Genomic DNA, 55,777 nt, shown 5'->3' with positions numbered 1-55,777 from the left:
GAGGGCCGCCTTTCTGTCGAAGCACTTTCGTGTGTACCGCCCGGCTTCTCGAAGCCGATTCTGCGGAACGTCTCGTTTCAGATCGAGCCAGGCGAGGTGCTGGGAATCATCGGGCCGTCCGGTGCTGGCAAATCAACACTAGCGCGCCACATCGTGGGCGTGCAGGTGCCATCGGCAGGCGCCGTTCGCATTGACGGAGCGGATGTATCCAGCTGGATCAGAACCTCGCTCGGCCAGCATCTCGGCTATTTACCCCAGGACGTCGAATTGTTTGCCGATCGCGTCGCGGCCAATATCGGCAGGTTCAGCGACGGAGAGGACAGCGAGATTATCCTGGCAGCGCGGATGGCCGGGGTACATGAAATGATCCTTCGGCTTCCCGATGGCTATGACACGCAGATCGGGGAGGGGGGCGCGATCCTCTCAGGCGGGTACCGCCAGCGCATTGGGCTGGCGCGGGCGGTCTTTGGCAATCCCAGCCTGGTTGTGTTGGACGAGCCCAGTTCGAACCTCGATTCCGAGGGCGATGCAGCGCTCGCCGACTGCATCACGCAACTCAAGAAGCGCGGAACGACGGTCGTGATCATTTCCCATCGGCCGACCACCATCGGTGTTGTCGACAAGATATTGGTACTCCGCGAAGGCGTCGTCGAAATGTTCGGATCACGTGCAGAAGTTCTGTCGCGCCTGACGCGCCCCGTGCCGATTCACGCGGTCCGGGAAGTAACCACTTAGGAGACCACAGATGGCGCTGTCGGATTTCGCGCTTGGAACGCAACGACCCGCTCTGGTTCCGAGTTGGATGAGGCGTGAGAATGACAATGCGCCGCCCGATTCCATCCGCTATGTGGCGTTCGCCGGATGGCTGATCATCGCGACCTTTTTCGGCGGCATCGGCACCTGGGCGCTAACCGCGCCGCTGAACGGCGCTGTGGTCGCCAACGCAGTCGTCAAGGTCGATGGCAACCGCAAGAGCGTCCAGCACCTTGATGGCGGCATCGTCAAGGAACTGCATGTCAGGGAAGGCGAGCGTGTACTTGCGGGCGATCTCCTGATCGTTCTCGACGAAACTCAGGCGCATGCCGAATATGAGGTGCTCAACCAGCAGTACGCCGTGCTTCGTGCGACGGAAGTCCGACTCCTGACGGAGCTCGAGCATGGGTCCGATCTCGGCATGCCGTCGGACCTCAATGCACGATCCAACGATCCCTATTTCAGGAGTGTCTGGAACGGTCAGCTCAGCCAGTTCGAAAGCCGACGGGCGTCCCTGGAAGGGCAAAGAAGCGTCATTCGCGAGAAGATCAACCAGCTTCGGTCGCAGATCGTTGGTGCGGAGGCGCAGGTCAGGGCCTTTACCGATCAAATCAACTCCGTTCGCCACGAGGCGAAGGATATTGCGCCCCTGGTCGAGCGTGGCCTGATCGCGCGCCCGCGCATCCTGCAATTGGAGCGGACTACGTACGGCCTGGAAGGCCAGATTGCCGATACAAATGCCAATATCGCAAAAGCGCGGCAGGCGATCGCCGAGCAGGAGCAGCAGATCTCCCAATTGGACAATGATCGGATGACTGAGGTCACCAAGGATCTACGCGATACGCAAGCTAAACTTCTCGAAGTGATTCCAAAAGCGCTGAGTGCCAAGGCCATATTGGGCCGAATGGAAATTCGCGCTCCCTATACCGGGCGGGTGGTGGGTCTCAACGTGTTTTCGGTCGGAGGCGTCATCCAGCGCGGCGAGAAGATCCTAGACATCGTTCCGGACGAGGACTCGCTGACTATCGAGGCGCAGATCGCTGTCGAGGACATCAGCGACGTGCATCCGGACATGCGCGCCGAAGTCCATCTAACGGCCTACAAGCAACGCATCGTGCCCATCATTCATGGCGACGTCATCCAGGTCTCGGCCGACCGCCTCACGGATCCGAAAACGAATGCGCCGTACTATACGGCCTTCGTCCGGATTGATCAGGGCGAATTGGCGGGCATGCCAAATATCCGCCTCTACCCTGGCATGCCGGCGACCGTCATGATTCCGACCGTTCAACGGACCGCGTTTGAATACATCGTTGGGCCGCTCGCGATGTCTTTCAACCAGTCGTTTCGGCAGAAGTAGCCCATCAAGCAACCGATGGAACAGGCAATCCAGTAGCGACGCCGAGTTAAGCGACGAAAGATCAAATGTCTCATCGTAGAGGCCAACATCGCTTGACGACCCAAATGGCTTGAAAAGCTAGAGCCCAGGAGTGCGGTTTGAGAGATACGAGCCTTCAAGGCCATCCATAGCGCGTACCGCACGGGCCCCCGATTTTCCGAATAGCTTGCATCCTGACGTTGCCTCGACGCTTTCCTAACTGCGCTTAATGCATCTGGCCGCTTCTAAATAGCTGGTATCTCGCTGGGCTTGACTGAATCCCGCTCGAGTTGAGATCAGTGAGATTGGAATCTTAAGGCATCACCTCACCGGTGGGCAGATGTCTTGCGTCGCGCCGTTGCACGTGGCGAAATTTGCTCCCTGCGGTCGCAGCATCCGCTCGACCATCGTGTGAGTGAATTGACAGGTTGATGCACCACGATGGTTCAAAATTGCCGAATTTAATAACAGATCTATAACCGCTGCCTCCCCGTAGTAATCCGGAGATTCTTTGCCGATTTTAATCGGGTGCTCTGCCAAATTTTGATTGTCTGACCAGCTATCATATTGCATTACTTAGGTTTTAGCATCTGGAACTTGCGTCGCCTTTATCTTGCGAATTAACTACCGCCGCAGTTGTTAATACATTAAATGTTGACGATAATAAATATTTAATAGATGGTTTGGCGCTGGCGGGGCCGGACACAAATCCGCAGCCGCTGGAAATTGCCGAGTGTCTGCAAAATCATCTCACAAGAAGGGATTCCTCCTATGTTGAAGTGTTATATTCGGGCCACGGAAGCCTTGAAGCGTCTGCGCACGGACCAGGACGGCGTGGTGTCGTTCGAGTACATCATCGTCGCTGCTTGCATCATCGGCGCAGTGTCTGCCGCGTTCGGTACCGGAGCTACCGGTGCTATCGGGACGGCGCTGTCCGGCGGGATCACCGCTATCACCACCAAGTTCACCGCGGCCGTGTAATACGACCACCTGACTTGGCGGGAGGCATCGGAACGTGCCTCCCAGCAATGGTGGGTCATCCTGCAAGAAGGAGTGCTCCGCATGTTGAACTATTATGTCAAGGCCACGGAGGCCTTGAAGAGCCTTCGCACGGATCAGGACGGCGTGGTGTCGTTCGAGTACATCATCGTTGCGGCTTGTATCATCGGCGCAGTGTCTGCGGCGTTCGGTACGGGAGCGACGGGCGCCATCGGGACGGCGCTCACGAGTGGGATCACCACAATCACCACCGCCTTCACTGCAGCCGTGTGATGCAGCCATCTGACGCCCGGAAGGGGCATCGAAATATGCCCCTCCGCTTCTTCTCACGTGACCCAGTTTTTCTCACGTGACCCAGTTTTAGTTTTTTGTTGCGCTCGCGTTTCTTGAGGCTGCATTCCGTGAGTTGGATCGTTCCTATAATCTCGTCGCTCGAAATCGTGTTGTTGCTGTATGTCGCAACGATTGATGTGGCGACGCGCTTGATCCGAAATGACGTCTGTCTGGTGCTGGCGCTTCTCGGGATCGCCGGTCAGTTGGACAGCCCGCTGCAACTCGCCGAATCCCTGATCGCAGGGGCGATCCTGTTCTTGCTGCTGTTCATGATTTATCAGCGGGGATGGATTGGCGGCGGCGACGTCAAGTTGCTGGTCGCCTTGGCGATTGGCCTCCCGTTGACAGGCATCGTACAGTTGTTGACCGTAACCGCGCTGGCCGGCGGCGTTCTTGCCCTGGTGCATCTGATGATGCGCCTCCTGCCATATCCCAGACTAGCACCCGCCGGATCGTCGTTCGCACGCCGCGTCTACGCGGTCGAGCGGTGGCGTCACCTGCGACATGCGCCGCTTCCTTACGGGGTTGCTATCGCGTGCGGTGGTATCTGGACCATTTTCAGCAGAGGACTTTGACATGTCATCCGCTTTGCGTCTTTCGATCATCATGGTGTTCGTGTTCGCGACCGTTGCGCTCGGGCTCGTCGGCTACAACATGAACCTGCCGAAAGAACAGGCCCCGGTCGCCAAGATCACGGAAAGCGTTCCGGCGCCTCCCCCTGTCGGGTATTTTGTCGCGGTTCACCCGCTCCCAAGAGGGACACTGGTCCGCGATGAGGATTTCGCAGTGCGCTCGGTGCCGACGTCGGATGGCGTTCCTGCCGGCGCAATTATGGACACCCCCGACGCCAGGATCGGACTTCGCGGATCTCTGGTTCGCAACTTCCTCGACACCGGCAATCCCGTCACGTCCAAGGACATCTTGCGTCCGCGCGAACGGGGCTTTCTCGCTAGCGTCCTGGCTCCGGATAGCCGCGCCGTCAGCATCAACGTTGATGCCGCCTCTGGTGTCTCGGGCCTGATCTGGCCGGGCGACTATGTGGATGTCGTATTGACCCAGCAGCCATCGACGACAAATGGCGAGAAGCAGGATCCGGATCACCAGCATGGCGCGCTGAGCGAAACCGTCGCTCACAATGTTCGAATTGTCGCGATCGATCAGGAGATCGTGCAGGGCGGCTCCGCCAGCAACGCCACGGCCGGCAAGGTCGCGCGCACCGTATCGCTGCAGCTTGCGCCCGAGCAGGTCAAGAAAGTCGTCATCGCAGGGCAGCTCGGAAAGCTCTCCCTCGCCGTGCGGTCCGCGGTCGATCGGCAGGATATGGGGGAGACGGACGCGACGGTCGTGATTTATGCACGCAACAACAGCACGAAATACTCAGTCAGGAAGGACGATGCGGGGAACACGCGCACGGCGTCGATTGGCGGCGCGTCGCCGGCAAGCGCTCCGTCAACGTCGATCGTTTCGGCCGAATCGTCGCGTCGGTAGGGGAGGCAGTGGTGATCGCTAACATCGCAGTAGTCAGTTCGCCTGAAGAAGCGGCGTCCGTTGTAACGCGCAACCGGATCGTCTGTTTCGTCAATGACGAGCTCAGCGCAGCGGCTCTGCGCAAAGGGCTCGAGGGCAGCAATCTGTCGATCCGGCGCGGCACGATCCGCAACGCGATAAAGATGCTCGAGACCGACACCGAACTATTCGCGTTGGTGACCGACATCAGCGGGATCGATGATCCATTTACCGAACTGGAGAGGCTGGCCGGCGTCTGCCCGCCCGACGTCCGGGTGGCTCTGATCGGCGAGAGCAGGGAGATCACCTTCTACCGCGAGCTCATGGAAATCGGGTTGACGGAGTATCTGCCGAGACCGCTGACGCGTGATATGGTCTTGGACCAGCTCCGCCCGAAGCTGCTTGGCGATGTGGCGCCCGGTCCGACCGATCGTGGCGGGCATGTGGTCTCGATCTGCGGTGCGCAGGGGGGCGCCGGCGCAACGAGCATCGCCATCAATCTCGCGCTGCAACTGGCCGACACCACCAAGGCCAAGGTCGCGCTGCTCGACCTTCATCTCCAAGGTGGCGAAACGGCAGTGATGCTCGGGGTCCAGCCCGGGCCAGGACTGCGCATTGCCCTGGAAAACCCGATGCGGGCGGATACCTTGTTCCTCGAACGCGCGGCAATTGACGTCAACGAGCGGGTTTGCCTGATCTCCGCCGATGAGGACCTAGATGCGCAGTTGAACATCACCGAAGCGGGCGTGCGGCACGTGCTGGGTCTGCTCCGCCAGCGGTTCAATTACATCGTTGTCGATGTGCCGGTCCCGTTCCCGCCATCGATCCATTCGGTGATCACTCTCTCCCGTCACGTGCTGGTGTTGCTCGAAGCCGAAGTCACCGGACTTCGCAACGCCCATGCACTGCGCAACGCCGTCACCAACATCGCCGGCAAGGATCGGGTCTTTACCTTGCTCAACCGCGCCGGTCGTCCCGGTGGCCTTCCCAGGGCCACGATCGTCAAAGCTTTGGGCGCAGAGCCGGACATGGTGATTCCAGATCTCGGCAAGGGCATGACCCAGGCGGTCAATCTCGGAATTCCAGCTCTCAAGCACGTATCAGGATTGCGACGTCACCTCGCTCCAATTGTCCGGGAGATCTCCGGGGTGGGTGCCGAGCGGAAGGGACGGTTGAGGAGGCTGCTCGGGCTATGAAGAAGTTTGGTCGACGCGAAGACGACACGCCAGGTCGTTTGCCCGCATTGACGCCAAGCTTGCCTGCGTCGACGTCGAGCTTGCAGGCATCTGCGCCAAGCCCGCCTGCATCTGCAAGGCACGACGAGCCCGCGATCGCGCGGCCGGTGATGCCGGCCTCGCTGCGCGAACGCGTCATCGAGCAGATCGAGCCGTCGGTGGCCGCGACTGTTTCGCGCGATGTCCTTCGGCGGCAGATCGAGGAAATCATCCACGGAATCGCCAACGAGGAGCGGCTCGAACTGTCGGGCCGCGAGCAGTTTCAGCTCGCGGACGAGATTGCGGACGACATGACCGGCTACGGGCCGCTTCGTCCGCTTCTGCTGGATCAATCGATCAACGACATCATGGTCAACGGACCGAACAATATCTATGTCGAGCGAAGCGGCAAGCTGGAACGGATCGCGGTCCGATTTCGCGACAATGATCACATCGCATCCGTCGCGCAGAAGATTGCCGCGCAAGTCGGCCGGCGCATCGACGAATCCAGCCCGATGGTGGATTGCCGCCTGCCGGACGGCAGCCGGGTCAACATCATCTTCCCGCCGCTGGCGATCCATAGCCCCTGCATATCCATCCGGAAATTTCCAAGCCGCCGTTTGGACATGGCCGGGATGGTCAAGAACGGCTCGGTGACGGCGGCGATCGGAGAACTGCTGGAGATCGCCGCGCGGGCGCGGCTCAATATCCTGGTCTCCGGCGGCACCGGTTCCGGCAAGACGACGCTGCTCAACGCCCTCAGCCAATTCATCGATCACAGCGAACGCATTGTCACCGTCGAAGATGCAGCAGAGCTGCAGCTTCAACAGCCCCACGTGATCAGCCTCGAGACGCGGCCTCCGAGCCTGGAAGGCACCGGGCAGGTGACGCAACGCGACCTGGTGTGGAACGCACTGCGGATGCGTCCTGACCGGATCGTCGTAGGCGAGGTGCGCGGCGCCGAAGCGTTCGACATGCTCCAAGCGATGAACACCGGTCATGACGGCTCGATCTCTACGGTGCATGCCAATAGCGCCCGCGACGCAATGACCCGTATCGAGAACATGGTGCAGATGGGACAGCCAAATCTGCCGCTGCGGGCGATCAGGTCTCAGATCGTTGCGGCGCTGGATATCATCGTGCAGGTCGAACGCATGCGCGATGGTCAGCGTCGCGTGATCCAGATCGCCGAGGTGATCGGGCTGGAAGGCGAGGTGATCACCACCAATGACATCGCGGCGTTCGAATACGAACACGAGGATGTTCACGGGCGGATATCGGGCACCTACAGGTCCACCCCGGCTGTCCCGAAATTCAAGAGTCGTCTTACCTATTACGGGCTCGATCGGGCCTGGGCTGAGGCTATAAGGCAGCTATAATGCTGGAATTTTTGACCACCAGTGACCTTGTGCTCCTGGTACTCGCAGCGGTCTTGACGCTGTGGCTCGACGCACGACAGCGACGCATCGATCGTCAGGTCGAGAAAGCCCTGCCTGTTTCAGATCCGGCATACCTGCCCTCAATTCGTCGGTTGGATAACGCGTCCCGCTGGCAGCTTCTCTTCCGTGTGGTCAATTACAAGGATGGGATAGCTTACGCCTGGAATCCCGCTTATGTGCTCTTTGCCGGCGTGACCGGGGCAGTTGCAATCCTTTATGCCAATAGCGTGCTGAAGTTCTCCAACTTCTACGCGTATCCAGTGGCTGCGATCGTAGCGACCATGGTGGCGCGCGGCCTGTTCGGATGGCAGCGGCATCGTCTCGCCAGTCAACTGTTCCGACAGCTCCCCGACACGATCCAGCTGGTCACAAGCACCGTTCGATCGGGGCTGCCCGTAACCGAAGCCTTTCGCACCATTGCTCGCGAGATGCCGCAACCGACGGCTGGACAGTTTGCCATCGTGTGCACCGAGGTGAGCCTGGGGCGACCTCCGGAGGAGGCGGTGGAAGCCATCTATCGGCGAACCCAGGTGACGGAATACGGGATCTTTGCGGTGACGCTTGCAGTCCAATTGAAGTCGGGTGGTAGCTTGACCGAGACCCTGCAAACACTGGGAGATACCGTGAGGCAACGTGTTGCGCTCGCTGCTCGTGCGAAGGCTCTAGCTGGCGAGGTGATCTTTTCCTCACGCGCGCTGTCAGTGTCGCCCGTCATCGTCGGTGGGCTGCTCTACGCGATTAATCCGGAAACGGTCGATCTGCTGCTCTACGATCCGACCGGAAACAGGCTCCTGGCTTACGCCGCAGCCTCGGTGATCATCGGGTCCCTCGTGATACGTTGGATGGTCAGAAGGGAAACAGCGCTATGAGTGTTGGTCTCGGTTTGGTGGCCCTCGCCATTGCACTTGCGACCGCGACCTTCGTGTTGGTCATCCACGAGATCCACATTCGCGCGTTGAACACACGGGTATCCAACGCTGTGCTGGGCCTTCCCGCCCGGCCAGCGCCTCTCCAGGACATGATCGGTTGGCTTTCGTCGCTCGGCACGCGTTATCGGCGCTTCTACTCCGCGGAAAATCTGGACCAACTCCGAACCGTCGTCCAAGCGTCGGGCTTGAATCCTCATCGAACCTTGTCGATCTGGATTGGCGTCAAGACTGTCAGCATGTTCCTGTTTCCGATCATTGCCTTGTTTGTTGCCCAGCTTCTTGGGAAGCCACTGACCGATGTGCTGATCTTCAGTCTCATCGGCGTGGTGCTCGGCATCATGGGGCCGCGGTTGATCCTGTTGGTGCTGACCCGGCGTTTCAATGCCGGCATTCGGCGAGGCACGCCGGACATGATCGACTTGCTGGTCGTCTGTAGCGAGGCGGGAATGGGGCTGGAAAGCGCGCTGGAACGCGTCGCGGAAGAAATGAAGCAGACTGAGCCTGCCATGGCCCGGGTGTTGTACGGCCTTCTCGATGATCTCCGGATATTGCCAAATCGTAGCGAGGCGTTCGAGAAACTGGCATCCACGTCGGAAGGACTTCGCCGGTTCGGCACCATGGTGAGCCAAAGCCTGCAATTCGGAACGCCACTGGGCCAGGCTCTGCGCACCATCGCGGCCGACCTCCGGCGAGAGCGTATCACCAAGCTCGAAGAACGCGCGCACAAGCTGGGCGCGAAGCTGACCATTCCGATGGTGTTGTTCATGCTTCCAGCCATGTTCATCATTTTGGGTGGAAGTCCGTTTCTGCACCTCGTGCGCACATTCTCCAACTTAGGCATGAAGTAGATCATGAGCACGGCAGTCCTGTCGAAAAACCGGTCTTACGAGTGGGTGATGCAGGTGCTCGGAAGCCTATGGTTCATGTTGCTGGCATTTTGCGTCGCCATCAGGATCGGGTCATTCGCCGAGCCCTGGCCATCGCTCCTGTCGAGCGTTTGCCTCGCGGTTTTTTATATCCTACTGGCCGCGTTGATCATGACGAGGTCGCCGGCAAAGGCGCATGCGGACGGGGCGCTGCCCAGGATCGCTGCGTTCGTCGGCTCCTACTTGCCGTGGACGATCACTTTCTTCGGCAAAACGGAGCAAGCGTTGCCGAACTTGGCGTCCACCACCTGCGTGTTGATCGGTATGATCATGATGCTCGTCACCATCCGCCACCTGGGGCGGTCGTTCAGCCTGGTGCCGCAGGCGCGTTCAGTCGTGCAAACCGGTCCCTATCGCTGGATCAAGCATCCGCTCTATTTCGCGGAAGAGATCGTGATCGTGGGCGTGGTGCTGCAATATCTGACACCGCTCACAGTGATCGTGCTGGTCCTGCATATCGGCGTCCAGGTCTGCCGAATTCTATACGAGGAAGATCTGCTTCGGCGCATGTGCCCGGAATATTCCAGTTACGAAGCGTCGCGTTGGAGATTGGTCCCTTACGTCTGGTGAGCGGCTATGCGTGGTCGAGTTGTCATTGACATCGTTCGAATGGCTCATGCCCGGAGCCGGCGTGCCAAAGCGGTAAGTGCCCGTCGTGGCGGACGCATCAGCCATCAAAGGTCGTTCGTTGCGGATCGGCGCGGCGCCGCGGCGTTCGAGATGCTGATGGTTTTCTCTTTTCTTGGCGTGAGCCTGCTTCTGCCGCTCGCCGACGTTGCGGCCGCCGGCTTTCAGTTCGTATCGGCGTGGGAAGCCGTGCGCGCCTTCGGGCAAAGGATTCAGTACGCCCCACCACAGGACGTTACCGACTGGGCGGCCTGGAAGTCTGCACTGCCGACTTCGGTTGCCGGTTATCCCATCAACAATCTTCAGGTCCTTTGCGGCGACACCATGGCTGCCTGCTCCGCAGCCAATTCTGGTTCGCCAAAGTACTATTCATACACGACGACTGTCATCTTGTCGCCCATCATCCTGACGACAGTGTTGTGTGCGAGTTCCTGTTCGTACACGCTGTCTTACGCGCAACGATTTCAATAGGAGTGGTCGATGCGTAGCTTGCTTCACTCTCGTCGTGGCTCCGCCGCCTTCGCAACCGTTCTTGCCCTGCTGCCGCTGATCGGGGTGGTCGCACTCGGGGGCGAGGCGGGGTCATGGTACGTGACCAAGCAACACGCACAGAATGCCGCCGATGCGGCTGCCGTTTCGGGGGCCATGCAGCAACTATGCTTGTCGAACGCACCCTGTGCGGTTACGCAGACTGTGGACTATCGCGCCAAGCAGGCGGCGGCAGCGAATACGTTCTGCAACGCGGGTTCGACGTCCTATCCCGGGTCCCTGTGTAGCACCAGCCTTCCGGCGGGAGTCTCTCAGACGGTCCAGATCGCTTCGCTCACGTCGTGGAACGGGACGGCCGGAACTTACGTTCAAGCCACTGTCACCCAGCAGCAGCCGGCTTACCTGGCACAAGTGCTTGGTTTAACCACCGTCACCATACCCGCGACAGCCGTGGCCTCAGTCAAGAGCGTGCTGTTTCCACCCTGCGTTCTGTCATTGACCGGCTCTATCAGTTTCCAGGGCAGTCCGAACATCGATGCGCCGAATTGCGGCATGGCCTCGAACGATCCCGCCAAGGACGCCATCAACTTCACCGGCGGCGGGATGAGCATGAACCTCGGCTCGTTGTCTTCTGTCGGCGGCTGCACGGGTACCGTATCGTTCTGTAACACGGCGTTGACGTATATGCCGGCCCCGACCAAGAATCCCTTCTCCGATCTTGATAGCGCAATCACCACGTTGTGCGGAGCGAGCCCCACGCTCCCTGCCAAATGCGGTCTAGCAAAATGCACCCCCGCAACCGTGCTCACCCCCTACACGGCTGCCAAACCATGCACGAATGATAATTTCAAGACGAAGGGGACTGACGCCTTCACGTTGGCTGCAGGCGGGGTGTACTTCATATCAGGCACTCTGACCCTCACCGGCGGCTCCTCGATCAATGGTACGGCGGGCGTGACCTTCATCCTGCTACCAGGGGCGACCATCGACACGAAGGGCGGCGGCACGCTCACCCTCGCGGGACCGTCTACGGCCCCGAGTGCGTCGTCTCTTCCATCGGCTCTCCAGTCCAGCGCGTCGTTACTGCAGTACATGGCGATGTACGATGCTTCAGCGGAGCCGGTGCAATTCGGTGGAACCAGCAACATCAACCTCACAGGAAACATCTATGCGCCGAACGCAGCGGTGACGTTTCAGGGTGATCCGAGGATCGCCGTGGGTGGCACAGGCAGTTGTGGCCAGTTGATCGCCGCGTCGGTCTCGTTCAACGGCAATGCCACCTTTGACACTACTGGGTGCCCATCGCAAACGAGGCTGCCGAAAGCCCAGTATGTTCAGTTGGTGCAGTGATGAGAAAGCTCGATCAGCGCGGCATTGGGGCGATGGAATTCTGCCTCGTCGCCCTGCCGCTTTTCCTCTTGATGTTCACCATCTTCGATCTGGGGCGTTACGCAATCACCATGCAGTCCTTGCGGGCGCTCGCGAATGCCGGTGCCCGGACCTGGATGATCAACGACTGCTACGTCAATAGCGCGCTCAGCAGAACCACACCGACCTGTACCGGTGATCCCTTACCATCCGCTGCGGCCAAACAGGCCGTCGCCCCAATGCTGTTCGCCGGCGGGCTCACGCCGACGCTGAGCACGACTTCGGGAGCCTCCGCACTTACCGTAACGGCATCGGATCCGGGCTTCAGCATGATCATGCCGATCTGGGGCACAGCGTTGAACGCGCCGAGCGCCTCCACGACCCTTCCCTTCTAGGTCCCGGGCGCGATTCGGGAATGCATCAAGCGGGTGGAGAGTGGGGCCTGCCTTTCGGACGGATTTGCCGAAAATCGACAGCAACGCGTCATGGGCAGGCGGTGGAACCCGCCCCGAAACGCTGTCGCAGGTTGGTTCCAGGCGGACCGGAAAAGTGGTGCACGCTGGCAACATCGACTCGTTTTCTATGCTGTTGCGGCACTGCGGTAAGGCTCTCTCCTTGCAACTAGACCGCATGAGGGAAATGATCTTGGTCCGCACCTTGCGGCCGGCTGAAAACGAGACGTGGCCTGGGCGGCGCGGACTGTAACGGATTTGTAGTGTGACATTTGTAAGCTCTACGACGTGGCGCGATGGAGAGCTGTTAGGGCGCCTGGGAGGTAGATTCCTGGGACGTAGATTTACGGGGATAGTCGCGGGTCGCGGCGAGGGGGAATCGAAATGGGAAGCGGTCGCATTTCGGACGGGGCAGGGCCCAGGCTTGTCGCCTCGAGCGTGATCGCACTTGGTGCAGCGCTTGCCCTTCTCAATTCCGTTGAGTGCGCAGCGGCAGCGGATCGGAAGGGCTCTACCGGCGGCGTCTTCGTCAGCGAGATGAACGACGTCCAGCGGGTCAAGGTGGTCGTCAACAAGTCCCGGACCTTCAAGGTCGATACGCCTTTTGCGACCATCGTCGCAGGCTCGCCCGACATCGTCGATGTGAAGTCGCTGAGCGACCACATGATCTATGTCCAGGGCAAGCAGACCGGCACCACCAACGTCATTCTGTTCGACAGTTCGATGAAGCAGATCGGGATCCTCGACGTCGAGGTCGTGATCGATACCGGCAATCTGCAGCAGAACATCCGGTCCAGCACGGGCATGCAGGGCGTGCGCGTCTCGGCCTCCGAGGGGCAGGTGGTGCTCAGCGGAACCGCAACCGACGCCGTTGCGGCCGAGCGGGCCATGGCGATCGCCACCAGCACGGTTGCTAAAGGAGGCGTCGTCGTCAACGCGATGAGCGTCGCGGCGCCGCAACAGGTGATGCTCGAGGTGCGCTTTCTCGAGGTCAATCGGGATGCCGGTCGCAATCTGGGCGTCAATCTTTATGCCGCGAATGCCAATGGTACAAACGTAGGGAATACAGGCCTGGGCGCGGCGACGGCAAGTCGACAGCCAATCGGTGGCATCAATGGCGCGGTCGGCTCTCCTCCGACCGGCAGCCTTCCGGTCCTCGGAACGATCGGGACGCTCGTCGGCACCGCAGGTGGTGTATCGCCTACGCCGTTCGGAAGCTTGTTGACCAGCATCATTCGGACATCCAACGGAGGCTCGGTCGACCTGCTGATCTCTGCGTTGGAAACCAAAGGATTGGCTCGCCGGCTCGCGGAGCCAAACTTGACCACGCTGTCGGGCGATGCGGCGCGTTTCCTGGCTGGCGGTGAATTCCCGGTGCCGGTGGCGTCTACGGCGGGGACCGCAGGATTGGTCCCGACGGTGACCATCGAATTCAAGAAATTCGGCGTCGAGCTGGCGTTCGTTCCTACCGTGTTGTCGCGCGGCGTGATCAACCTTCGGGTCGAGCCGTCGGTCAGCGAGCTTGATTTCTCCAATGCTGTGCAGATTGCGGGGACGGTCATTCCGGCGTTGAGCCGCCGCGACGCGCGCACCACGGTCGAGCTGCGCGACGGCCAGAGCTTTGCCATCGCCGGCTTGCTCCAGACTCGCAACCGGCAGGACGTTTCGCAGTTGCCCTGGATCGGCTCGGTGCCCGTGATCGGAAGCTTGTTCAGCAGCAAGTCGTACCAGCAGCAGGAAACGGACCTCGTCATCATCGTGACGCCGCGCCTGGTTGCGCCGGCGGCGCCCGGTCAGCAATTGGCGTCGCCGCTCGACTCGCGCCTTCCAGCCAATGATGTCGACTTCTTTCTCAATGGCCAGATGGAAGTCCGCAAGCGTTACAATGATTACGTCAATTCCGGCGGAGACGTGAAGGGCCCGTACGGCCATATCATCGCTCCCGAGCTCAGGGCGCCCGTTCCCGCGCCAGCCGCTGTCGTTACCGATCAGCCGGTCGTGAAGACCCTCAACTAGCGGAGCGAGAGATGGCCATAAGGTATCTGGTTTTATTCGCGCCCTTGCTGCTCGGGGGATGTTACGGCCTCGCCGGTCACGACGAGGTGGATCGCTACTTCCAGCGTTCTGATACCATCACGATGACCGCCGGCGATGCCAAACAGGTCAACGCCGTCACCCACACCGTCAATCCTTGGCCGCGATACGTGGGTGATCGCAGGATTGCATCCGACGCCCGTCGCGTGGGTGCCGCCGTCACGCGCTACGGCAAGACGCAACAGCCGGTGGATCAGCTTCCGGATATCTCTCCTGCGACGAAGCTGCTGGGCCAGCAGCCTCCGATCACCCAGAATGTCAACATCGACGGATTGCCGCCCGGATCGAACGCTGGCGTATCGGTGCCGGTCGGCGGCGGGCTAGGAACCAGGTGAAGAGCCGAAGGGCTTAGCGTTGGACAATTTGACCAGGATAATTCAACGAGTGCGCCGGGCCAGGCGGGGACAGGGGTTATGCGGCGCATCATCTTAATGCTGATCTATTGCTGCCTGGGGACAGCCCTTGCTGGCTGCGAGCAGACATTGCGGGAGGCTGCAATCGTGGCTCCCGTCGACCCGCCCGGCGGGGACCCCGTGCAGGAGCCGACCGACGTCAAGTACTACCCGTCGGACGAGCCTGTGCGGCTGGGCCTGGAGCATTACAATCGCGGCAGTTACGGACTCTCACAGCGCTATTTCAAGGATGCCGTCGAGAAATCACCCAAGGACGTCACTGCCTGGATTGGGCTCGCGGCGAGCTACGACAAGCTGCGTCGTTTCGACCTTGCCGACCAGGCCTATGCCCAGGCGATCCGGCTGGGAGGCGAGACGGTTCAGATCCTGAATGACCAGGGATATTCGTACATGCTGCGCGGCAATCTGAGTGCAGCCCGTCGAAAGTTTGAGAAGGCTTATTCGCTCGATCCAGGCAACCCGGTCATCGCCAATAACCTCGAGCTTCTCAACGGCAGCCGGCGCTTCATCGAAAGACCGCCAAACAATCAGCCTTAAGGGGGCGATCGGCTCCTGCGATCGCGGCCAGTTCTCGTCAATTTGGCCCAATCACAGCGTCAGCTTGACGGCTGCCGCTGCGGACGATGACAACAACGCCATCGCGAACGGTAAATCGCGCGCCGAGCAGTTTCCGCACCTTGTCCGTGATCGCAGAGGCAAAGGGAACGGTTTCTCCCACGACGGGATCGCCGACCTTTATCGTCTCAGTCGCGGGGCCGGCAGCAGGTGCAGGCTTGATATAGTCCCGGACAAACTGAATCTCTTCACGTGACAGGATGAGCGGCGCCTGGCCAGGTTGGGTCTCCAACGGCGGCTTGGGTGTTCCACTGCTTGCCTTTTCGCGTATCTCAATGGCGCTTGCGATCTGATCGAGCCTGGCTACGCGTAGCTTGAGCGCGATGATATCACGTTGCAGTGTTGCGATCTCCAATTTGCGCGCGTTGACCTGCATGAAGACAATGATTACGCAGACGCCACTCACGACCAAGCCGACGCTCAGCAGTGCGATCAACCACCGCTCCAAGTTTCCCATCGACCCTCCGGTCGTCCGGGGGAGTTGATCGCGCTGGAGATGGCGTCGCCAGATGCGACCTGCTCGGTCGATCCAATTGGTAGAGCCCGTTACGCCGGTCGCCGCCTGGCCCGACCCAAAATGCGCGGGCGACGAGGCGGCTTCCTCTCGGGCCGCGTCAACCAACGACGCCGCGTCGACTTGCTCAAGCCCTAGGTTCTCAGGGACGCGATCCGCCGTCGTCAGACGATCGGCAGGGTGGAAGGGATCCATCTGCTCATCGAGCCTGCCCATCTCCGCTCTCATGCAGCCATCCATCAACTTCAGCAGTTCCGCCGACGCGGCTAGAATAGGGTATCCGAGGATCCGATCAATCGGAACGGAAAAGGCTCCAAGCCGCCGCGTGAACTGCTCTAAGGGCAGCTTCAAGAGATAGGGCACCAACTAGAAGCCGGGTCGGTTAGTCACGGCTTTCGGTCTTGCCGCCGAACACCGCGCCCCACTCCCGCTCGATCAGATGTGCCGCGCTCGTCGTCAGGCCCGCCAGCGGCGCGATCTTCCCTTCGAGGCCATCGCCTGCTGGCTCCCCTGCGTAACGCGGGAGTCCGAAAGGCAATTTCGACCGACCGAATGCCTCGGCGCGGCTTCTTCTCCAGATTTGCTTCCTTCGACCCGTTCAGGGAATCGAGATTGACACAAATGAAGACGGGAAGCATGATACAACAATAAGGTATATATTCAACAATATTGAATTCATGGAGAGGGAGGAAAAAAGAGATGCCCCTTGGTGCCATCAGCAGCGTCTACACGGTCGTCAATGACATGGATCGCATGCAGGCCTTCTACGCCGAGGCGCTGGAGCTGCCGCTGTCGTTTCGCGATCACGACAGATGGTGCCAGTTCAAGGCCGGGCCGCTTGCGTTTGCACTGAGTTCAGCAGCTGAGGCGGCGAAGGACGCGTGCGGCAGCGTGATCGTGTTCGACGCGGCCGACCTTGCGTCCGTTGCAGCAAGGATCGAGCGGCTCGGTGGCCGGCATCTGGCAAGCCGCGACATGGGCGCGCACGGCAGCGTCGCAACCTTCGCCGACCCCGAAGGCAATCTGTTTCAGCTTCACGTTCGGCCCGGCCCCTCGGCCTGACTCGGCCTGCGCACATCAATCCAACGAGGAGATCAATCATGAAATTCGGCGTCTTCGACCAGAATGACCGTTCCGGCCTTCCGCTGGCGGAGCAGTACGAGAACCGGCTTCAGCTCGCCGAGCTCTACGATCGTCTCGGCTTCCATTGCTTCCACATGAGCGAGCATCACGGCACGCCCCTGAGCACGACGCCGTCGCCCAGCGTGTGGATGGCCGCGCTGTCGCAGCGCACCGAGAGGCTGAGGCTATGTCCGCTCGTCTATCTGCTGCCGACCTACAACCCGGCGCGCCTCTACGAAGAGATCTGCATGCTCGATCATCTGAGCTGTGGCCGGTTCGAGTTCGGAATCGGGCGCGGCGCCTCACCGCACGAGCTCGACGCAATCGGGATCGACTCCGCGAAGGCGGCGAAGATGTATGCGGAGGCCTTTGAGACGATCCAGCGCTGCTTTACGCAGGATTCCGTCACGACGACGGGCGAGTTCTGGAGCCTGAATGATTATACGGTGGAAATGAAGCCGCTGCAGCGGCCGCGTCCGCCGATGTGGTACGCGGTTGGCTCGCCCGATTCCGTGGTTTGGCCGGCGCGCAACGGCGTGAACGTGGTCTGCGGCGGGCAGGTCTCGCGCGTGCGTGCGATTTCGGACCGCTATCGCGAGGAAATGGCCACGGCTGGCTTGCAAGACAGCTCGCCGCTCATCGGCGTCAATCGCTACATCATCGTCGGCGAGACCGACCGCGAGGCCCATGAGCTCGGTCGGAAGGCCTGGCCGACATTCTACGAGAATTTCATCAAGCTCTGGCGCAAGCACGGCACGCAGCCCGTGAATGCGAAGCTGCCGCCCGCGTTCGACCAACTCGTCGAATCCGGCCATGCGATTGCCGGCTCGGCCCGGACGGTGACGCAAATTCTGTCCGACCAGGTCGCGTCGGGTGGACTGAACTATGTGATCGGAAGCTTCATGTTCGGGACCATGCCGCACGCGGAGGCCGCGGCCTCGATCCGCCGCTTCGCCGAGCATGTCATGCCGGCGGTGGAAGCGGCCGAAGCAGTTGCCGCGTAAACGCAAAGAACGGATGAACGCTGAGGAGGTGGAAATGCCCGATGCTCCCTCGTTCGACAGCCGCGACCTCAGGCGCGTGCTCGGAAGCTTCGTCACGGGCGTGACCGTGGTCACGACGGTCGATGACGCCGGCCAATTCCATGGCGTGACGGCCAATTCGTTCAGCTCGGTGTCGCTCGATCCGCCGCTGGTGCTCTGGAGCCAGGCAGTGAAGAGCGGCAGTCATCCGGCCTTCTTTGAGGCCGAGCGCTTTGCCGTGAATATCCTGGCCGAGGACCAGATCGAGCTGTCGAAGCGGTTTGCGAAATCCTCGCATGCCAAGTTCGCCGGCATCGAGGTCGATCTCGGCGCCGGCGGCGTGCCGCTGCTTCGCGATTGCAGCGCCCGGCTGCAATGTCGGGTCGTGTCCCGGGTGCCGGGCGGCGACCACACGATCTATGTCGGTGAGGTCGTCGCGATCGACCAAGCCGAGCGGAAGCCGCTCGTCTTCGGCAATGGCCGGTATCTGCTGGCGGATCCGCATGATCTGGCCGACAGCACGTTGTCGTCCGATTGCAAGCAGGTCCAGCTCTCGGCGATGCGGCTCGGCATGCGTGCGATCGAGCGTCTGGTCAGGCGGTTCGACGAGACGATGGCGCTCGCCGTCTGGGGCGCCCACGGTCCGACCATCACCCATTGGGAGCCGGCATCCGCTCCGGTGAGCGAAGCGCTTCCCGTGGGGTTGATCCTCCCGGTTACATCGACGGCGACTGGTCTGGCCTTCGCTGCGTACCTTCCTCCTGAAGCAATTGCTGAGACGGCCTTGCCGGGTCAGGACCTGGCGACTTCGGAGGGCGATTGGCACGAACGCCTCGCGGAGGTGCGCCGCCAGGGCCTCGCCAGGCAGGGGCTGGAGACCTTCTATCGCAGCGAGACGGTCATCAACGCCCTCAGCGCGCCCGCGCTCGATGCGGATGGCCGCGCGATGCTGGCGCTGACCGCAGTGGGTGAGGCGGGCCGATTCCGCGCCGACCTCGACGGCGCATTCGCCCGCGCCTTGCGCGACACGGCGAAGGGCCTGTCGCACCGGCTTGGCTACGAAGCTGACCGTTCTGCCGAGCCCGCCAGACGGCTCGATCTCGCCGTTGGGGCTTGAGCGATGGCTGATTTGTCTCCGGCCGATGCCGAGTTCCTCGGGCAGGATTTGCCGGCCCTCGCCCGGGTCGATGTTGCGTCATCGATCTATTCCGGGCAGCAGGGCCAGATCGAATATCGCGCCGCCGGAAATCCGAGCAATGCTGCGGTGCTGATGCTGCACGGGCTGGGCTCCAGTTCGGCAGGATACCGCGCCCAGTTCGCCGGGCTGTCGCGCGATTTCCACGTGATCGCCTGGAACGCCCCCGGCTTCGGTGGAAGCTCACCAATCCCGGGACAGGACGCAAAGATCGACGACTACGCGAGCGCAGTGGAAGGTTTGCTGCGTGCGCTCGGCGTGCGACGGCTGGCGGCGCTGGTCGGCAGCTCCTGGGGAAGCGTTGTGGCGACGGCTTTCGCCAGACAATATCCCGCGCTGGTGGCTAGCCTTGTTCTATCGGCACCCAACACCGCCAGAGGTCATCTCGTCGGTGATACGCGTACCGCCGAGCTCAACGCCTGGCTTCGTACGGCGGACGTCAACATCCCGGTGTCGCGTGCGGCCATCGCGGACAGGCTGCTGACACCGGACACACCGGCACTGGTTCGGCAGCACGTTGAACGCCTGCGCGACGCAATGACGACCCAGGGTTGGCGACAGGCGATCCGGTCAACGTTCACCGTTTACACGCCCGACATCATCTCCGAGGTGCGCTGCCCGATCGCCATCCTCTCCGGCACGCGCGATCAGGTCGCGCCGCAGCAGGATCACGCCGAACGGCTCCTCGCCGCCGCACCTCGGGCGACATCGTATCCATTCGAGGGTTGCGGCCACATTCTCAAGCTTGAAGCTCCCTCGAAATTCAACGCGGTCGTTCGCGAGATGGCCGCTCAAGCGAAGTGAAACGGGCGCAATGACGTCAGGGAGAAGGAAACGCATGGAAACCGAACAAGAAGTCGAGCGGCCTCAACTCGGTGATTGGTGGTTGGTTGGCGTCCTGTGTCTCGTGAATGCTGTTGCGTTCATCGATCGCGCAGCACTGCCGCTCTTGGTGCAGCCGATCAAGCGCGACCTGCAGATTTCAGACACGCTGATGAGCTTACTGATCGGAGCGGCCTTCATCATCACCTACGCGGTCGGCGGATGGTTCGTCGGCATGCTGGTCGATCGGTTCCCGCGTCGGCGGGTCCTGGCCATGGGCATGACCGTGTGGGGCATCTCGACGATGCTCTGCGGCTCCGTCACCACCTATGCAGGCCTCTTTCTTGGCCGCTGCGGCGCTGGAGCAGGTGAAGCCACCTGCGGACCTTCGAGCATGTCGCTGGTCAGAGACGCCTTCCATCCCCGGTTTCGCGGGCGGGCCGTCGCGATCTGGGCCATGGGCGCGAGCATCGGCGGCGGACTGGCGCTATTGGGCGGCGGCGCAATTCTTCACTTCGTGGGGGAGAGCGGGAGCTACGTTCTACCCTTGCTGGGGATCGCCGTTCGCTCATGGCAGCTCGTGCTGATCACGTGCGGCGCGATTGCGCTACCGGTGGCCTTGCTCGTCTACACGTTCAAGGAGCCGGCGAGGCGGTCCGTCGGAACGGGTCAACCTATCGCTCTCAGGGACGCCTTCGAAGCCGTTCGCGATCGCTGGCTCGTCTTCGTCCCGCTGTTTCTGGCGAATGCCGCAACGATCATGTTGTCGGTGGCGTACTCGTCCTGGATACCGGCCTTTCTCGGGCGCGTGTGGAAGATTCCGGCCGGCGAGATCGGACTGACCTATGGTCTCATCGTCCTGTTTCTCAGCACAGCCAGCCAGTTCATCGCCGGCTTTCTCGTCGATGCCGTCTATCGCCGGTTCGGATTGCCGGCGATCCCGGCCCTGGGTGTGGGGATCTCGGCGCTGATCTTCCTTCCGGCAGTCCTTGTTCCGGTCGCGGGGTCCATCGTTGCGGTCTGGATGCTGCTCGCCGTCTTCAATCTTCTGGCCGCGAGCCTGTTCACCATCGGCACATCGACGATCGTGCATCTGTCGCCGGGAGCTGCGATCGGCAAGATCACGGCGGTTCATTTCGCCTGGGTCGGCATTACGGGAACGGCAATCGCGCCGACGCTAGTCGCCGTTGTTGCCGCGCAATTCTTCCAGGGCACTCTCGGCTCGGCTCTCTCCACCGTTGGCGGCGCGCTGGCGGCGATCGGCGGGCTCTGTCTCCTTGTCGTGCACTGGCAGTTGCGACCTGGCCATTCGGTTCCGTCGCTCGCGCGTGAGGCGGCTTAAGCGAATCCGCGTCGTGGTCGCATCAAGCTTGGTGCTATCCGGCCTGCTTGTCGCGCGGATGGCACTGAGGGCGCCGACGGCAAGGTCTCAACGCTCAGAAAGAAAGTTCGCGATTAGCACCTGCAGTCGCGTACCATCAAACAGACCGTTCATCGTGGGTTGCGCCTGCCGTGGTCCGCCGACGACTTTTTTTGGCCGTGTTGCGCTCCGGCAGAGGGGCAGCCGTCCGGCTTTGCAAGTCGGGCTGATAACCCAGTCGGATCGATAGAAGTTCGGCGTGGGTCATCACGGCGCGTGCGAGCTCGGGCACCCGTTCAGGCGTGACGCGGCGCGTCGGGCCACTCACACTGATCGCCGCGAAGACGCGACCGGTGCTGTTGCGGATAGGGGCGCCCACGCACCGCAACTCCGGTTCGTGCTCGCAGTCATCAATCGAATATCCGCGTGTCCTGATCGCGGCCAGTTCGGTCTTCAAGCGCTTCGGCTCGACGATGGTGTTCGGCGTGAAGCGGGCGAGGCCGGCGCGGATGACGCGCTCGATCACCGCCTCGCTCTGGAAGGCGAGCGCCGCCTTGCCGACGCCGGTCGAGTGACAGGGCGAGGCTTCCATCGTGATGACGGTGTTGTGGGGCCGCGCGATTTGATTGCGGCGGTTAACGAAGACCATCTGCGCACCATCGAAGATGCAGAGATGCACGTCCTCACCGCTCAGTTTGGCGAGCGTATCGACGAAGGGCGGTGCCTCGCGATAAAGCGGCAAGTTCGTGAGCGCGCTGCCGCCAAGCTCGAACAGTTTTATGCCGAGGCGGTAGCGATCGCGGCTCGCGTCCTGTTCCAGGAACCCGACGCTGCGCAGGCTGTCGACGATGCGATGAACGGTGGTGCGGGGCAGGCTGGTGCGGCGGGCGATTTCGACCACGCTGAGTTCGGGATCCGTGGAGGAAAAGGCCTCCAAGACCTCGAGCATCTTGAAGAGCGACTTCACGCTCTGTCGACTGCTGTCGACGCTAGTCATGTCGGACCTTTCGGGCGGCGCCACGATGCAATATCCAGGACGCGGACCATATCCGACTTAGACGGAATCGGGCGCGGCGGCAATGCGGCCGCGCCCATTCTCGCATGCTTACTCGGCCGCAACGAGCCTCACGCCGCCTTCGACCTCCATCAACGGCTTGAGCGCCGCCGCGATTGCCTCCTTCTGCCAAGCGGTCGGCGCCGGCATCGGCTGCCGCGGCAGGCCGCTCGGCGAGCCCTGGAGGGTGAGGGCATGCTTCACGCAAGCCGGCAGATTGTCGCCGACGATGGTGTTCCAGAACCGCAGCAGGCGCTTGTGGATCTCGAGCGCGTTGGCGTGGTCGCCACGCTGGACTGCGTTCCACAGGGCGACGCAGGCGCCTGGCACGGCGGCCGGATTGGCCGCAATCGTCCCGTGCGCACCGAGGGCGAAGGACGGGTAGAGCAGCGCATCGACCGCGGTCAGCACTACCTTGCCCGCGGGCACGTCGAGCAGCAGGTCGGCCATCAGCTTGAGATCGCCAGCGCTCTGCTTGACGCCGATCACGCCCGGCAGCTCGTTCATGATGCGCAGGAGCAGCGCGGGGCTCAGATAGTTCCAGGGCACCACGTTGTAGATGATGACCGGCTGCTTGACCGACTCCGACAGCGTCTTGAAGTGTCCGACGGTCGCATCCTCGTCCGGCTTGAAGAGATAGTGCACCGGCGTGATCTGGAGCGCGGCGACGTTGACGTGCTCGATGGCGCGGGCGCGGGCGATGGCCTCGCGGGTCGAGTTTGCGATGATGCCGGCGACGAGCGGGATCTTGCCGTTCAGCTCCTCTGCGCAGGCCTCGATCAGGCGGCGGAATTCGTCGGCGGTGAGCGTGTGACCCTCGCCGGTGCTGCCGCCGACACAGACGCCATGCACACCCTTGTCGAGCAGGAGCTTCACCTGACGGCGAAACGCCTTCTCGTCGATATCGCCGTTCTGGTCGAAGGGTGTGGTGAGGGGCGGAATGATCCCGGTGATCTTTGCTGGCATTTTTCTTCCTAATTTTTGTCCGGAATGTGAACAATTATATACGACAATATACCGTGCGGCGTCAAGCTGGAGGCCCCTCATTGGTCAATTCTGATAGTTTAAGCCGATATGGAAATATCAAACCCTCGCCAAGAATTCCCTTGACATGTGGGATAAAACGCCTCCATGATGTCCGCAATACGGACAAAAAGACGAGCGAGGCTCAGCCTTGCCAAGCGGAGGCGACGTCATGAGCGAGTTGGTAGGATCGATCGAGGCCGGCAGAGTCGCGGATCAATCGGCTGCCGCGATCACGGCGCGTCAGTCCAGCGACATCCGCAAGGTTGCGGTGGCTAGCGCCATCGGCAACATGATCGAGTATTACGACTTTACACTCTACGCGACCGCGACCGCGCTCGTGTTCAACAAGATCTTCTTCCCGAGCACCGATCCGCTGATTGGCTCGCTGCTCGCCTTCGCCACTTTCTTCGTCGGCTATTGCGCGCGCCCGCTCGGCGGCGTGCTGTTCGGTCATTTCGGCGATCGCGTGGGCCGCAAGACCGCGCTGCTCCTCACCATCCTGATCATGGGGCTCGGCACGTTCCTGATCGGACTGATGCCGACCTATGAGCAGGTCGGCGTGCTTGCTCCGATCTGTCTGATCGGGCTGCGTCTGCTTCAGGGCATCGGCATCGGTGGCGAGTACGGCGGCGGCATGACGATGACGGTCGAGCATGCGCCCGCAGACCGCCGCGGCTTCTTCTCCTCGCTGGTCCATGTCGGCGTGCCCGCCGGCTTCCTGATCCCGATCGCGCTGCTCGGAATCCTGTCGACCTCGATGAGCGAGCCCGACTTCCTGGCCTGGGGCTGGCGGATTCCGTTCCTGTTCTCGATCGTCCTCGTTGGCGTCGGCGTCTTCATCCGCTTCCGCATCGCCGAGACGCCGGCGTTCAAGCGCGTGCTGAACGAGGAGGGCGCCGCCAGCGTGCCTGTCGTCGAGGCGGTGCGCAATCATGCCGGCAACATCCTGTTCGGCATCGGCGCCAAGATCGCCGAGAGCGGGCTGTTCAACATCTATGCGGTATTCGCGATCACCTATTGCAAGACCAGACTGGGCCTTCCGAGCCAAACCATCCTGAACGGTGTTCTGGTCGGCTGCGCGCTGGAATGCGTCACGTTACCGGTGTTCGGCGCGCTGTCGGACCGGATCGGGCGCCGCGCCGTCTATGTCGGCGGCATGCTGTTCCAGGTCGTGCTCGCGCTCGTGTTCTTCCAGATGCTGAACACCGGACACACCGGGATGATCTGGCTCGCAATTGCGCTCGGTCTCGCGCTCGGCCACGGCTCGGTCTATGGCGTGCAAGGCGCCTATTTCTCGGAGCTGTTCCCGGCGCGCATCCGCTATAGCGGCCTGTCGCTGGTGCAGCAACTCGGCCCGATCCTGGGCGGCGGCCTGTCGCCGCTGATCGCGACGGCGCTGCTTGCCGCATACGGCTCGCCCTCCTGGGTCGCCCGCTACATGGCGGCCATGGCGCTGCTCTCCGCCGCCTGCGCCTTCGGTCTGCGCCCGCTGCGCGCGGGTGCCTGAGCTCACTCCTGCTTTGAAAATCACCCGACCGATCGAGGCGGGCTCGTCAAGACATCGGAGGAAATTCCATGGTCTCTCCCGTGCACCTCTCGAGGCGCAGTCTGATCAAGTCCCTCGCGCTCGCGCCGCTCGCGTAGCCCAGCTCGAGGACGCGTCACGTTTAGCCCTGTCGCCGCAGAAATCCCGTGATCGTGACCTTCTCCCAGATGCCCGCCGCGGCGAACGGATCGGCGCGGTTGAACGCTTCAACCTCAGCCCGGCCAGGGGCTTCGATCAGGAACAGGCTGCCGATCATGGTGGCACCATCGTCGGCGACCAGCGGTCCCGACATCACGATCTTGACTCGGAAGCGTGAGGTGTCGCCGAGGAAGGCCTTGTGGGCATCGTAATTGGCAAGCCGCGTCGGCAGGGCGCCGGCGCGGTCGATGGCATGGATGGCGAACAGCATGATGTCTCCGGGGTTCTCGGGGCGGCTGTCATGTCGGCCGCCCCGGTGATTGATCAGGACGAGCCGCGATTACTTCTTGCCGAGCTTGCTGGCTTCTTCGAAGGTCGGACAGGTGCGCTGCTCGAGCGGCGTGTCGAACGGCTGGTAATTGTCCTTGGTGATGACTGTCGGCTTCAGCACGATCTCGGCGATGACAGGCTGCTCGCGCAAGGCCCGGATCGCCATCATGGTGCCGATGCAGCCTTGGAAAAAGCCGTTGTAATCGCCGCTCGCGAGCAGCTTCCCGGACTTGATCGCGTCGATCGCTTCCTTGGTGCCGTTGATGCCGATTACCTGGGCTTTTCGGTTGGCGCCGTCGAGCGCTTCGATCGCGCCGACCGCCATGGCATCGTTGGCGGCGAGCACGCCGTCGATCTGCGAATTCGACTGCATCAGGTTTTCCATCACCTGGAGCGCCTGGAGCCGTTGATAATTGCCGGGCTGCGAAGCCAGCAGCTTGGCGCCCGGATTTTCCTTCAGCGCGTCATTGAAGCCGCGGACGCGGTCGACATTGGTCAACGAGCCCTTGACTCCTTCGATGATGACGATGTTGCCCTTGCCGCCCAGCGTCTTGAGCAGGAAGCGCGCGGTCTCGAGCCCCAGGCTGTAATCGTCGGCGCCGACGAAGGAGAGGAACTTGCCGCCCGCGGAACGGTCGGTGATGTTGACGACGGGGATCTTGGCCTCGTTGATCTTCTCGACGCCGGGTACCATCGCCTTGTAGTCGACAGGTGTGAACACGATGGCGCTCGGCTTTTTCACCACGACGTCCTCGATCTGGCTGAGCTGCTCGGGGATCGAATCCGGCTTGGTCGGGATGTATTGCAGCGTCTTCGCGTTCAGCGTCTTCGCCATGTTGTCGGCGCCGACCCGCACCGTCTGGAAGAACGGGTTGGTCTGGTTCTTGGTGAAGACGGCGATGGTCTCGCCGTCGGCGCGAGCCTGGGACGTCAACGCCGCCATCAGCAGCGGCAGTACCAGATAGCCGAGTTTCGATTTCATAGTGCCTCCATCCCTCATTTTGCTTGTTGGATTTCGAAATGCTCATTGCGCGCGGCGGCGGGTCTTCATGTCGAGCCAGACCGCGACGATGACGATGATGCCTGTCACCAGCGGTTGCCAGTTGGCGCTGACGGACAACAGGTTCATGCCGTTCAGCACCAGCGTCAGGATCAGCGCGCCGATGAAAGTGCCGAAAACTGTGCCGACGCCGCCGAACAGCGAGGTCCCGCCGATCAGGACGGCCGCGATCGCCGGCAGGGTCAGGCTTTCGCCGATGTCGGCCTCGGCCGAATTGAGCCGCGACAGGAAGATGATCGAGGCGAGGCCCGCCATGGTGCCGGAGACGGCATAGACGAGCAGCAGGCGTCGCGCGACTGGGATGCCGGAAAGCCGGGCTGCGACCGGATTGGCGCCGATCGCGTAGATCTCCTGGCCCCAGATCGTGCGCTGCGCAAACAGCGTCCCGATCCCGAGGAACACCAGCAGGAGATAGACCGGTATGGGAAGGCCGAACAGATAGCCGCTGCCGATCTGGCGGAAGCCCGCGGGAAAGCCGTGCAGCGTCTCGCCCGCCATATACCAGTAGGTGAGGCCGTTCAGCACCCAGAGCATGCCGTAGGTGGCGATAAAGGAGGGAATGCGGAGCGCCGTGACCATGATGCCGTTGAGCAGGCCGACGATGCCGCCGCAGGCCAGCCCGGTGAGGATTCCGAGCGCCGGCGAGCCGGTCTTGTGGATCACGGTGCCGGCAATACAGGCGGACAGCGCGACATTGGCGCCGACGGACAGATCGAGGCCGGCGGTCAGCACCACCAGCGTCAGGCCGGAGGCGATGAAGAAGGTCAGGCTTGCCTGCCGGAGCACATTAAGGATGTTGCCGAGGCTCAGGAAGGAATCGCTGAGCACGGCGAGCACCCCGCAAATCAGGAGCGCCGCGAGCAGGCGGAAGAACACCTGGATCGTGTCCTGCGACAGGAACGAGCGGGGCGACATCATCGCCTCTTTGGTGATGTCGGTCATGCGCGGCTCCTGAGGCCATCGAGGAACAGGGCAAAGATCACGAGCACGCCGACGCTGGCGACCTGCACAGAGGACGGCAGCGAGACCAGGTTCAACCCGTTGCGCAGCACGCCGACGGAGAGAACGCCGAGCAGGGTGCCGAGCAGCCAGCCATTGCCGCGCTCGAACGACGTGCCGCCGACGGCGACGGCCGCGATCGCGTCGAATTCGAGGCCAAGGCCCGCGGTCGGGTGTCCGGAGTTCATCCGCGCCGTCATCAACAGGCCGGCGATGCCGGCCATGGCGCCGCCGATCGCGTAGACCGCGATCAGCAGCTTGTTCGGCGAGAGGCCGGCATAGCGCAGCGCCTCGCGGTTGCCGCCGAGTGCGAAGATGTAGGTGCCGAAGCGGGTGTGATAGAGCAGGCCGTGGAACGCCGCATAGGTCGCTAGCGCCATCACGATCGGCACGGGCACGCCGAGCAGCGTCGCCGAATAGATGTCGCGTACGCTGTGGGGAATGCCGACCACGCTCTGGCCGTCGCTCACGATCAGCGACAGGCCCTGCGCCATGCCGAGCGTACCGAGCGTCGCGACGAAGGGCGGAATGCCAAGGATCGCGACCAGCCATCCATTGGCGACGCCGAACGCGGCGCCGACCAGCAGGCCGGCGCCGAGGCCCAGCAGCATCGACTTGGTCGCGAGCGACACGATGGCGACGCAGAGCGAGGTCAGCGTCAGCACCGCGCCCATCGACAGGTCCAGCCCTTCGGTCATGATGATCAAGGTCATCGGCAGCGCGAGCATGGTCAGGTTGGTCGACTGCACAAGCACGTTGGAGAGATTGGCGACCGAGAGGAAGCCCGGCGCGATCGCGCTGAACAGCGCGATCAGCAGCACCAGCACGATGGCGACGCCGGGAATCCGTTGCAGTGGATTGGGCTGTGAAACGACCGCGGCCTCACGCATGATGCATCCCCAGTCGCACGATGTTTTCCTCCGTCAGTTCGCTGCGTGTCAGGTGCCCGGCGATGCGCCCCTCGCGCATCACATAGGCGCGGTCGCAGACGTGGCAGATCTCGACCTGCTCGGACGAGATCATCAGGGCGGCGGCTCCTTCAGCGACGAGGCGATCGATCAGCGCAAAAATCTCGGACTTGGCGCCGACATCGATGCCGCGAGTCGGCTCGTCGAAGATGAACAGCTTCGAGCCGGCCGCGAGCCACTTGCCGATCACGACCTTCTGCTGGTTGCCGCCGGAGAGCAGGCCGACGGTCTGGCGCGCACTTGGCGTTGCAATGCGTAACTGACGAATCAGGCTGTCGGAGGTGCGCTGCGCCGAGCGCTGATCGAACAGGCCGCTCGGAAACAGCTTTTTCAATGCTGACACGACGAGGTTGTCGCTCACCGAGCGCAGCAGCGCGAGGCCTTCGCTCTTGCGGCTCTCCGGGATCAGCGCGATGCCGCGGCGGGCGGCCAGATCAGGCTCGCCGGAAATGGCTTTGCCGTCAAAGATGATCTCACCTGATGTCACGGGATCGGCGCCAAAGATGGCGCGCGCGACCTCGCTGCGACCGGAGCCGACCAGGCCGCACAGGCCGACGATCTCGCCCCGGCGCACCTCGATGTTGATGTCCGAGATGCCGGTGGGAGCGGTCAGGCCCTTGACCTCCAGCAGCACCTCGCCAGGCTTGTCGGCGAAATTCCGGGGATACGTCATGTCGACGTTGCGGCCGACCATCATGCGCACGAGCTGATCCGGCGTGACGTCGGCGGGACGGACGCCGTCGATGCGGCGGCCGTCGCGCAGCACGGTGATGCGGTCACCGAGCGCGAATACCTCGGCCATGCGGTGCGAAATGTAGACGATGGAAACGCCGTCGGCCTTCAGCCGCGCGATCAGAGCGAACAGGAGCTCGGTCTCGCGGTCGGACAGCGCGGCGGTCGGCTCGTCCATCACGAGGATGCGCGCGTTCTGGCTGATCGCCTTCGCAATCTCGACCATCTGCTGCTGCGCGACGCCGAGCTTGTCAACGGTGATGGAGGGATCGATATCGAATCCGATCGTATCGAGCACACGCTTGGCGTCGGCCAATATTCTGCGGCGGTCGATAGTGCCGGGAATCCCGCCCTTCGGTTCGCGTCCCAGGAAAATGTTCTGGGCGATGTCGAGATAGGGAACCAGCGAGAATTCCTGGAAGATCACGGCAATGCCGAGCCTCCGCGCATCGGCGGTGGACGAGATCGCGACCTTCTTGCCTTCATGGTAGAACTCGCCGGCATCGGCGCGGTAGGCGCCGCACAGCACCTTCATCAGGCTCGATTTGCCGGCGCCGTTCTCGCCCAGCAGCATGTGCACTTCGCCGGGGTAGACGGCAAAGGACACGTCATCCAGCGCCTTGACGCCAGGAAATTCCTTGCTGATGCCGCGCAGCTCGAGCAGCGGTGCAGGTGAGGTAACCTCGATCGGGACAGCGTCGCTCATGCCTTGTCGCTCATGCCTTGGCTCCGCCTGCAAAGATCTTTCCGGGGTTCATCAGACCGTCAGGATCGAGCGCCGTCTTGATCGATCGCATGACATCCACGGCCTCGCCGAGCTCATCGGCAAGATAGCCGATCTTGCCGAGCCCGATGCCGTGCTCTCCGGTGCAGGTCCCGTCCATGGCGATGGCGCGGGCGACCATGCGGGCCTGCAGCGCCATGGCGCCTTCGGCCTCCTCGGGCTTGGCTGGATCGATCAGGATCAGCATGTGGAAATTGCCGTCGCCGACATGGCCGACGATGGGCGCGGTGAAGCCGTGCTCGTCCGCATCGCGCCGCGTCTCGGTGAGGCATTGCGCCAGCCGCGAGATCGGCACGCAGACGTCGGTGATCACGGCGCGCGCGCCGGGACGCAGGCCGAGGCCGGCATAGAGCGTGTTGTCGCGGGCGTGCCAGAGCCGGCTCCGGTCTTCCTGTGCCTTCGCCCAGGCAAAGCCATGGCCACCATGGTCGGCGGCGATCGCCTGTGCGGCCTCAGCCTGCTCGGCGACGGAAGCTTCCGAGCCGTGGAATTCGAAGAACAGGGTGGGCGCCTCGCGGTAACCGAGCTTGGCGTAAGCGTTGATGCCGCGCATCATGACATCGTCGAGCAGCTCGATGCGCGCGACGGGGATCGCGGACTGTATCACGGAGATCGCTGTGTCGACGGCATCGTGCAGCGTGTCGAAGCTGCAGACAGCGGCCGAGATCGCCTGCGGCACGGGATGTACCTTCAGCGTAATCTCGGTGATGATTCCGAGCGTGCCTTCCGCGCCGACGAAGATGCGCGTCAGGTCATAGCCGGCGGCCGATTTGCGCGCGCGCTTGGCGGTGCGGATGACGCGGCCGTCGGCCAGCACCACCTCCAGCGCCATGACGTTGTCCTTCATGGTGCCATAGCGCACGGCCATGGTTCCGGATGCGCGCGTTGAGGTCATGCCGCCGATCGAGGCGTCGGCGCCGGGATCGATCGGAAAGAACAGTCCGGTATTGCGCAGCTCCGCATTGAGCTGCTTGCGGGTGATGCCGGGCTGCACCACCACGTCCATATCGCTGTCGTGCACCGCCAGCACCTTGTTCATGCGCGCGAAGTCGAAGCAGACTCCGCCGGCGACCGCGGCCGCATTGCCTTCAAGCGAGGTCCCGGCGCCGAACGGGACGATCGGCATGCCCGCGCTCGCGCACAGCTTGACGATCTCTGCGACCTCCTGCGTCGTCTCGGGGAAGACGACGATGTCGGGCGGCAAATTGCGATAGTGCGACTCGCTCTGACCGTGCTGATCCAGCACGCCGCGGGCAACGCTCGCGCGCGCACCGATCATGCCGGTGAGGCGCTCGGCCAAAATGCCCGTGCTGACCCGCGGTCCCATCCTCAGCTCCCTAGTCCTCCGATCGCGGACTCTTGCCGGTCCGCTGCGTCGTCGTCCGGCTTAAGCGGCTCTTGCGCTGCTCGCAACCTGCTTCAGGCCGAAATCATAGTTGAGATGAAAATAGTCGCTGTCCACCATGCGACCATCCGGCGCACCGCCGGCGGGATGGCGAACGAATTCGCGGATCAGGCTGTCCTTGACGCCGAACACCACGTCGGAGTCGAGATACTGGTCACCGGCAACGAACACGTGCGTGACGAGCTGCTCGAAGCCGGGGGCCGAGATCATGAAATGCACATGCGCGGGCCGCCAGGGATGACGCCCCTGGACCTCCAGCATCTCGCCGACCGGCCCGTCGTGCGGGATCGGATAGGCGGCGGGTTTGATCGACCAGAAATGGAAGCGGCCGTTGGCATCGGTGTGGAAACGCGCGCGCATTGCAAGATCGCCGATCTGATCGAGCTGCTGCACGTCGTAATAGCCGTCGTCGTCGGAATGCCAGACGTCGACGATAGCGCCTGCGAGCGGCGTTCCGTCCACGGTCGAGACCGAGCCGGTGACCAGCATCGGATCGCCTTCCATCGGCCCGGAGATATCGGCGCCGCTGTCCTTCTCCGGCGCGGCCTGCACGAAGAACGGGCCGAGCACCGTGGTCTCGGTCGCCCCCTCCGGCACCGGATGATTGATGGCGTCGACCAGCATGGAAACGCCGAGCGTATCCGACAGCAGGATGAACTCCTGGCGCTTGTCGTTACACATGTGCCCGGTGCGGGTCAGGAAATCGATGCCGAATTCCCATTCCTTCTGGGTCGGCCTGATCTCGCGCACGAAAGCGTGGAGGTGCCGCACCAGGGCTTCGCTGACCTCTTTGATGCGCGGATCGGTTGCGCCCGCGATCCGTTCCAGCACCGCTTCCGTAATCGTGTTCTCGTTAAAGTTACGCATGTGTATCTCCGCGATCAGAGTTTTGGTTCGCCGAGGCCGGACAGCCGTTCGAGATGCTTGACGGTCGCGATGAAGTCGGTGTCGCCGTCGCCCTGGGCGACCAGAGAGCCATAGGTCTCGCGCACTTGTGCGGCGAGTTGCAGTGGTACGCCGACGGCATGGCCGGCGCCCAGGATCAGGTCGAGATCCTTGGCCATCTGCTTGCAGGAGAAGGTGGACTCGAAGTCCCGCGTGCGCAGCGGTGCGGTCTTGTACTTCACCATGGGAGAAGCGACCGCGCTGTCGTCGAGCACCTTCAAAATGTCCTGCCAGGCGATGCCGCCCTTGCGGGCCAGCGCCAGGCTCTCGGCCATCATCGCGGCCGACACCGCGATCATCAGATTGACCGAAAGCTTTGCATAGCGTGCTTCCTCGGCGGGGCCGAGATAGGTCTGCGCGCGGGTGAAGGCGGCTAACAGCGATTTTGCGTTTTCGAACGCGTCCCTCGGCCCCGAGACGAAGCAGGTAAGGGCACCGGTATGAACGATGCTGGCATTGCCGGAGACCGGCGCACGCAAGTATGCGATGCCGCGGGCCTGCGCGGCTGCCGCAACTTCGGTCGAGGTCTCGACGCTCACGGTGCTGGTCTCGATCAGAACGGTGTTGTGCGCCATCGCGGCGATCAGGCCGGTAGGGCCGAGCAGCGCGCCGCCCAGGGCGGCGTCATCGGGAAGGGAGGTGACGACGGCGGCCTTGCCGCTGACGGCATCAGTGGGCGAGGCCGCAATCGCAATGCCTTGCCCGCGAGCCTCATCGATCCGCGCCGCGCTCCGGTCGAAGGCAGTGACGACGTAGCCGGCCTTGGCGACGAGCACCGATATGGGCAGGCCCATTTTGCCGATCCCGATGAAAGCGACGTTCTTCGACGTGTCTGTCATTGTTGTTGTCCATTGGCGCCTTCAGGCGGCGCGTCCCTGTCGCTCGATGTCCTCAACGAGCCGCCGGCCGGATTGCGTCAGCAGTTCCTTCTTCGCCTCCAGCCCCTCGACCAGCAGCCGGCCGTTCCGCTTCTTCCAGGCACCGCCGATCATCACAGCCTCGATATTGGCGAGGCTTGTCTGCATCACCACAGTGGCGACGGGATCGTGCACCGGGACAAGATTGAGGTCGGAGGCATCGATGACAACGAGGTCGGCGAGCTTGCCCGGCGTCAGCGAGCCGATCTGGTGCTCGCGACCGAGCATGCGGGCGCCCTCGATCGTGATCCAGCGCAGCGCCTCGCGCGCGGGGATCGTGGTCGTTGCCGGAATGGTGCCGCTCGCTGTGCGCGCCTGCGCATTGTCGAGCGCCCGCTGCATCGACAGCGCGACGCGCGCGGCGGAGAAGAGATCGCCGGCCAGCACCGATTCAAGGTCAATGCCAATGGTCGGACGAACACCGCGTTTGAGCAGTCGCCCGGTGATCGGAAAGCCGTGGCCCTGGATCATTTCGTTTTCGGGCGTGACCGAGAAGGACACGCCGAGATCGACCATTCGATCCAACAACGCGCCGGGCAGATCATTGCCATGGACGATGTTGACGCCGGGGCCGACGAGACCGGCCTCGATCAGCTTCTCCCAGCCGCCTGGCGTCTTGGCCGGGCCGCCACCCTGATGCATCGATGCGATCAGCTTCAGCTCCCGCGCCAGGCGGAAATCGTGCATGGCGACGTCGAGCGTCGAATAATGCGGTCCGAGAACGGCGAGCCCCAGTGTGACGAGGCCGTCGCGGTCGGCAAGTGGGCCTGCGAGCAGCCGCTCGACCTCGCGGCGCGGATGCGGCACTTCCGAGAAGTGCGGTTCGCCCCGCTTCGGCTCGGGTTTCGGCGAGCCATGGAAGAACGCCGCGCGGATGCCGCTCTCGATCAGGCCGCGCACGGCAGCATCGGTGTGATCGGGCGTTGGATTGTTGTGACACCAGTCGACCAGCGTGGTGGTGCCGCAATTGATCTGGTTCAGGGCACCGACGAGCGTGGCGATGTAAATGTCGTCGGGCCTGAACACGGTCGCGAGCCCGGCATGCATGCGGCGGAAATATTCCAGCAGCGTCCAGTTCGCGGCAAAGCCGCGCAAGCCCGTCTGCCAGGTGTGCATATGCGCGTTGATCAGGCCGGGGACGACGATGCGGCCCTTGCCGTCGAGGATCTCCATGTCGGCCGCGACGTCGATCGATGGCCGCACGTCGGCGATACGGTTGCCCTCGACCAGCACGTCGCCGCTGCCGAGGTCGCCGATCACGCCATCCATGCTGATGACGGTGGCCGATCTGATTAGCGTGCGCCGCATCGCGTTACGCCGCCGCTTTGGCCGCGCCCGGCGGCTCGCCGGCCCAGGCGCGTGCGATCAGGTCGCGGATGGCATTGCGCTCGAGCGGGCGCGGATTCCAATAGGCGTTTGTGACGGCGAGATCGGCGGCCTTGTCGATGCCGCTTTCGGGCATGCCGACATCGCGTAGCGCCAGCTTCGCGCCCAGCCCCTTGGCGAGTTCGTAGAGCCCCTGCGATGCATCGGCCGCACCGATCGCGCGCGAGATCCGCGCCATCGCGGCGGGCGCGGCCGGCGCGTTGTAGGCAAGTGCATGCGGCAGCACGATGGTGTGGGTCTCGGCGTGCGGCAGGTCGAAGGTTCCGCCGAGCGTATGGCAGAGCTTGTGGTGCAGCGCCATGCCGACGGTGCCGAGGCAGACGCCGCATAGCCAAGCCCCGTAGAGCGCTTCGGTGCGGGCCTCGCGGTCGTCGGTTTTCGCAGCGATTGCCGGCAGGGCGCGCGCCAGCGCGCGGATGCCTTCTTCCGCCATCAGCGATGTCACAGGGTTGGTGTCGCGGGCATAGAGCGCCTCGGCCGCATGGGCAATCGCGTTGATGCCTGATGTCGCGGCCAGGCTCGCCGGCAGCGTCAGGGTTAGATCGACATCGTAGATCACGGTCTCCGGCAGGACCGCCGCGTCGCGCACCGTGGTCTTCAGGCCGTTGTCGGTCTGGCCGACGATCGGCGTCATCTCCGAGCCGGCATAGGTGGTGGGGATACAGAGCTGGTTTACGCCGGTACGCAAGGCCATCGCCTTGCCAAGGCCGGTGGTCGAGCCGCCGCCCAGCGAGACGACACAGTCGGCCTCGCACGCCTTCATCGCCACGAGCGCACGCTCGGTGACCTCGACCGGGGTGTGCATGGTGGCGCCGGGAAAGATGCCGGCAAAGAGCGGGCCGAGCGCTGTCCCCAGGCTCTTGCCTTGGGCCTCCTGCTGCGGCGTCGTCAGCACCAGCGCGCGCTTGCCGCCGAGCCGCTCGACCTCGGCCTTTGCTTGAGCCAACGTTCCGCTGCCGAACACGACGCGGCAGGGCAGGTTTTCAAAGGTGAACGAACCGATCATGCGCCGGTCTCTTTGATGGGATAATCGACCTGGAAGCGCCCGATCCGCAAGTCGCCAAGCGCCTCGCGCACGCGCAAATGTTCGGGGTGATTGGCGTAGGCGCTGAGCGCCGCCTGGTCTGTGAACTCGGAGAACAGCACTACGTCGCAGGCGTAGTCGACGGCGCTGACATCAATGCCGACTTCGATGTGGGAGAGGCCGTCGATCCGGCCCTTGAGGCCCTCGAACAGGGCCTTGACCTTCATCCGGGCGGCAGCGCGCTCCTCTGGGGTCTCCCCACGTAGCCGCCACATCACGATGTGCCTGATCGGGCCCGACATTTCCCTGTTTCCTCGCCTGTCATTCTGCTTGTGTTCTGGGCATTTTGACTTGCGAGGGACGGAAATAAAGATCAATAATTGCAAGTCTCTTTTCCTATTTGCGAAAAAATGGACCGCCTGCTCCAACTGGAGGTGTTTTCCAAAACCGCCGAGCTCGGCAGCCTGTCCAAGGCTGCCGAGGCGCTGCGCATGTCGAACGCGGCCGCGAGCCGCCATCTCAGCGCGCTCGAGGAGCGCCTCGCCGTTCGCCTGATCGAGCGCAATACGCGCCGGTTGTGGTTGACGGAGGCGGGGCAGGAATTGTTGGAGCGATCCAACCGGGTCTTGAGCGAATTGGCGGAAGCCGAGGCCACGGTCAGCGATCGCGCGCTGTCGCCGCAAGGCACGCTGCGCGTCACAAGCTCGCTGTCCTTCGCGGTGATCTATCTCGCGCCGATGCTGCCGACCTTCCGCGCGCGCTATCCGAAGCTCAATCTCCAGATCACGACCGCGAACCGCTATCCTGATTTCATCGAGGCCGGCATCGACGTGGCGATCCGCACGCGCGAGCAGGAGCCGGATTCGAACATCATCGTCCGCCGCATCGGCCGGATGCGGCGCGTGCTCGCGGCCGCGCCTTCCTACCTTGCAAGCTGCGGTGCGCCGGAGCAGCCGGCCGATCTCGCGCGCCACGACATGCTGGTCTACAATCTCGCCAGCGATCCCTATTCGCTGCGCCTGCGCAAAGGCCACGGCGCGCAGACGGTTCGCATCACGCCGACACTCGACAGCAATGATGGTCAGGTCATCCGCGGCGCGGCGCTGGCTGGCCTCGGCATCCTCATTCAGCCGCTCTACATCGTTCAGAGCGACATCGCAGCCGGCCGCCTTGTCCCTCTCCTGATCGACTGGGAACTGCCTCTGCTCACCATGAACATCGCCTATCAGAACCGCGCCGGGCTGCCTGCCAAGATCAGGGTGTTTTCTGACTTTCTGGTCGGCTACATCCGCGAGCATTCCGAGCCTGGGATCTGGATCGAGGCATAGTAGGCGCCAGGGCCGCGAGCTTCGCATCCGAATCGCGAGCGAGTGGTCGACGACCCGCTGACCCGATGCGATCGCTGCTGCCTTCATGGGCCGCGTGCCGTGATGACGTGCAGAGTGTTGAGCCATTAGTGGCGCTTATGTCGCGAATTTTTACTTCCAATTTTACTTCGCAAATTCCCGCCCCTAGCCTCGCGCGTGGATCACATCCGCAGCCGATCAATGGCGATCGGTGCGAGCGTTCATCGTAACCAACGAGGGTTGCCATGTCTGATGAGACGAAGGGGACGTTCACTTCCGATCCGGCGGGAACGGGGGCCAAAACGGGGGTCAAGGCGAACGTCAAGTCTGCGAAAAAGCTGAGCCGACGCACGCTGTTAAAGGGTGCGGCTGCAGTTGCGGGCGCAGCCGCGGGGTCGGACGCGATCCGCGGATTCCCGACCATCTGGGCGCAGGAGATCAAGGACATTGAGCTGCGCCATGTCGGCGTCTCCTATTCGGTGGTGAAGGCGATCGGCGACCAGGCCGCCAAGGATCTCGGCTTCAAGGTGACGATGCAGAATCTCGACACCTCGGCCGCCATCAACCGCTTCATAAGCCAGCCTAATACGGTCGACATCGCCGATCTCGAGGGCTGGCAGGCCAAGCTCGCCGCCAAGCGTGCCGTCATCCAGGGCATCGAGGTCAAGAAGATCAAGGAATTCGACAACATCCTGCCGATCTTCACCAAGGGCGAGATCGACGGCCACAAGATTCCGCGCCAGGGCATCTCGCCCTATGAGGCCATGTATATCGCCAAGCCTGATGCGACCGACCTGAACGACGGCGTCACCGAATGGGCGACCTTCCTGCCACAGGTCTACAACGCCGACTCCATCGGCTATCGCCCCGACCTCGTCGGCCACGAAGTGACCGAGTGGAAGGACCTGATCGATCCTAAATTCAAGGGCAAGGCCGCGATCCTCGACGTGCCCGCGATCGGCATCATGGACGCCGCGCTCTGCTTCGAGAGTGCCGGGCTGATCAAGTACGGCAACAAGGGCAACATGACCAAGGAGGAGATCGACTTCACCTGCAACAAGCTGATCGAGCTGAAGAAGCAGGGCCAGTTCCGCGCGACCTGGACCACCTTCGACCAGTCGGTGCAGCTGATGGCCGCGGGCGAGGTGGTGATCCAGTCGATGTGGTCGCCGGCAGTCGCCGCGGTGCGCGTCAAGGAAATCCCCTGCGTCTACGCGCCCGTGAACGTCAAGAACGGCAAGGAAGGCTATCGCGGCTGGTGCAACGGCATGGGCCTGATGAAGCACCTTTCCGGCAAGAAGCTCGACGCCGCCTACGAATATCTCAACTGGTATCTGTCCGGCTGGCAGGGCGGCTTCGTCGCACGCTACGGCTATTACAGTCCGGTGCCGTCGACCGCGAAGAAATTCCTCACGCCGGCCGAATGGGCGTTCTGGTACGAGGGCCAGCCCGCACCTGAAGTCGTCAATGATCCCTACGGTGTTGCGATGGAGAAGGTCGGCACCAAGCGTGACGGCGGCTCGTTCCTCGACCGCGTCAAGAACATCTCGTGCTGGAACACGCTGATGGACGAGGCGGCTTACATGAACAAGCGCTGGAACGACTTCAAAGTGGCCTGAAACCTGCTTCCCCTGACGTAAGCGAGAGCCGGCGCGGCGACGCGCCGGCGACAAGGACCGAAGGCGTTTGTCGAGATGCAGCCCAGTCAAACCCCATCACGCGCCAATCTCGCCGGCTGGCTTTATGTGTCGCCGCTGGTCCTGGTGCTCGTGCCGTTCTTCGTCGCGCCGATCCTGGTCGTGCTGGCCGCGAGCTTCTTTGCCACCGATGGGTTTGGCGGGCTGACGCCCGGCTTCACGCTGGCAAGCTATGTCGAGGTGCTGCATTCGGCGCTGACGCTGAAGTTGTATCTGGCGACCATCAAGTTCACGGTGCTGACCTGGATATTCACGCTGCTCATCGGCTTCTTCGTCGCCTATTTCCTGGTGTTTCACGTCCGCAACCAGTTGCTGGCGATCGGCCTGTTCCTGCTCTGCACCGTGCCGTTCTGGACCTCGAACATCATCCGAATGATTTCCTGGATCCCGCTGCTCGGCAAGGAAGGCCTGATCAACCAGGTGCTGCTCGCCATGGGCGTGATCCGTCAGCCGCTGGAAATTCTGCTGTTCTCCGACCTCGCTGTCGTCATTGCCTATGTCCATCAGCTCACGATCTTCATGATCGTGCCGATCTTCAATTCCATGGCGCGGATCGACAAGAAGCTGATCGAGGCCGCGATCGACGCGGGTGCCAGCCGCCTCGACATCATGCGCCTGATCGTGGTGCCGATGTCCAAGAGCGGCATCGCGCTCGGCACCATCTTCGTGGTCTCGATCGTGATGGGCGACTTCTTCGTGGTCAAGGTGATGTCCGGCGGCGGCTCGGCTTCCGTGGTCAGCGCGTTCTATGAGGACGTCGGCGTGCTGCAATATCCGACCGCAGCGGCGAGCGCCGTGCTGTTGACACTGGTGCTGGTTGCGATCGTCTCGCTGATCCTGCGCACCGTCGACATCAGGCAGGAGATCACGCGATGAGCGCGATTCTTGCCGACATGCCCAAGACCGAGACCTCCAAGACGGTGGTGCCGGCATCGACCAAGGCCATTGCGCCGAGCAAGGGCGGCCGTCCCTGGACCTTCTACGTGCTGGCGACGCTGTTCGCGGCCTACGTGTTCGCGCTCTACGGCCCGATGTTCTGCATCTACATCCTGTCGTTCCAGGACATCCGCGGCGGCCTCGTGTTCCCGATGAAGGGACAATCGCTGCACTGGTTCGTCGATCTCTTCACCCAGGTGCGGACCGGAGACGTCAAAGGCTCTTTCGACCGCTCTATCAAGCTCGCGGTCATCGTCACCATCATCACGGTGGTGGTGTCGTTCCTTGCCGGTCTCGGCTTTCGCAAGCGCTTCCGCGGCGACACCGTCGTCTTCTACGTGATGATCGGCAGCCTGGTGGCGCCCGGCCTCGTGCTCGGCCTCGGCACGGGTCTGTTGTTCCAGGCCTTGGGGCTGAACGCGAGCTGGTACACCTCGGCGCTCGGCGCGCAACTGTCCTGGACGCTGCCGTTCGGGGTGCTGGTGATGTTCGCGGTGATGTCGCGCTTCAACCATGTCTGGGAGGAGGCGGCCTATGATCTCGGCGCCAGCCGCTGGCAGTCGGTCTGGCTGGTGATGATCCCCGTGCTGGCGCCCGGCCTCGTCGCGGTGGCCTTGTTCGGCTTCACGCTGTCCTACGACGAATTCGCACGCAGTCTCCAGACCGCGGGCTCGCTGAACACGCTGCCGCTGGAGATCTGGAGCATGACGCTGAACGTCACCTCGCCCTCGCTCTACGCGCTGGGCACGGTGACCACAATCGTCTCCTTCATCGTCATCGGTGCAAGCCTCGGCACCATCGTACTGATCCAGAAGAAGCGCGGCAGCCGGGCAAAGGGTTAGGAATGAAGAACGATCGCGGCGATATCGAACTGGCCGGTGTCTGCAAGAGCTTTGACGGCGTGACTAACGTGGTCGACGGCGTCAATCTCAGGATCGACGACGGTGCCTATTGTTGCTTCATCGGCCCGTCCGGCTGCGGCAAGACCACGATCCTGCGCATGATTGCCGGCCACGAGGACCCCACAGCCGGCGAGATCGTGATCGGCGGCCAGAACGTTGTGGGGCTCGCGCCGGTGCAGCGCCGTACTGCGATGATGTTCCAGTCCTACGCCCTGTTCCCGCATCTGACCGTGCGCGAGAACATCGCCTTTGCCTTGCGTGTCCGCGGCCAGTCCAAGGCCGATCGCCTGCGCGCCGCCGATGCCATGATCGAAAAGGTACGGCTGACGCAGTTCGCCGATCGTCTGCCGGCGCAGCTCTCCGGCGGCCAGCAGCAGCGTGTTGCGCTGGCGCGCGCTGCCATCACCGAGCCGCGCGTGCTGCTGCTGGATGAGCCGCTCTCCGCGCTCGACGAGCAACTCCGCGTTCAGATGCGCCAGGAGCTCAGGCGGATGCAGCAGGAGCTCGGCATCACCTTCATCCACGTCACACACACCCAGCTCGAGGCGATCGCGCTTGCCGACCTCGTGGTGGTGATGGAGCAGGGCAAGATCAAGCAGGCGGGTGCCGCGCGCGACGTCTATGCCCATCCGCACGACCGCTATGTCGCCGAGTTCATGGGTGGCCAGAATGTGCTGTCGGGCCGGGTCGAGAAGGTCAACGGTGCAAGCTTCACGCTCGCGGCACCTTCCGGCATCGAGGTGCCGCTCCAGGCACGACCCACCGTCAACGTCGGCGACCAGGTCGATATCGCAGTGCGCCGCGACGATGTCGCACTTGTCAGGCCGGGCAGGGACTTGCCATCAGGCTATACCACGTCCCTGCCGAGCCGCGTGCTCGCGATCGAATACCAGGGCTATTTCGTCAAGGTCATGCTCGACACCGTGCCCGATGACGAGTTCGTCGCCTACGTGCCGGAAAAGACCTTCTTCGCAGATCCCTTCACCGTCGGCGATGTCGTCATGGCCACATGGGCCACCGGCAGCGCGTTGCCACTTGCCTAAAGCCCCGTCGCGCACAGGAGTATGACCGTGCAGATATCCTTCACCCTCAACGGCCGGCCAACCACTGTCGATGTCGAGCCGGCAACGCTCGTTGCCGAGCTGCTGCGTGAACAGCTCAATCTCACGGGCACCCATATCGGCTGCGATACCAGCCAGTGCGGCGCCTGTGTGGTCCATCTCGATGGGCTTCCGGTGAAGAGCTGCACGCTGCTGGCGCCCGCGCTCGACGGCGCGACGCTGCTCACCATCGAGGGCCTGCAAGGTGCGCCCGGCTCGAACCAGATGCATCCGATGCAGGAGGCATTCCGCGAGCATCACGGTCTGCAATGCGGCTTCTGTACGCCGGGCATGTTGATGACGGCGGTCGCACTCGCGACCGAGAAGCCTGATCTGACCGAGGCCGACGTCCGCCATGGCCTTGAAGGCAACATCTGCCGCTGCACCGGCTACCAGAACATCGTCGTCTCGGTGATGGCAGGCGCTGCCGCCATGAACGCCGCCAAGGGAGAGTGACCATGGGCAATGTGATCGGCATCGGCGCTGCACCGAAGCGGAAAGAAGACCAGCGCTTCCTCACCGGCCGCGGGAATTACGTCTCCGACATCAAACGGCCCGGCATGACATCAGGCGTGTTCGTGCGCTCGCCGCATGGTCATGCGGTGCTGCGCGGCATCGACAAGAGCGCGGCGCTGGCTTCACCTGGCGTGATCGCGGTCCTGACCGGTGACGACGTCAAGGCCGACGGCCTAGGCACGCTGCCCTGCGGCTGGGGTATCACGGACGCCAAGGGCACGCCGATGAAGGAGCCGCCATTCCCGATGCTGGCGCAGGGCAAGGTGCGCTTTGTCGGCGACATGGTGGCCTTCGTCATCGCGGAAACGCCGGAGCAGGCCAATGCGGGAGCCGAGCTCCTGAAGATCGATTACGAGGTGCTGCCGTCCGTGGTCGGCGTGCTCGAGGCCGTCAGGCCCGGTGCGCCGCAGCTGTTCGACGACGTGCCTGATAACATCTGCTGCAACTGGGAGCTCGGCGACAAGGCCGCGGTGGAGGCTGCGTTCCGCAAGGCCGCGCATGTCGCAAGACTGAGCCTCGTCAACAACCGCCTGATCGGCAATCCCATGGAGCCGCGCGCGGCGATCGCGGAGTATGAGCCTGGCACGGACCGTTTCACGCTGTGGACCACCAGCCAGTTTCCGCACGTCGTGCGCTTCCTGATGGGCGCGCTGGTGCTGAACATCCCGCAGCACAAGTTGCGCGTGGTCGCACCCGACGTCGGCGGCGGCTTCGGCGTCAAGCAGTTCCACTACGGCGAGGAGGCCGTGATCACCTGGGCCGCCAAGCGGGTCAAGCGGCCGGTGAAATGGGTTGCGAGCCGCTCGGAGGGCTACGTCTCCGATCGCCACGGCCGCGACCACGTCACCGAGGCCGAGCTGGCGCTGGATGAAAACGGAAAATTCCTCGCCTTTCGCGTCAACACGCTTGCCAATATGGGCGGCTATCTCTCGACCTTCGGGCCGAACATTCCGACCAATCTCTACGGCCCGCTGCTCAGCGGCGTCTACACCACGCCGGCGATCTACTGCAATGTGAAAGTGGTCTTCACCAACACCGTCCCCGTCGACGCCTATCGCGGCGCGGGCCGGCCCGAGGCGACCTTCGTGCTGGAACGTATCGTCGATGTTGCGGCAAGCGAGATGGGGATCGACCGCGTCGAGATCCGCCGCCGCAACATGATTCCGAAAGAGGCGTATCCTTATCAGACGCCTGTTCTGGTGCAGTACGATTCCGGCGATCCCATGGGCTGCCTCGACGGCGCATTGGTCGCGGCCGACGTAAAGGGCTTCGGTGCGCGCAAGGCAGCTTCCGCGCGCAAGGGCAGGTTCCGCGGGCTCGGCTACTCCACCTATGTCGAGGCTTGCGGCCTTGCGCCGTCGCGCTTCGCTGGACGCCTCGGTGCGCGCGGTGGCCTCTACGAGAGCGCCACGGTGCGCGTGCATCCGACGGGCCAGGTCACGGTCATGATCGGCACCCACAATCACGGCCAGGGCCACGAGACGACCTTTGCGCAGATCGTCTCGGACAAGCTCGGCGTCGCCTTCGAGAATGTCGACATCGTGTTCGGCGATACCGATCGCGTTCAGTTCGGCATGGGCACCTATGGCTCGCGCTCCCTCGTGGTCGGAGGCGCGGCGCTGTCGAAGGCGACCGACAAGGTGATCGCCAAGGGCAAGAAGATCGCGTCACATCTGCTCGAGGCGGCGGAAGCCGACATTCACTTCGAAAGCGGAAGGTTCTCCGTCGCCGGTACCGACCGCATGAAGACCTTCGAGGAGATCGCAGGCGCCGCGTATGTGCCTCACAATTATCCGCTCGAAGTGCTGGAGCCGGGACTCGAAGAGCAGGCCTATTATGATCCCGTCAACTTCACCTATCCCGGCGGCTGCCACATCGCCGAGGTCGAGGTCGATCCGGAGACCGGCACGGTGACGCTGGTCAATTACACCGCAGTCGATGACGTCGGGACGGTCATCAACCCGATGATCGTGGAAGGGCAGCTTCACGGCGGCATTGTCCAGGGCGTCGGCCAGGCGCTGTTCGAGAACGCGGTCTATGACGAAGGCTCCGGCCAGCTGCTGTCGGGTTCGCTGATGGATTACTGCATGCCGCGCGCCGATCATCTGCCGATGATGAAGGTTGAGACCCACTCGACGCTCTGCATGCACACGCCGATGGGCGTGAAGGGCTGCGGCGAGGTCGGCACCATCGGCTCGCCGGCCGCCGTCATAAACGCGGTCGTCGACGCGCTGTCGCATCTCGGCGTGACTCACGTCGACATGCCGGCGACGCCGAACCGGATCTGGCGTCTGCTGCAAAACGCGTCGCTGCCGGGCGCGGCGGAATAGGGAGGACAACAATGAAGCCATTCGCCTATCACCAGCCCGATGAGATCCCGGATGCCGCCAAGCTGCTGACCTCGATCGAGGACAGCAAGCTCGTCGCCGGCGGCATGACGCTGATCCCGACGCTGAAGCAGCGGCTGGCGAGCCCGGTTGCGCTGATCGATCTGTCGAAGCTGGGCTGCCTCAAGGGCATTGCCGACGACGGCACCACGATCACCATCGGCGCAATGACGCCGCATGCGGTGGTGGCGGCCTCAAAATTGGTGCAAACGAAAATCCCGGGCCTTGCGGCACTGGCTTCGATGATCGGCGATCCCGCCGTGCGCAGCCGTGGCACCATCGGCGGTTCCGTCGCCAACAACGATCCCGCGGCGGACTATCCCGCCGGCGTGCTCGGCCTTGGCGCCACCATCGTCACCAGCAAGCGCGAGATCGCGGCCGACGAGTTCTTCCTCGGCCTGTTCGAGACTGCGCTCGAGCCGGGCGAGATCATCACGGCGATCCGTTTCCCCGTGCCCCTGAAAGCGGGCTACGCAAAGTTCAAGGCACCGGCGTCGCGTTATGCGCTGGTCGGCGTGTTCGTCGCGAAATTCGCCGATGGCGTCCGCGTCGCCGTGTCAGGCGCGGGTCCGGGCGTGTTCCGCGTGCCGCCGATGGAGTCGGCGTTGTCGGAGAATTTCGATCCGTCCGCGATTGCGGCGATCAAGATCAATACCGACGGCCTCACCTCCGATATCCATGCCGAAGCCGATTACCGTGCGCATCTCGTCACGGTGATGGCCAAGCGCGCCGTCGACGCGGCGCTCAGCTAGCTCTCTAAGGGTTGATGATGATTGATGGTTCCGGCCGAGCGGCCTTCCCGCCGGCGCCGACTGGCCTTGGCGCGCTTTCTGCAACCGAGATCATGGCCGGCTATCGGCGCAAGGCATTCACCCCGCGCGATGTCATCGACGACACCATTGCCGCGCTCAAAGCCACGGATGAAGCCTGCAATGCGGTGGTGACACCGATGTATGAGCAGGCAAGGGTGGAAGCCGATCGTCTGACCAGGGAGATGCGCGCGGGTGAAGCCAGGGGGCCGCTCGCCGGCGTCCCTGTCACGATCAAGGATCTCGTCTTCGTCGCGGACGTGCCCGCTTATGCCGGCTCGCCGATGAACACGAGCTTTGTGCCCGATGCCGACGCCGCCGTGGTGTCGGCGCTGAAGGCATCGGGCGCAATCATCACCTGCAAGACCACGACCTGTGAGTCCGGCTACAAGCTGACGGCGGATAGCCCCGTCACCGGCATCACGCGTAATCCCTGGAATCCCGGTCGTACCAGCGGCGGATCGAGCGGCGGCGCGGCGGCAGGCGTCGCCGCCGGCTGTGGCCCGATCGCGATCGGCACCGACGGCGTCGGCTCGATCCGGGTGCCGTCGTCCTTCTGCGGCGTGTTCGGGCTGAAGCCGACCTTCGGCCTCGTGCCGCGCTCACCTGGGTTCTCGCCGCCGTCCTGGGCCTCGCTCGCTCATACCGGGCCGATCACGCGCACGGTCGCGGATGCCGCGCTGACATTGGAGATCATCGCTGCTTACGATTTGCGCGATGCCGCAAGCCTTCCGGTGTCCGCGCGCCGCTTCGATACGGATGCGGGCCGGCTGGACGGCATTCGCATCGGCGCCAGCGCCGATCTCGGCTATGCCGCCGTTAGCCCTGACGTCTGCGCGGCCTTTGGCAAGGCGCTCGCCATTCTCGATTCCTGCGGCGCGCAGGTCACCATGGATGGCCCCGGTCTCGACCCCGGCATCCTGGAGCATACTCTGAAGCCCATCGCTTTCACCGAACAAGCCGCTGCGGTCGCGACCAAGACGACGGCCGATCTCGCCAGCTCCGAAGCGGATTATCGCAATATCGTCAGCGCCGGCCGCCGCTACAGCGGCACGGATTATATCGAAGCGAGCTACCGCCGCGGCCAGGCGCGCAGTGCCTTCGTCAAGCTGTTCGAGCGCGTCGATGCGCTGGTGACGCCGACCGTCGCTGTCACCGCCTTCGAGGCTGGGCAGATCGGCGTCGGCAAGATCGACGGCCGCGAGGTCGATCCGCATCTCGGCTGGTCGCCTTTCACCTGGCCGATCAATCTCGCCGGTCTGCCGGCGGCGACGCTGCCCTGCGGCTTCGACCGCGACGGCATGCCGATCGGGCTTCAGATCATCGCGCCCTGGCTCGACGAGCCGACAATCTTCCGTATCGCGGCCGCCTTCGAGCAGGCGCAGCCCTGGGCAAAATTCTGGCCGCGGGTTGCGTTGCGCTAGTCGGAGGGGGAAGCGCCAGCGCGCGAAAAACCCCTTTGCAATCAAGGGCCGTTCTACTGTGCATGGGGTTGTTTTCGAGCGTTGGGCGGCCTAGCCCAGCTCGATCGGAATGCCGCGGCCGCTGAGCTCTTCGTCGAGGCGCAAATAGTGCGCGAGGTAGTCATGCAGAGCGGTCGCCGCCTTTGAGGTGGCGCCGCTCGATTTGTAGAGTAGCAGCTCGATCTTCGGCAGCGGCGGCAATCCCTCGCTGGATCCGATCTCGCGCATCGCCGGGACCAGCGCGCTGCGGCCGAGCACGGTGACGGCCATGCCAGCGAAGGCGGCGGCCTGCAGGCCGCCGACACTTTCGCTGACGCAGGCGACGCGCCAGCGCAGGTTCGCGCGCTCGAGCGTGTCGATCGCGTAGTCGCGATAGATGTTGCCCGGGGGCAGCAGAGCGAGCGGAATCGGCCGTTCCTGATGCGCGGCGGATTGCTCGCCGGTCATCCAGACGAGCTGCTCGCGGCGGACCACCTGGCCGCCGGTGAAATCATTCATGCGGGTGACGAGCGCGATGTCGACATCGCCGCGCTTGACGAGGCCGACCAGCGGCGTCGAGAGCGCACAGTTGAGCTCGACCTGTACACGCGGAAAGGATTTGCGAAATACGCTGAGTATCGACGGCAGCATGAAGGCCGCGTAGAGATCCGGCGTGCCGAGGACAACCTGGCCCTCGATCTCCTGCGAGGCGAGCTGCGAGATCAGCTCGTCGTGCAGCCGCAGGATGGACTTGGCGTAGGTCAGGACCGTGGTGCCATCCTCGGTCAGCGTGAGCCGGCGCCCGCCATGGAGAAAGAGCTGCTTGCCGGTCAGCTCCTCCAGCCGCTGCAGCTGCAAGGTGATGGCCGGTTGAGTGCGGCCGAGCCGGCGCGCAGTCTCGGTGATGCTGCCGGTCTCGACAACCGAGATCAACGATCTGAGCATACGGATATCGAGACTGATCAGGTTCATAAGGCAATCCGTTTTGCTCAGGAACTATGCAATTCCCATGCTAGACGACCCATTCCGCGGTCAGCACGATGGCCGCCAGTCAAGTCGGCTTGCGTCTCGGCGGTCGGCTTGAGCGATGCAGGCCGCGGACGTCCTGTTGCTGGAAAAGCTCGGCGCAAACCCCGCGCAACCATTGGCTTGCGGGATCATGATGGAATCGGGCGTGCCAGTATTGTTTGACTGTAAAGCTGGGGATTGGTAGCGGGCACGCGAGCACGCGCAGCCCGTAATAGTGTGCCAGGGTTTCGCCGATGTGGCGCGGCAGCGTGGCGATCAGGTCGGTGGTTCCGACGATCGCGGGCAGGCCGAGAAAGCCCGGCAGCTCCAGCGCGATGTCCCGCTCGATCCCCTGTTCGCGGGAGGCGTCAGCGAGCAGCTGATGCCCCGTGCCGGACCGAATGAGCACGTGAGCCTCACGCCTGAAATCTCTTAGCGTGATGCGGTCCTTGATGCGAGGATGTTGAGCGTTCGCCAAACAGACCCAATCCTGCGGAAACAGCGCCTGCTGGAAATGGCCGGCATCAAGATCGGAGATGTAGCCGAGCGCGAGATCGCCCTCGCCGGATTGAAGCATGTGAGGAGTATCCGTGCCGATCTGCGCCGCCTCGATCCGGATGCCCGGCGCGACGCGGCGAACATGGGCGAGGATGGCTGGAAGCAGCGTCACATGGCTCGCGTCCGTCATGCAGATGCTGAAGCGCCGTTTGGCGGTGGCAGGATCGAAGTCCGTGCGCAGCTCGGCCAGCCGCCGCAGCATTTCCAGTGCCTGCCTTGCGGTGCCGATAAGCGCCTCGGCCCGAGGCGTCGGCAGCATTCCTTCCGGCGAACGGACGAACAGCGGATCGTCGAGTACCTGCCGCAGGCGGGCAAGCCAGATCGACACCGTCGGCTGGCTTTGACCCAGCCTCTCGGCCGCCTTGGTGACGCTGCCCGTGGTGAACAGCGCGTCGAACAGCCTGAGCAGGCGGGGGTCGAGCAGGTTGGTGTGGGGCAGGTCACGACGCGTCATTGCGATTCACAATAATCAATATAAGTCCCATAGCATATCAAAATGTTCCGCCGGCTGCTATCCGGGCTTCCAACGCCAAAAGTTGCGCAGGGAGAAGCGTTCGGATGAGAATCTGCTTTGTCGGAGCGGGGGCTTTGGGCTCGACGATCGGCGGCACGCTGGCGCGGGGCGGGGCAGACGTCTTCCTGATCGATCCGTTCCGTGCACACGTCGAAGCGATCAATGCGCATGGCCTCCGCATGCTGGAAGGCGATGTCGAGAGCATTGCAAAGGTCACCGCGTGCACCTCCGCGGCCGAGGTCGGTGGGGTGGCGGACCTCGTCATCGTCCTCGTCAAATCCTACCACACGCGGGATGCGATCCGGGCGGCCGCGCCGATCATCGGGCCGCAGACGGTCGTGATGTCGCTGCAGAACGGCCTTGGCCACGAAGACATCCTTGCGGAGGAAGTCGGTCGTAACAGGGTCATGGCAGGAAAGACCTATGTTGGCGGCGTGCTGCTCGGCCCGGGTCATGTTCGCTCCGGAGTGGTCGGCAAGGAAACCATCATCGGCGAGCTCGATGGAGGCTTGACCGAACGCGCACAGCGGATTTCCGAGACGTTCAATCGCGCCGGCATTCTCACGCTGCTCAGCGACAACATCCTGGGCACGATGTGGGACAAGCTGTTCATCAACGTCGCCGGAGGAGGAATCACCGCCGTCACCGGGCTGACTTATGGCGGCCTCTATTCACTGCCGGTCCTGGAAGAGTGTGCGCTCGCGGCGATTTCCGAGGGCATCATGGTGGCGCAGGCCGCAGGCGTGAAGATTTCGATCACCGATCCGCGCCGCGCGTGGACCATGGCATCTGCCGGGCTGCCGCCCGAGTTCAAGACGTCGATGCTGCAGAGCCTGCAATCGGGCAATCTGACCGAGGTCGATTACATTCACGGCTCGGTCGTGCGCTGGGGCGCCAAGCTCAACATGCCGACCCCCGTGAATTCCACCATCGTTGCGTTGGTCAAGGGCCTGGAATATGCCCGCACCGACTACCCTGGAAAGGCCTGAGGCGATGACGCTCCCCCGCGCCTATGTCGAACACGTTGCCATCCGGGTGCCGGATGTCGACCGCCACGTCGAATTCTTCCGCCAGGTGCTTGGCCTCGGTATCCGCGACGAGCAAGCGGCCGAAGGAGCGCGCCCGCGCCAGGTATGGGTGCTCGGAAGCGTGCAACTCATCGAGGATCCGAACTTCGTCGGACCGGAGGGGCGTCTCGCCCATCTCGGCATCATGGTCGACGACTACGAAGGTGTGCTCGCCCGTGCTGCTGCGTGGGGCGCCAAAGCGCTGCCCGCCGGGCCGAACTGGCTCGAGTTGCCGGGCGGGCTGAACGTCGAAATCTTGCAAGCCAGCGCGGGCGCCGTGGAAGCGGCGCTGGCGATCAATCCACGGGCCTAAAGGAACACGCGACATGAGCGATGAGCGCTACTGGGACGATGCCAAGGTCGGCGACGAATGCGTCACCCCCGCGGTGACGGTCACCGAAGCAATGGTGAATGCCTATGCCGAGTTGACAGGCGATTTCACGCCTGTTCATGTCGACGAGGAATACGCCAAGACCACGCCCTTCGGCACGCGCGTCGCGCACGGGCTGTTTGGCCTGTCGTTGGCCGACGGTTTGAAGACCCGCGCCGACTACCGCTTCCTTCCGGGAATGTCGCTGGGCTGGACCTGGGACTTCAAGCTGCCGATCAAGCTCGGTGACACCGTGCACGTCAAGTTCCGCGTTGGCTCGATGCGCGCCACGAAGCGCGAAGGGTGGGGCATCGTGGTGCTGCCCTCGGAGCTGATCAATCAGCGCGGCGAAGTGGTGCAGCTCGGCGAGCACCGCCTGATGATTCCGATGCGCCCGAAGACCAACGCCGCGGGAGAGCAGGCATGACCGCACAAGATCTGCCGCTCAAAGGCATTCGCGTCATCGACTACAGCCATTTCCTGGCAGGCCCGTTCATGGGGCGTTGCCTCGCCGCGATGGGCGCTGAGGTCATCAAGGTGGAGCGTCCCAAGCAAGGCGATGCGGGCCGCGCCCATGGCTATTTCAAGGACGGACAATCCGGCTACTTCCTGCAGCAGAACATGGGCAAGCAGGGCCTGTGCATCGACCTGCGCGACAAGCGCGGTCTGGACATGATGATGAAGCTGGTCGACACGGCCGATGTCTTCATCGAGAACTATCGCCCCGGCGCGCTCGATCGCCTCGGGCTCGGCTACAAGGCGCTGTCGGCGCGCAATCCCAAACTGATCTACTGCTCGGTCTCCGCCTATGGCCACACCGGTCCCTATGCCGATCGTCCGGGCTTCGGCCTGATCGCAGAGGCGATGTCGGGCGCTCTGGCGCAACTGGGCAATCCCGGCGAATCGCCGCCGCTGCTGCGGATGCCATTGGCCGACATGTATACCGGCATTCACGGCGTGGCTGCGATCAATGCCGCGCTGGTCGGCCGCGCGTCGTCCGGTCGCGGCCAGCATATCGATCTCGCGCTGTACGACTGCATGGTCTCGATGCACGACTATGCCGTGCAGCGCTACTTCCTCTCCGGCGGGACCGACCTGCCGAAGCAGACCGGCAGCGGTCAGCCGGACTCGACCGTCTACGGCGTGTTTCCGGCCAAGGACGGCAATCTTGTCATCGCTGCGCAAGTCGACGATGCTTGGCGACGATTGGCGAGCCTGATCGGGGGAGACAATTTGGCATCCGACCAACGCTTCACCACGCCTGCTGCGCGCAACGCGCATTACGCCGAAGCGATGGAGATTGTGCGCACCTGGACGCTGTCGCAACCCTCTCGGGACGCCTGTCTTGCCGCACTCGACGAAGCAGGTGTGCCGTCGGCTCCCGTGCAGACCATCGAGGAGGTCGTGAAGGATCCGCAGATTCAGGCGCGCGGCATGCTGGTCGAGCAGGAGCATCCCGTGCTCGGCAAGGTGACGTTGCCGAACCTGCCGTTCCGGTTCTCCGATTGCGATACCACCGTGCGTACGCCGGCGCCGCTGCTGGGCCAGGACAATCGCCGGATTGCGCAGTCGCTGGGCCTGTCGGCCGATCTCGTTGAGGCGATGGTGCGTGACGGCGTGCTCTACAACGAACGCGCAGTGCAGGAGTGAGCGATGAGCGACCGTTATGCGGTGATCGGCAATCCGATCGGCTTCAGCAAATCACCTCTCATCCATGGCACTTTTGCCAGGATGACAGGACAGGACCTTGTCTATGAGGCGATCGAGGGGCCCCTCAATGGCTTCAACGAACGGGTTGATCAGTTCCGGACAGAGGGCGCCAAGGGGCTGAACATCACCGCGCCGTTCAAGCTCGATGCCTTCGCCTACGCAAACGAGCTTTCAGAGAGCGCCGACCGAGCTGGCGCCGTAAACTGCCTGAAGTTCGTCGGCGATCGGATCATTGGCGAGAATTTCGACGGGATCGGCCTTGTACGGGACATCACGGAAAATCTCGGCGTCTCGATGGCCGGCCGGCGCGTCCTGATGCTCGGGGCTGGAGGGGCGGCGCGTGGCGCGCTGCTGCCGTTCCTGCGCCAGGAGCCGTCCGAGCTGGTTCTCGTCAACCGAACGCTGTCGAAGGCGGTCGCATTGGCCGAAGAGTTTGCGGGCTGCGGCCCCCTGATGGTCAGCGGCTACACTGAGCTGGCCGACCTTGCCGAGGGCTATGACGTCGTGGTCAACGCGACGTCGGCCAGCCTGCGCGGCGAGATGCCGCCGCTTCCGCGCAATGTCTTTCGCGGTGCAAAACTGGCCTACGAACTTGCCTACGGCAAGGGGCTAACTCCCTTTCTGCAAGCGGCCCGCGCCGAAAGCGTCGCCAAGCTGGCCGACGGCGTCGGCATGCTGGTCGAGCAGGCCGCTGAAGCTTTTGCCTGGTGGCGCGGCGTTCGGCCGAGTACGGGTCAGGTCATCGCCGAACTGACCATCCCCTTGAGCTGAAGGGCGATACCGAATATGCATCCCAAACCCAGCTTCCTTGTCGGCCTGATCGGCAGCGGCATTGCTGCGTCGCGCACTCCGCCCATGCACGAAGCGGCTGCTGACGCCGCCGGCATCCGCTATCTCTACAAGAAGATTGACTTGACTGAGTTGAAACTTGGAGCAGAAGCGCTGCCCGAATTGCTGATGGCGGCAAAGCGGATGGGCTTTGACGGGCTGAACGTGACCCATCCCTGCAAGCAGGCCATCATCCCACTCCTGGACGAGCTTTCGCCCGACGCCGAGGCGCTTGGTGCCGTGAACACCGTGGTCATCAGGAACGGTCGAATGACCGGCCACAACACCGACTGGTTCGGCTTTGCCGAGAACTTTCGCCGCAACATGCAGGGTGCGCCGCTCGGTCGGGTCGTCCAGTTTGGCGCGGGCGGAGCGGGCGCGGCGGTTGCTTTCGCGCTCATGAAGCTCGGCGTGCGGGAACTGACCATTGTCGATGTCGACTTGGCCAAAGCGCAGAGTTTGGTAAATAGCTTGTCTCCCCGATTTGCGGAGGGGCGCTTGAGGGCTGGCCAGGATGTTGCCGCGTACGTCGCTGCCGCCGACGGAATCGTCAACGCGACGCCGATCGGCATGGACAAATATCCAGGCACGCCGCTGCCGACGGATCTGCTGCGTCCCGATCTGTGGGTCGCCGAGATCGTCTATTTCCCGCTGGAAACCGCCCTGCTGCGCACGGCACGTAGCCTCGGCTGCCGCACCGTCGACGGTGGCGGCATGGCGATCTTCCAGGGCACCGAAGCATTTCGTCTGTTCACGGACATCTCACCTGATCCGGACGTCTTCTTCGCCACTTTTGCATCCCTGGGTGGGTGATGTCTGGCCGATGGGCGAGCGGCACGCACAACGCCCGAGAGGAAACGCTTAATGGGCTATACGCTCGATTTCTCGGTGGTTTGGCATGCGATGCCCGCCCTGCTGTGGGGGTGCGTGGGGACATTGGGCCTGGCGCTCGCCGGCATGACGCTCGCGATGGTGATCGGCGTCGCCGGCGTCGCGGCACGCGATTCGAAAGCGGCCTGGTTGCGGGCCGTCGTGATCGGCTTCGTCGAGGTCGTGCGCAATACGCCTTTCCTGGTGCAGATCTTCTTTCTGTTCTTCGCGCTGCCGCTGATCGGGTTGAAGCTCAATCCAACCGCGACCGCCATTATCGCGCTCGGTGTCAATGGCGGCGCCTATGCCATCGAGATCATCCGCGGCGGGGTGCAGTCCATTCATAAAGGACAGGTGGAGGCCGGCTACGCGCTCGGACTGCACAAAGGCCAGGTGTTCCGGTTCATCGTGCTCAAGCCCGCGCTTCGTGCGATCTACCCCTCGCTCACGGGCCAGTTCATCATGCTGACGCTGACCTCGTCGATCTGTTCGGCGGTATCAGCCTACGAATTGACGTCGGTTGCCCAGCGCATCGAAAGCGATACCTTCCGTAGTTTCGAGGTGTATTTCTCCGTCACCTTCCTCTATCTCGCGATCTCCTGGCTGTTGATGCTGGGCTTTGCGGCGATCTCTCACCGCTTCTTCTCTTATCCGACACGCTGAGGGGGCGATCATGACACCGCATTTTGGTCTTCCCGAGTTCGGCTTCCTGCTGCGTGGGCTGCAATGGACGGTGCTGCTGACGCTGGTCGCGTTCGTTGGCGGCTGCACGGCGGGGCTGGCCGTCGCATTGCTGCGCACCTGTGGTCACAAGGGCGTGGAATGGGCCACCCGCATCTACATCGGGATATTCCAGGGCACGCCACTGCTGCTGCAGCTTTTCGTCGTGTATTATGGATTGGCGCTCACCGGGCTGAAGCTCGACGCCTTCGTCGCGGTGGCGATCGGCTTCACCGTGAATGCCTCCGCGTTCCTTGGCGAGATCTGGCGCGGCGCGATCGAGGCTGTGCCGCGTGGCCAGACCGAGGCGGCGATGGCGCTCGGATTGCACTATTCATCCCGCATGCGCGACATCGTGCTGCCACAGGCAATCCGCATCTCGCTGCCCGCGACGATCGGCTATCTCGTGCAGCTCATCAAGGGCACGTCGCTCGCCGCCATCGTCGGTTTCATCGAACTCGCCCGCGCCGGTCAAATCGTATCGAACCAGACTTTCCAGCCGTTGCTCGTCTTCGGCGTGGTCGGCGCGATGTATTTCATCCTCTGCTGGCCACTGTCATGGTGGGGCAGCCGGATGGAGGCCAGGCTCGCCCTGGCCAGCCAAAGGTAGCAACGGCGCACCTATTCAATCACAAACAGCCATCACCAGGAGGAGATACTTATGTTGTTTTCACGTAGTCGTCGCCAGTTCGGAGCCGCGCTGCTGGCATTGGCGGCCGTCGCCATCGCAGGCAAATCGCAGGCCGGCACGTTGGACGATGTGAAGAAGAAGGGCGTCGTCGTCATCGGCATTCAGGGCGACAATCCGCCCTGGGGCTATGTCGACAGCTCGGGAAAGCAGGATGGCATCGACGCCGACATGGGCCGCGCCTTCGCCGACTATCTCGGCGTGAAGGCCGAGTTCGTTCCGCTCGCGGTGGCCAATCGTATTCCGGCGCTGACCACGGGCCGCGTCGACATTCTGTTCGCGACCATGGCCATGCTGCCCGAGCGCGCAAAGGCGGTGCAATATTCCAAGCCATATGTTGCCAACGAGATTACGCTGGTGGCGGCCCAGGCAACCCCGATCAACAGCAATGCCGACATGGCCAAGTTCGTGATCGGCGTTCCGAG

The 55,777-nt window shown here is 63.1% G+C and carries 58 protein-coding genes (2 of these 58 cut by a window edge); 41 read left to right on the top strand and 17 right to left on the bottom strand.

The genetic code is table 11. From position 1 onward, the window contains the following. The 17 genes from XH80_RS29515 to XH80_RS29435 all read left to right on the top strand — a co-directional run. Positions 1–735, top strand: the 3' end of a protein-coding gene (locus tag XH80_RS29515; protein WP_271601612.1) for a type I secretion system permease/ATPase. It extends 978 nt beyond the left edge of the window; 735 of the gene's 1,713 nt are visible here — the last part of the coding sequence; its start codon lies off the left edge, out of view; it ends in the stop codon at positions 733–735. A 10-nt stretch (positions 736–745) separates the two neighbouring features. Continuing rightward, on the top strand, positions 746–2,113 hold the full coding sequence (locus XH80_RS29510) for an HlyD family type I secretion periplasmic adaptor subunit (protein ID WP_271601611.1): 1,368 nt from the start codon (positions 746–748) through the stop codon (positions 2,111–2,113). A gap of 789 nt (positions 2,114–2,902) precedes the next feature. Further along, positions 2,903–3,112: a Flp family type IVb pilin gene (locus XH80_RS29505; protein WP_271601610.1), complete on the top strand. Its 210-nt coding sequence runs from the start codon at positions 2,903–2,905 to the stop codon at positions 3,110–3,112. A gap of 81 nt (positions 3,113–3,193) precedes the next feature. Further along, complete coding sequence (locus tag XH80_RS29500) at positions 3,194–3,403, top strand: hypothetical protein (protein ID WP_271601609.1); 210 nt, start codon at positions 3,194–3,196, stop codon at positions 3,401–3,403. 119 nt (positions 3,404–3,522) lie between these two features. Then, entirely contained in the window at positions 3,523–4,038 is a 516-nt protein-coding gene (locus XH80_RS29495) for an A24 family peptidase (RefSeq protein ID WP_271601624.1), read from the top strand. A 31-nt stretch (positions 4,039–4,069) separates the two neighbouring features. Next, entirely contained in the window at positions 4,070–4,951 is an 882-nt protein-coding gene (gene cpaB, locus XH80_RS29490) for a Flp pilus assembly protein CpaB (protein WP_271601608.1), read from the top strand. Positions 4,952–4,962: 11 nt separating this feature from the next. Beyond that, the gene (locus XH80_RS29485) at positions 4,963–6,165 is read left to right on the top strand and encodes an AAA family ATPase (protein ID WP_271601607.1); all 1,203 of its coding nucleotides are present in this window, start codon (positions 4,963–4,965) and stop codon (positions 6,163–6,165) included. Continuing rightward, positions 6,162–7,562, top strand: a complete 1,401-nt coding sequence (locus XH80_RS29480) for a CpaF family protein (protein WP_271601606.1) — start codon at positions 6,162–6,164, stop codon at positions 7,560–7,562. The genes XH80_RS29485 and XH80_RS29480 overlap by 4 nt, the downstream gene beginning before the upstream one ends. After that, positions 7,562–8,491 (top strand): type II secretion system F family protein, encoded by a 930-nt coding sequence (locus XH80_RS29475; RefSeq protein ID WP_271601605.1) that lies wholly within the window; start codon positions 7,562–7,564, stop codon positions 8,489–8,491. Before XH80_RS29480 ends, XH80_RS29475 begins: the two co-directional genes overlap by 1 nt. Beyond that, positions 8,488–9,399 (top strand): type II secretion system F family protein, encoded by a 912-nt coding sequence (locus tag XH80_RS29470; protein ID WP_271601604.1) that lies wholly within the window; start codon positions 8,488–8,490, stop codon positions 9,397–9,399. Before XH80_RS29475 ends, XH80_RS29470 begins: the two co-directional genes overlap by 4 nt. A 48-nt stretch (positions 9,400–9,447) precedes the next feature. Further along, positions 9,448–10,047 carry a methyltransferase family protein gene (locus XH80_RS29465; protein ID WP_271601603.1) on the top strand — a complete coding sequence of 200 codons (600 nt, stop codon included), beginning with the start codon at positions 9,448–9,450 and terminating at the stop codon, positions 10,045–10,047. A gap of 6 nt (positions 10,048–10,053) precedes the next feature. Continuing rightward, a complete protein-coding gene (locus tag XH80_RS29460) occupies positions 10,054–10,575 on the top strand; it encodes a hypothetical protein (RefSeq protein ID WP_271601602.1) in 522 nt (173 codons plus the stop codon). 9 nt (positions 10,576–10,584) lie between these two features. Next, entirely contained in the window at positions 10,585–11,943 is a 1,359-nt protein-coding gene (locus XH80_RS29455; RefSeq protein WP_271601601.1) for a pilus assembly protein TadG-related protein, read from the top strand. After that, the gene (locus XH80_RS29450) at positions 11,943–12,356 is read left to right on the top strand and encodes a TadE family protein (protein ID WP_271601600.1); all 414 of its coding nucleotides are present in this window, start codon (positions 11,943–11,945) and stop codon (positions 12,354–12,356) included. Before XH80_RS29455 ends, XH80_RS29450 begins: the two co-directional genes overlap by 1 nt. Positions 12,357–12,797: 441 nt before the next feature. Continuing rightward, complete coding sequence (locus tag XH80_RS29445) at positions 12,798–14,429, top strand: type II and III secretion system protein family protein (protein ID WP_271601599.1); 1,632 nt, start codon at positions 12,798–12,800, stop codon at positions 14,427–14,429. An 11-nt stretch (positions 14,430–14,440) separates the two neighbouring features. Further along, positions 14,441–14,842, top strand: a complete 402-nt coding sequence (locus XH80_RS29440) for a hypothetical protein (protein WP_271601598.1) — start codon at positions 14,441–14,443, stop codon at positions 14,840–14,842. A gap of 78 nt (positions 14,843–14,920) precedes the next feature. Further along, a complete protein-coding gene (locus XH80_RS29435) occupies positions 14,921–15,457 on the top strand; it encodes a tetratricopeptide repeat protein (RefSeq protein ID WP_271601597.1) in 537 nt (178 codons plus the stop codon). 37 nt (positions 15,458–15,494) lie between these two features. On the opposite strand, the gene XH80_RS29430 is transcribed toward XH80_RS29435, so the two are convergent. Both XH80_RS29430 and XH80_RS29425 read right to left on the bottom strand, forming a co-directional pair. Beyond that, positions 15,495–16,412: a hypothetical protein gene (locus tag XH80_RS29430; RefSeq protein ID WP_271601596.1), complete on the bottom strand. Its 918-nt coding sequence runs from the start codon at positions 16,410–16,412 to the stop codon at positions 15,495–15,497. A 19-nt stretch (positions 16,413–16,431) separates the two neighbouring features. Then, positions 16,432–16,587, bottom strand: a complete 156-nt coding sequence (locus XH80_RS29425) for a hypothetical protein (protein ID WP_271601595.1) — start codon at positions 16,585–16,587, stop codon at positions 16,432–16,434. A gap of 161 nt (positions 16,588–16,748) precedes the next feature. Here XH80_RS29425 and XH80_RS29420 point away from each other — a divergent pair, with 161 nt between their 5' ends. Genes XH80_RS29420 through XH80_RS29400 form a run of 5 tightly spaced genes read left to right on the top strand, consistent with a single transcriptional unit; the run spans position 16,749 to position 21,552 of the window. Continuing rightward, entirely contained in the window at positions 16,749–17,111 is a 363-nt protein-coding gene (locus XH80_RS29420) for a VOC family protein (RefSeq protein WP_271601594.1), read from the top strand. Positions 17,112–17,149: 38 nt separating this feature from the next. After that, complete coding sequence (locus tag XH80_RS29415) at positions 17,150–18,175, top strand: LLM class flavin-dependent oxidoreductase (RefSeq protein ID WP_271601593.1); 1,026 nt, start codon at positions 17,150–17,152, stop codon at positions 18,173–18,175. Between the two features lie 34 nt (positions 18,176–18,209). Then, positions 18,210–19,310, top strand: a complete 1,101-nt coding sequence (locus tag XH80_RS29410) for a flavin reductase (RefSeq protein WP_271601592.1) — start codon at positions 18,210–18,212, stop codon at positions 19,308–19,310. Between the two features lie 3 nt (positions 19,311–19,313). Next, the gene (locus XH80_RS29405; protein WP_271601591.1) at positions 19,314–20,192 is read left to right on the top strand and encodes an alpha/beta fold hydrolase; all 879 of its coding nucleotides are present in this window, start codon (positions 19,314–19,316) and stop codon (positions 20,190–20,192) included. Between the two features lie 34 nt (positions 20,193–20,226). After that, a complete protein-coding gene (locus tag XH80_RS29400; RefSeq protein WP_271601590.1) occupies positions 20,227–21,552 on the top strand; it encodes an MFS transporter in 1,326 nt (441 codons plus the stop codon). A 136-nt stretch (positions 21,553–21,688) separates the two neighbouring features. On the opposite strand, the gene XH80_RS29395 is transcribed toward XH80_RS29400, so the two are convergent. Both XH80_RS29395 and XH80_RS29390 read right to left on the bottom strand, forming a co-directional pair. Further along, entirely contained in the window at positions 21,689–22,567 is an 879-nt protein-coding gene (locus XH80_RS29395) for an IclR family transcriptional regulator (RefSeq protein ID WP_271601589.1), read from the bottom strand. 108 nt (positions 22,568–22,675) lie between these two features. Next, complete coding sequence (locus XH80_RS29390; protein ID WP_271601588.1) at positions 22,676–23,590, bottom strand: dihydrodipicolinate synthase family protein; 915 nt, start codon at positions 23,588–23,590, stop codon at positions 22,676–22,678. 229 nt (positions 23,591–23,819) lie between these two features. On the opposite strand from XH80_RS29390, the gene XH80_RS29385 reads away from it, so the two are divergent. After that, the gene (locus XH80_RS29385; RefSeq protein ID WP_271601587.1) at positions 23,820–25,157 is read left to right on the top strand and encodes an MFS transporter; all 1,338 of its coding nucleotides are present in this window, start codon (positions 23,820–23,822) and stop codon (positions 25,155–25,157) included. Between the two features lie 160 nt (positions 25,158–25,317). Here XH80_RS29385 and XH80_RS29380 read toward each other — a convergent pair whose 3' ends face one another. The 11 genes from XH80_RS29380 to XH80_RS29330 form a co-directional block, all read right to left on the bottom strand. Continuing rightward, complete coding sequence (locus XH80_RS29380) at positions 25,318–25,605, bottom strand: YciI family protein (RefSeq protein WP_271601586.1); 288 nt, start codon at positions 25,603–25,605, stop codon at positions 25,318–25,320. 69 nt (positions 25,606–25,674) lie between these two features. Then, the gene (locus XH80_RS29375) at positions 25,675–26,646 is read right to left on the bottom strand and encodes a sugar ABC transporter substrate-binding protein (protein WP_271601585.1); all 972 of its coding nucleotides are present in this window, start codon (positions 26,644–26,646) and stop codon (positions 25,675–25,677) included. Between the two features lie 42 nt (positions 26,647–26,688). Continuing rightward, entirely contained in the window at positions 26,689–27,666 is a 978-nt protein-coding gene (locus tag XH80_RS29370) for an ABC transporter permease (protein ID WP_271601584.1), read from the bottom strand. Continuing rightward, entirely contained in the window at positions 27,663–28,613 is a 951-nt protein-coding gene (locus XH80_RS29365; RefSeq protein WP_271601583.1) for an ABC transporter permease, read from the bottom strand. The genes XH80_RS29370 and XH80_RS29365 overlap by 4 nt, the downstream gene beginning before the upstream one ends. Next, positions 28,606–30,129 (bottom strand): sugar ABC transporter ATP-binding protein, encoded by a 1,524-nt coding sequence (locus XH80_RS29360; RefSeq protein WP_271601582.1) that lies wholly within the window; start codon positions 30,127–30,129, stop codon positions 28,606–28,608. Before XH80_RS29360 ends, XH80_RS29365 begins: the two co-directional genes overlap by 8 nt. Positions 30,130–30,139: 10 nt before the next feature. Beyond that, positions 30,140–31,534, bottom strand: coding sequence for an FAD-linked oxidase C-terminal domain-containing protein (locus XH80_RS29355; protein ID WP_271601581.1), 1,395 nt, complete (start codon positions 31,532–31,534; stop codon positions 30,140–30,142). A 60-nt stretch (positions 31,535–31,594) separates the two neighbouring features. Then, the gene (locus XH80_RS29350) at positions 31,595–32,479 is read right to left on the bottom strand and encodes an intradiol ring-cleavage dioxygenase (RefSeq protein ID WP_271601580.1); all 885 of its coding nucleotides are present in this window, start codon (positions 32,477–32,479) and stop codon (positions 31,595–31,597) included. A 14-nt stretch (positions 32,480–32,493) separates the two neighbouring features. Next, positions 32,494–33,396, bottom strand: coding sequence for an NAD(P)-dependent oxidoreductase (locus XH80_RS29345; protein ID WP_271601579.1), 903 nt, complete (start codon positions 33,394–33,396; stop codon positions 32,494–32,496). Positions 33,397–33,417: 21 nt separating this feature from the next. After that, the gene (locus XH80_RS29340; protein WP_271601578.1) at positions 33,418–34,782 is read right to left on the bottom strand and encodes an amidohydrolase family protein; all 1,365 of its coding nucleotides are present in this window, start codon (positions 34,780–34,782) and stop codon (positions 33,418–33,420) included. Between the two features lie 4 nt (positions 34,783–34,786). Continuing rightward, complete coding sequence (locus XH80_RS29335; protein ID WP_271601577.1) at positions 34,787–35,866, bottom strand: maleylacetate reductase; 1,080 nt, start codon at positions 35,864–35,866, stop codon at positions 34,787–34,789. Continuing rightward, entirely contained in the window at positions 35,863–36,186 is a 324-nt protein-coding gene (locus XH80_RS29330; RefSeq protein ID WP_271601576.1) for a Dabb family protein, read from the bottom strand. The genes XH80_RS29335 and XH80_RS29330 overlap by 4 nt, the downstream gene beginning before the upstream one ends. A gap of 108 nt (positions 36,187–36,294) precedes the next feature. On the opposite strand from XH80_RS29330, the gene XH80_RS29325 reads away from it, so the two are divergent. The 9 genes from XH80_RS29325 to XH80_RS29285 all read left to right on the top strand — a co-directional run bounded on the left by XH80_RS29325 (position 36,295) and on the right by XH80_RS29285 (position 47,001). Next, a complete protein-coding gene (locus tag XH80_RS29325; protein WP_271601575.1) occupies positions 36,295–37,212 on the top strand; it encodes a LysR family transcriptional regulator in 918 nt (305 codons plus the stop codon). Positions 37,213–37,475: 263 nt separating this feature from the next. Continuing rightward, complete coding sequence (locus XH80_RS29320) at positions 37,476–38,849, top strand: ABC transporter substrate-binding protein (protein ID WP_271601574.1); 1,374 nt, start codon at positions 37,476–37,478, stop codon at positions 38,847–38,849. Between the two features lie 75 nt (positions 38,850–38,924). After that, on the top strand, positions 38,925–39,803 hold the full coding sequence (locus XH80_RS29315) for an ABC transporter permease (protein ID WP_271601573.1): 879 nt from the start codon (positions 38,925–38,927) through the stop codon (positions 39,801–39,803). Then, complete coding sequence (locus XH80_RS29310) at positions 39,800–40,705, top strand: ABC transporter permease (RefSeq protein WP_271601572.1); 906 nt, start codon at positions 39,800–39,802, stop codon at positions 40,703–40,705. Before XH80_RS29315 ends, XH80_RS29310 begins: the two co-directional genes overlap by 4 nt. A gap of 2 nt (positions 40,706–40,707) precedes the next feature. After that, the gene (locus XH80_RS29305) at positions 40,708–41,808 is read left to right on the top strand and encodes an ABC transporter ATP-binding protein (protein ID WP_271601571.1); all 1,101 of its coding nucleotides are present in this window, start codon (positions 40,708–40,710) and stop codon (positions 41,806–41,808) included. A gap of 21 nt (positions 41,809–41,829) precedes the next feature. After that, positions 41,830–42,321 carry a (2Fe-2S)-binding protein gene (locus XH80_RS29300; RefSeq protein ID WP_194479802.1) on the top strand — a complete coding sequence of 164 codons (492 nt, stop codon included), beginning with the start codon at positions 41,830–41,832 and terminating at the stop codon, positions 42,319–42,321. 2 nt (positions 42,322–42,323) lie between these two features. Beyond that, positions 42,324–44,711 carry a xanthine dehydrogenase family protein molybdopterin-binding subunit gene (locus XH80_RS29295; protein ID WP_271601570.1) on the top strand — a complete coding sequence of 796 codons (2,388 nt, stop codon included), beginning with the start codon at positions 42,324–42,326 and terminating at the stop codon, positions 44,709–44,711. Between the two features lie 11 nt (positions 44,712–44,722). Beyond that, complete coding sequence (locus XH80_RS29290; protein WP_271601569.1) at positions 44,723–45,520, top strand: FAD binding domain-containing protein; 798 nt, start codon at positions 44,723–44,725, stop codon at positions 45,518–45,520. 17 nt (positions 45,521–45,537) lie between these two features. Beyond that, positions 45,538–47,001, top strand: a complete 1,464-nt coding sequence (locus tag XH80_RS29285) for an amidase (protein WP_271601568.1) — start codon at positions 45,538–45,540, stop codon at positions 46,999–47,001. A gap of 90 nt (positions 47,002–47,091) precedes the next feature. Here XH80_RS29285 and XH80_RS29280 read toward each other — a convergent pair whose 3' ends face one another. Then, positions 47,092–47,991 (bottom strand): LysR substrate-binding domain-containing protein, encoded by a 900-nt coding sequence (locus XH80_RS29280; RefSeq protein WP_057751146.1) that lies wholly within the window; start codon positions 47,989–47,991, stop codon positions 47,092–47,094. A gap of 79 nt (positions 47,992–48,070) precedes the next feature. Continuing rightward, positions 48,071–49,039: a LysR family transcriptional regulator gene (locus tag XH80_RS29275; protein ID WP_271601567.1), complete on the bottom strand. Its 969-nt coding sequence runs from the start codon at positions 49,037–49,039 to the stop codon at positions 48,071–48,073. Positions 49,040–49,143: 104 nt separating this feature from the next. Here XH80_RS29275 and XH80_RS29270 point away from each other — a divergent pair, with 104 nt between their 5' ends. The 9 genes in view from XH80_RS29270 to XH80_RS29230 are tightly spaced (at most 51 nt apart) and all read left to right on the top strand, a layout consistent with a single transcriptional unit that may run on beyond the window. Continuing rightward, positions 49,144–50,088, top strand: a complete 945-nt coding sequence (locus XH80_RS29270; protein WP_271601566.1) for a ketopantoate reductase family protein — start codon at positions 49,144–49,146, stop codon at positions 50,086–50,088. Positions 50,089–50,092: 4 nt separating this feature from the next. Further along, a complete protein-coding gene (locus XH80_RS29265; protein WP_271601565.1) occupies positions 50,093–50,479 on the top strand; it encodes a VOC family protein in 387 nt (128 codons plus the stop codon). A gap of 13 nt (positions 50,480–50,492) precedes the next feature. After that, positions 50,493–50,963 (top strand): MaoC family dehydratase, encoded by a 471-nt coding sequence (locus XH80_RS29260; protein WP_057751134.1) that lies wholly within the window; start codon positions 50,493–50,495, stop codon positions 50,961–50,963. Further along, positions 50,960–52,186, top strand: a complete 1,227-nt coding sequence (locus XH80_RS29255; protein WP_271601564.1) for a CaiB/BaiF CoA transferase family protein — start codon at positions 50,960–50,962, stop codon at positions 52,184–52,186. The genes XH80_RS29260 and XH80_RS29255 overlap by 4 nt, the downstream gene beginning before the upstream one ends. Positions 52,187–52,189: 3 nt before the next feature. Continuing rightward, positions 52,190–53,017, top strand: coding sequence for a shikimate dehydrogenase (aroE, locus tag XH80_RS29250; RefSeq protein ID WP_271601563.1), 828 nt, complete (start codon positions 52,190–52,192; stop codon positions 53,015–53,017). A gap of 15 nt (positions 53,018–53,032) precedes the next feature. Then, positions 53,033–53,887 carry a shikimate dehydrogenase gene (locus XH80_RS29245; protein WP_271601562.1) on the top strand — a complete coding sequence of 285 codons (855 nt, stop codon included), beginning with the start codon at positions 53,033–53,035 and terminating at the stop codon, positions 53,885–53,887. 51 nt (positions 53,888–53,938) lie between these two features. Further along, positions 53,939–54,607, top strand: coding sequence for an amino acid ABC transporter permease (locus XH80_RS29240; protein ID WP_220001160.1), 669 nt, complete (start codon positions 53,939–53,941; stop codon positions 54,605–54,607). 10 nt (positions 54,608–54,617) lie between these two features. Next, positions 54,618–55,274: an amino acid ABC transporter permease gene (locus tag XH80_RS29235; RefSeq protein WP_271601561.1), complete on the top strand. Its 657-nt coding sequence runs from the start codon at positions 54,618–54,620 to the stop codon at positions 55,272–55,274. A gap of 51 nt (positions 55,275–55,325) precedes the next feature. After that, positions 55,326–55,777, top strand: partial view of a transporter substrate-binding domain-containing protein gene (locus XH80_RS29230; protein ID WP_271601560.1) — the 5' portion only. 376 nt of this gene lie beyond the right edge of the window; 452 of the gene's 828 nt are visible here — the first part of the coding sequence; it begins with the start codon at positions 55,326–55,328; its stop codon lies beyond the right edge, outside the window.

This window comes from Bradyrhizobium sp. CCBAU 45384 (assembly GCF_028128665.1).
Taxonomy (GTDB): Bacteria; Pseudomonadota; Alphaproteobacteria; order Rhizobiales; family Xanthobacteraceae; genus Bradyrhizobium; species Bradyrhizobium manausense.
This window is presented reverse-complemented; position numbering and strand designations above follow the sequence as displayed.

What these genes read in the sequence shown, in the direction of transcription:
- XH80_RS29350 (WP_271601580.1), bottom strand. Translation starts at nt 32,479, where the DNA reads ATGCGTAACTTTAACGAGAACACGATTACGGAAGCGGTGCTGGAACGG.
- XH80_RS29465 (WP_271601603.1), top strand. Translation starts at nt 9,448, where the DNA reads ATGCAGGTGCTCGGAAGCCTATGGTTCATGTTGCTGGCATTTTGCGTC.
- XH80_RS29410 (WP_271601592.1), top strand. Translation starts at nt 18,210, where the DNA reads ATGCCCGATGCTCCCTCGTTCGACAGCCGCGACCTCAGGCGCGTGCTC.
- XH80_RS29405 (WP_271601591.1), top strand. Translation starts at nt 19,314, where the DNA reads ATGGCTGATTTGTCTCCGGCCGATGCCGAGTTCCTCGGGCAGGATTTG.
- XH80_RS29300 (WP_194479802.1), top strand. Translation starts at nt 41,830, where the DNA reads ATGACCGTGCAGATATCCTTCACCCTCAACGGCCGGCCAACCACTGTC.
- XH80_RS29440 (WP_271601598.1), top strand. Translation starts at nt 14,441, where the DNA reads ATGGCCATAAGGTATCTGGTTTTATTCGCGCCCTTGCTGCTCGGGGGA.
- XH80_RS29280 (WP_057751146.1), bottom strand. Translation starts at nt 47,991, where the DNA reads ATGAACCTGATCAGTCTCGATATCCGTATGCTCAGATCGTTGATCTCG.
- XH80_RS29275 (WP_271601567.1), bottom strand. Translation starts at nt 49,039, where the DNA reads ATGACGCGTCGTGACCTGCCCCACACCAACCTGCTCGACCCCCGCCTG.
- XH80_RS29470 (WP_271601604.1), top strand. Translation starts at nt 8,488, where the DNA reads ATGAGTGTTGGTCTCGGTTTGGTGGCCCTCGCCATTGCACTTGCGACC.
- XH80_RS29285 (WP_271601568.1), top strand. Translation starts at nt 45,538, where the DNA reads ATGATTGATGGTTCCGGCCGAGCGGCCTTCCCGCCGGCGCCGACTGGC.
- XH80_RS29270 (WP_271601566.1), top strand. Translation starts at nt 49,144, where the DNA reads ATGAGAATCTGCTTTGTCGGAGCGGGGGCTTTGGGCTCGACGATCGGC.
- XH80_RS29460 (WP_271601602.1), top strand. Translation starts at nt 10,054, where the DNA reads ATGCGTGGTCGAGTTGTCATTGACATCGTTCGAATGGCTCATGCCCGG.
- aroE (WP_271601563.1), top strand. Translation starts at nt 52,190, where the DNA reads ATGAGCGACCGTTATGCGGTGATCGGCAATCCGATCGGCTTCAGCAAA.
- cpaB (WP_271601608.1), top strand. Translation starts at nt 4,070, where the DNA reads ATGGTGTTCGTGTTCGCGACCGTTGCGCTCGGGCTCGTCGGCTACAAC.
- XH80_RS29265 (WP_271601565.1), top strand. Translation starts at nt 50,093, where the DNA reads ATGACGCTCCCCCGCGCCTATGTCGAACACGTTGCCATCCGGGTGCCG.
- XH80_RS29435 (WP_271601597.1), top strand. Translation starts at nt 14,921, where the DNA reads ATGCGGCGCATCATCTTAATGCTGATCTATTGCTGCCTGGGGACAGCC.
- XH80_RS29340 (WP_271601578.1), bottom strand. Translation starts at nt 34,782, where the DNA reads ATGCGGCGCACGCTAATCAGATCGGCCACCGTCATCAGCATGGATGGC.
- XH80_RS29330 (WP_271601576.1), bottom strand. Translation starts at nt 36,186, where the DNA reads ATGTCGGGCCCGATCAGGCACATCGTGATGTGGCGGCTACGTGGGGAG.
- XH80_RS29445 (WP_271601599.1), top strand. Translation starts at nt 12,798, where the DNA reads ATGGGAAGCGGTCGCATTTCGGACGGGGCAGGGCCCAGGCTTGTCGCC.
- XH80_RS29260 (WP_057751134.1), top strand. Translation starts at nt 50,493, where the DNA reads ATGAGCGATGAGCGCTACTGGGACGATGCCAAGGTCGGCGACGAATGC.
- XH80_RS29365 (WP_271601583.1), bottom strand. Translation starts at nt 28,613, where the DNA reads ATGCGTGAGGCCGCGGTCGTTTCACAGCCCAATCCACTGCAACGGATT.
- XH80_RS29500 (WP_271601609.1), top strand. Translation starts at nt 3,194, where the DNA reads ATGTTGAACTATTATGTCAAGGCCACGGAGGCCTTGAAGAGCCTTCGC.
- XH80_RS29450 (WP_271601600.1), top strand. Translation starts at nt 11,943, where the DNA reads ATGAGAAAGCTCGATCAGCGCGGCATTGGGGCGATGGAATTCTGCCTC.
- XH80_RS29320 (WP_271601574.1), top strand. Translation starts at nt 37,476, where the DNA reads ATGTCTGATGAGACGAAGGGGACGTTCACTTCCGATCCGGCGGGAACG.
- XH80_RS29240 (WP_220001160.1), top strand. Translation starts at nt 53,939, where the DNA reads ATGGGCTATACGCTCGATTTCTCGGTGGTTTGGCATGCGATGCCCGCC.
- XH80_RS29290 (WP_271601569.1), top strand. Translation starts at nt 44,723, where the DNA reads ATGAAGCCATTCGCCTATCACCAGCCCGATGAGATCCCGGATGCCGCC.
- XH80_RS29305 (WP_271601571.1), top strand. Translation starts at nt 40,708, where the DNA reads ATGAAGAACGATCGCGGCGATATCGAACTGGCCGGTGTCTGCAAGAGC.
- XH80_RS29455 (WP_271601601.1), top strand. Translation starts at nt 10,585, where the DNA reads ATGCGTAGCTTGCTTCACTCTCGTCGTGGCTCCGCCGCCTTCGCAACC.
- XH80_RS29335 (WP_271601577.1), bottom strand. Translation starts at nt 35,866, where the DNA reads ATGATCGGTTCGTTCACCTTTGAAAACCTGCCCTGCCGCGTCGTGTTC.
- XH80_RS29295 (WP_271601570.1), top strand. Translation starts at nt 42,324, where the DNA reads ATGGGCAATGTGATCGGCATCGGCGCTGCACCGAAGCGGAAAGAAGAC.
- XH80_RS29415 (WP_271601593.1), top strand. Translation starts at nt 17,150, where the DNA reads ATGAAATTCGGCGTCTTCGACCAGAATGACCGTTCCGGCCTTCCGCTG.
- XH80_RS29510 (WP_271601611.1), top strand. Translation starts at nt 746, where the DNA reads ATGGCGCTGTCGGATTTCGCGCTTGGAACGCAACGACCCGCTCTGGTT.
- XH80_RS29355 (WP_271601581.1), bottom strand. Translation starts at nt 31,534, where the DNA reads ATGGGACCGCGGGTCAGCACGGGCATTTTGGCCGAGCGCCTCACCGGC.
- XH80_RS29480 (WP_271601606.1), top strand. Translation starts at nt 6,162, where the DNA reads ATGAAGAAGTTTGGTCGACGCGAAGACGACACGCCAGGTCGTTTGCCC.
- XH80_RS29245 (WP_271601562.1), top strand. Translation starts at nt 53,033, where the DNA reads ATGCATCCCAAACCCAGCTTCCTTGTCGGCCTGATCGGCAGCGGCATT.
- XH80_RS29395 (WP_271601589.1), bottom strand. Translation starts at nt 22,567, where the DNA reads ATGACTAGCGTCGACAGCAGTCGACAGAGCGTGAAGTCGCTCTTCAAG.
- XH80_RS29400 (WP_271601590.1), top strand. Translation starts at nt 20,227, where the DNA reads ATGGAAACCGAACAAGAAGTCGAGCGGCCTCAACTCGGTGATTGGTGG.
- XH80_RS29475 (WP_271601605.1), top strand. Translation starts at nt 7,562, where the DNA reads ATGCTGGAATTTTTGACCACCAGTGACCTTGTGCTCCTGGTACTCGCA.
- XH80_RS29385 (WP_271601587.1), top strand. Translation starts at nt 23,820, where the DNA reads ATGAGCGAGTTGGTAGGATCGATCGAGGCCGGCAGAGTCGCGGATCAA.
- XH80_RS29235 (WP_271601561.1), top strand. Translation starts at nt 54,618, where the DNA reads ATGACACCGCATTTTGGTCTTCCCGAGTTCGGCTTCCTGCTGCGTGGG.
- XH80_RS29360 (WP_271601582.1), bottom strand. Translation starts at nt 30,129, where the DNA reads ATGAGCGACGCTGTCCCGATCGAGGTTACCTCACCTGCACCGCTGCTC.
- XH80_RS29390 (WP_271601588.1), bottom strand. Translation starts at nt 23,590, where the DNA reads ATGCCAGCAAAGATCACCGGGATCATTCCGCCCCTCACCACACCCTTC.
- XH80_RS29420 (WP_271601594.1), top strand. Translation starts at nt 16,749, where the DNA reads ATGCCCCTTGGTGCCATCAGCAGCGTCTACACGGTCGTCAATGACATG.
- XH80_RS29315 (WP_271601573.1), top strand. Translation starts at nt 38,925, where the DNA reads ATGCAGCCCAGTCAAACCCCATCACGCGCCAATCTCGCCGGCTGGCTT.
- XH80_RS29380 (WP_271601586.1), bottom strand. Translation starts at nt 25,605, where the DNA reads ATGCTGTTCGCCATCCATGCCATCGACCGCGCCGGCGCCCTGCCGACG.
- XH80_RS29370 (WP_271601584.1), bottom strand. Translation starts at nt 27,666, where the DNA reads ATGACCGACATCACCAAAGAGGCGATGATGTCGCCCCGCTCGTTCCTG.
- XH80_RS29325 (WP_271601575.1), top strand. Translation starts at nt 36,295, where the DNA reads ATGGACCGCCTGCTCCAACTGGAGGTGTTTTCCAAAACCGCCGAGCTC.
- XH80_RS29345 (WP_271601579.1), bottom strand. Translation starts at nt 33,396, where the DNA reads ATGACAGACACGTCGAAGAACGTCGCTTTCATCGGGATCGGCAAAATG.
- XH80_RS29310 (WP_271601572.1), top strand. Translation starts at nt 39,800, where the DNA reads ATGAGCGCGATTCTTGCCGACATGCCCAAGACCGAGACCTCCAAGACG.
- XH80_RS29505 (WP_271601610.1), top strand. Translation starts at nt 2,903, where the DNA reads ATGTTGAAGTGTTATATTCGGGCCACGGAAGCCTTGAAGCGTCTGCGC.
- XH80_RS29375 (WP_271601585.1), bottom strand. Translation starts at nt 26,646, where the DNA reads ATGAAATCGAAACTCGGCTATCTGGTACTGCCGCTGCTGATGGCGGCG.
- XH80_RS29255 (WP_271601564.1), top strand. Translation starts at nt 50,960, where the DNA reads ATGACCGCACAAGATCTGCCGCTCAAAGGCATTCGCGTCATCGACTAC.